Origin of the sequence: Aeromonas sp. Y311-2 (assembly GCF_027706025.1) — a bacterium.
GTDB lineage: Bacteria > Pseudomonadota > Gammaproteobacteria > Enterobacterales > Aeromonadaceae > Aeromonas > Aeromonas veronii.
Genome location: NZ_JAPDCL010000002.1, coordinates 57,672 through 115,342, shown reverse-complemented (window position 1 = coordinate 115,342; position 57,671 = coordinate 57,672). Strand labels below are relative to the sequence as shown.

Below are 57,671 nucleotides of genomic sequence, written 5' to 3'. Positions count from 1 at the left end.
TTATGTTGTTCCTGCTCTGTATGATGAAGGTAGTCACCTAGATATTACTGTGAAAGGCTTGTTGAGGCTATTTAAAAGAAAGGGATAACTCTTAAATTATGTATTGATATAAATATGGGTGTATGGAGATGGTATTCACCTGACAGTCGCCCACAAAAGGGAGTGGTCATACGGCTTCAAACCGGATAACAAAACTGTACCCCTACCGTGTTATCCGGAGTCACCGTATGACCACCAACGAGAAAGTAGCACGTCGCAAACTCAGCCTGCTAGCGCTCGCCATAGAGCTCAATAACGTCAGCAAAGCCTGCAAGCTCATCGGCTACAGTCGTCAGCAGTTCTACGAAATTCGCCGTAATTACCAGACCTATGGTGCCGAGGGATTGCTCGACAAATTGCCCGGTTGTAAAGGGGCTCATCCCAATCGGGTTGCGCCCGAGATTGAACAGGCCATCCTCGATTACTCCCTCACCAGACCAGCTCATGGCCCGCTGCGAGTCGCGCAAAAACTGGTTCTGCAAGGCATCAACGTCAGTGCGGGCGGTGTGCGTGGCGTGTGGCAACGGCACGACTTGCTCTCCAAACACGACCGCTGGCTGCGCCTTGAGAAAACTCACCGTGAGCAGACCATTGAGCTCAATGACGAGCAAATTCGCCTGTTAGAGCGCTTCAGCCCCGAGTTTCGCGAACGCCAGATTGAGGTCCACTACACCGGGGAACTGGTGGCGGTCGACACCTTCTTCGTCGGCGCGCTCAAGGTGGTTGGTAAGGTGTATCTGCAAACCGTGCTGGACTGCTACAGTCGCCACGCCTGGGGACGGCTCTACACCAGCAAGCTGCCGGTGACCTCGGTTCATGTGCTCAATGAAACGGTGCTGCCGTTTTTCGAGGCCCACGAGGCGCGGGTCTATACCATCCTGTCGGACAACGGGCGCGAGTTCTGTGGGCGCCCTGACCACCATCCCTACGAGCTGTTCCTGCAACTGGAGGGGATTGAGCACCGAACCACCAAGGTGCGCAGACCGCAGAGCAACGGCTTTATCGAACGGCTGCATCGCACACTGCTGGATGAACACTTCCGCATCAAGGGGAGGACGACCTGGTATGAGTCGGTAGAGCAGATGCAGACAGACCTGGATAGCTATCTGGTGCACTACAACACCCAGCGGCCACATCAGGGCAGGATGATGGAGGGTCAGACCCCCTACAGCATGTTCAAGAAGGGTCTGAAATTGATACCGAAGGAAGTGCGCACTAAAGTAGCGTAAACAAGACACCGGTTTGAGGCCGGTGTCAGGTGATAACTAGATCTGTACACTGTACAAATTAACCGAGACCGGCAATTTGCCAACTATCACTAGAAATTACAATCCGGCGATTCACCAGAACTCCGTTACGCAATAGCAATGCAGCCAAAAAGAAAATGGCCGAGATATCATCTCGGCCATTCGTAGCTTGGTCAAAGACTCAAGCCTGGATATTACTCATGTGCAACTTATTAGAAGTTGTACTGCAGAGCAACAGTCCACTCGTCATCTTGCTTGTCGATGCCCTGGATCTTGTACTCGGTGTAAGCTTTCAGCTTCGGAGTGAAGGCATACTGAACACCCAGCAGGGTCTCGTCAACCAGATCCTTGTAAGTAGAACCAGCAGCTTGAGCGTTGGCCTTGCCTTCTTTGAAGTTGTAGCCAGCCAAGAAGGTCCAAGCGTCTACGTTGTAAGAAGCAGCCAGCTCGTAACCACGGCCGTCATCTTTCATGCCCAGGCTCTTGTTCTTCACTTCGCCTTCAGTGTAAACACCAGCGAAGTAGAAACCATTGATAGCGTAGTGCGCGCCCACAGCCCACTCGTCTTTCTTACCAGTGTGGCCATTAACTTTGTTTTGCAGGTCAGAGTAGGCATAACCGGCATTGAAGCCCAGACCGAAGTCAAAGTCATAACCAGCAGCTACGCCGTAAGCTTTCTTACGCTTAACGTCTTTACCCCAAATAGCGTCTTCTTTGATCTTCTGACCAACGTCAGTGATTTTGACCGCTACGTCATCGTTGGTTTGGTAGGAAACTTTACCTTTGAAACCACCGAAGGTGTTGGAGTAGATGATTTGACCTTCTTGACGACCGTCATAGAAGTTACCGGCATCGCCCCACTCGTTGAAAATATCGGTCGGCTCGAGTACGTCGTAGAAAGCGGTATCGGTCTGACCGAAGATGATTTTACCGTACTGGGAACCATCAAAACCGGCATAGATGTGACGCGGATCGATGTCGCTGGTGTTGCTACCAGAGTTTTCAGCAGCTACTTGCCACTCGGTTTTAGCAATGGCAGACCAAGTGTTGTTCAGAGCTACTTTACCAGACCAGCCCAGACGGGTTGCACCAACCAGTTCTGCTGATTTGTCGTTAGCTTCGCCGTAGTAGTTAGCCTGTACACGGCCGTATACGTCGAAAGTGGTACCGTCTTTGTCATAGATCACTGCGGCGTTAGCGGCGGATGCAAACAGAGCCGGAATAGCAATAGCCAGAATTGTCTTTTTCATAGTTTCCAATGCCTACTGTAATTAAACACTAAGTTGTTGTTATTCCCTGTGTTAGCGAGGTTCTTTGCATCACTATGCCGCCGAGACTAGCACCGGATTTTTTGAACCGCAATGAAAAAACTTGGAACTTTTTACGCAAACCATAGTCACGGGGGCAAAAATGTGAGCCAAGTCTCACCTGACGGCAAGACAAAAGGAAAACGTTTACAATGAATTCTGCTGATTATTTGGACTCAAATAGTCTATTTTGCATGCAAATGACGCTAGCTACCTGATAAACAACCAAAGTGGTCTGATCAGCGTAAAACTGCCGTGATAATGGCTGTTGCCTCGACCTCACCAAGGGGTTGCGGGTATCCTTGTCCTTCGATTAACCCCTAACTGGCCCTCTCTTCATGCTCTCTACTCGCCTTAAAACCACCATTCGTCAAACCTATCGCCAGATTTCGGATGGATTACCCGGTTTTGTGCCGCGCAAAGAGCAGAACTTTCTGGTGGCAGAGATAGCCAAAACCCTGACCGGCGAGTACGACAAACAGCGCCGTATTCTGGTTGCCGAAGCAGGAACCGGTATCGGCAAATCTCTTTCTTATGCGCAGGGTGCCATCCCGGTGGCGCGGCTCACCCAGAAGAAGCTGGTGATCTCCACCGCCACCGTGGCCCTGCAAGAGCAGTTGATCCACAAAGACCTTCCTTTTTACCATCGCCACAGCGAGCTGCCGTTTCGCTTTATGCTGGTCAAGGGGCGTCAGCGCTACTGCTGCGAGCATCTGCTGGAGCAGGCAGCCAGTGGCGCCGAGATGGCCAACTTCGAGCTCGACTTTGGCAGTCTGAGCAAATCCAAACCATCTGACAGCGACAAAGATCGCTACCAGGCTTTGTGGCAGGCCTACACCAATGGCAAGTGGGACGGTGATCGGGACAACTGGCCGGAGCCCATTCCCGACACTTGCTGGGATCGCATCGCCGCCGACCGCCACACCTGCAACAAGGCGCTGAGCCATCACCAGCACTGCCCCTTTCATCGCGCCCGCAACGACATGGAGAGCGCCGATGTGCTGGTCGTCAACCATGCGCTGCTACTCTCCGATCTGACCATGGGCGGAGGCATCATTCTGCCGCCCCCTGATGAGTGCATCTATGTGCTGGATGAGGCCCATCACCTGCCCACCATCGCCCGGGATCACGGCGCGGCGTCGGCCAGCGTCAAAGGCTCGCGTCGTTGGCTGGAGAAGCTGGTACAAAGTGCAGGCAAGCTGGCGCGGACTCTTAATAAGGAGAGCCTGCTCGACCCCCAACTCAAACTGCAGGATGCACTGGCTTCCATCCAGCCCGATCTGAAGGCGGTCGAGCAGTGGCTCAGCGCCAACGATCGGCTGTTTGGCACGGAACCCCACTACCGCTTCGCCGAAGGGGTATTGCCGGATCCCCTGCCCATGCTGGCAGAGAATCTCAAGGAGTCGAGCAAGAAGGCACTGCGGGCGCTGGATCGGATGCAAGGGGCCATAGGTGAAGCGCTGAAAGATGGCGAGATCCGCCGCAAGGAGGCCGAACCTCTGCTGGCAGAGAGCGGTTTTCATCTGCAACGGCTGGAGAGTTTCTGCGCCCTCTGGGAGATGCTGGGGCGCCATGTGCCGACCGGCAAAACCCCGCTCGCCCGCTGGATGGCCAAGAGCGATGACGGCGATATCTGGCTGCACGCCTCACCGATTGAGGTAGGCTATCTGCTGGAGGAGTGGCTCTGGTCGAAATGTCTGGGAGCCGTACTGGTCTCCGCGACCCTCACCGCCCTCTCTTCCTTTAGTTATTTTCGCCATCAGGTGGGGCTCAAGGAGCACGACGGTACCCGCTATCTGCGCCTGCGCTCCCCCTTTGACTATCAGAAAGCCGAGCTCTATCTGCCCAAGATGGAGCACGAACCCAACTCGCCGGCCTTTACCAACGAGCTCATCAGCGTACTGCCACGTATTCTGGCCGGCAAAGAGGCGAGTCTGGTGCTCTTCTCCTCCTACCGCCAGATGAATGAGGTGGCTGTTGGCTTGCGAGCCAAGGGACTGTCATTGCTGGTGCAGGGGGAAGCCTCCCGCAATGCCCTGCTCACCCTACACAAACAAAAGTGCGATGGCGGTCAGGCCAGCATCCTGTTTGGTACCGGCAGCTTCTCGGAGGGGCTGGATCTGCCGGGTCACTACCTTACCAATCTGGTGATCACCAAGCTCCCCTTTGCGGTGCCCAACTCACCGGTCGAGGAGGCTACCGCCGAATGGGTGGAGCAGCGAGGGGGGAACCCGTTTCTGCAACTGACGGTACCAGAAGCATCGCGCAAACTGATCCAGGCCTGTGGCCGCCTCATCCGCAAAGAGGCAGATCGGGGGCGGGTCACCATTCTGGACCGGCGTCTGCTGACCAAGCGTTATGGCAAGGGGTTGCTTGATGCCCTCCCCCCGTTCACACGTCGGATCGAGTAAATCAGCCGGCCGCTATTGATAAACAAGCTGACAGCAGCGCGAACGTTGACCACCAGAAAGAGCCATTGCCGCAGTAGGCCAAACCTGTAAAAATGAGCCCCTGTTTTCAGTGGGCAATCGCCTGACTGTTCAAGGAGATGAAATGAAACTGACTGTTCTGGTACCGGCGCTGGCTGGTCTGTTGTGGGCCGGTAGCGCCCTTGCTGATGCCCAATTGGAAGTGACCACCCCGTATGTCGTCCAGCTGATCGATGGTCAATCCATCAACCCCAAGCTGCTCGACAAAACCAGCACCTTCCCCCTCTCTGCTGGCAAACACCAGTTGGTCGTCGCCTTTGAAGGCAACTACTCCAGCCGTAACGAAATCAAGCTGGTCACCGCAGAGCCGCTGGTGCTGAACTTCACCGCCGCCGACAATCAGCAGCTAGTGCTGGACTATAAAAAGCCCCGCAACGAAGCCGAAGCCAAGCAGTTTGTCAAAGAGCAGAAAGTGGCGCTGAAAGACAAGGTCAGTGGTCAGCAAGTGAGTAGCGAACAGTTCGTGATGCCGAAAGTAGAGGGCTTCCAGCTGACCCGTGACTATCAGCAAGAGCTGATCAACATGGGGAAAGCCTTCAACCAGCCCAAAGCGGTTGCCGTCTCCTCTGCTGCCGTGATGGCTGCCGCCAGCGCACCGGTTCAGGTTGCCCCCAGCAAGGCTCAAAGCAATCCGGAAGCGCTGACCCAGTTGCAAAACTGGTACAACAAGGCCGATGCGGAAACCCGCAAAGCCTTCCAGATCTGGGTTATCCAGCAGCAATAAGCCGGGCTGAGTGATTGACTGAAAGGGGAGCCAAGCTCCCCTTTTCCATATTCTGCGGTCTCACTCACGACGCGTCTTGATTTATGCGCTGCCACTTCCCCTTTATATAGGGAGTACATATATGGATTCATCTGCTGATTTCATATATAGAAAGCGCCACCTCGCCAGGGAGAATGGCACCATGTCGTTGCGCATTTTCTATCACCCCCTCTACTCCTCCCTGACGCTACCCGAGCGCCATCGCTTCCCGCTGGCCAAGTATCAAGGGCTGTTTGAACGCCTGCAGGTGCAGGGTTACCCCCTTGGCGAAGCGCCCGCCGCTACCCGGGAGCAAATCTGTCGCATACACGATGCCGATTATGTCGCGGCGGCCCTGAGCGGCCAGCTGGAAGATCGCGCCATCCGCAAGATCGGTTTTCCCTGGTCACCCATGCTGATAGAGCGCACCTTGCGCTCGGTGGGTGCCACCGTTGCCGCCAGCCGCTATGCACTTGAGCAGGGCTGCGGCTTACAGATCTCCGGTGGCTACCACCACGCCCATCGGGATCACGGCAGCGGTTTTTGTCTGTTCAACGATCTGGTGATTGCCGCCCAGACTTGCCTCGACGAGGGGCGCTGTGAACAGGTGCTGATCGTCGATCTCGATGTGCATCAGGGAGATGGCAGTGCGGCCCTGTGCGCCGGAAGGCGCGATATCATAACCCTCTCCCTCCATGGGGAGCACAACTTTCCCCATCACAAAGCCGCCTCTCACCTCGACTTTCCGCTGCCAAGCGGCATGACGGACGATGCCTATCTCACCACACTGCAACAGGCGCTCTCACTGGCACTGCGGCTCTATTCGCCGGATCTCATCCTCTATCAGGCAGGCGTCGATGTGCATCATGCCGACGAGCTTGGTTATCTCTCCCTGAGCGATGAAGGGGTGCGCCTGCGCGATGCCATGGTTTTTGACTGCGCAATCAAACATGGGTTGCCTGTCGCAGCTCTGCCCGGTGGCGGCTATCGCCGCGACTGGCAACAGCTGATCCCGCTTCATATGTCGCTGTTTGAAACGGCGCGCCAACGTTTTGGCTGATGGCATGGCTTGATAGCGCGGACAAGCCATGAGAAGTGGGCGGCATTTCACCAGATAAGACAGAAGAGGCGACCCTTGGATCGCCTCTTCGTGTTTCGTCATCTCGGTCACACAAGCTCGCTCGTTGTCAGGCAAGCTCGGGACGCCTGAGGATAACTATTTCTGACGCTTGCGGGCGTACTTGCGGCGGGCACGTGCCTGACGCTCCTCTTCCCGCTCGGCCTTCTCTTTGGCTTTTTGCTCGGCTTCTGCGGCGGCTTCGACAATCTCGACGCTCACCATCTCCGGCGTCTCCAGCGAGATGCGGCCAAGCAAGCCGGAGCGGAACTCGTTGATCAGGATCTCGGACGCCTTGTGCAGGTCGGCCAGCCCCCCTTTGCGCATAAACGCCCGCTGGCGGGCGATCATCTCCAGCAGCTCGATCTCGGTCTCGGGCAGCTCGTCAATCTGGTAGCGCGCCTTGATCCGCTCCGGATAGGCCTTGATGAAGTAGTCAGCGGCAAACATGGCGATATCGGCATAGTCGAACACCGTGTCCTTGATGGCCGCAGTGATGGCCAGACGATAACCGCAGGAGGGCGGGTTGAGCTTGGGCCAGAGAAAACCCGGGGTATCGGTCAGGATGACGTTGTTATCCAGCTTGATCCGCTGCTGGGACTTGGTCACCCCCGCCTCGTTGCCGGTACGGGCGATGATGCGCCCCGCCAGAGTATTGATCAGAGTGGACTTGCCCACGTTGGGGATCCCCATGATCATGGCGCGCACGCCGCGCAGCTCCAGATTGCGCTCCGGCAGCATCTCGTGGCAGAGGGTCAGCAGTTGCTTGATCTTCTCGGGCTCCTGCTGGGTCAGGGGCAGCGCCTTGATCCCCTTGTCTTTTTCCATGTGCGCCACCCACAGATCGGTGATCGCCGGATCGGCCAGGTCCGCCTTGTTCAGCACCTTGATCACCGGGGTATCACCACGCAGCTCGGGCACCAGCGGGTTTTCGCTGGAGAAGGGGATGCGGGCATCGAGCATCTCGATGATCACATCGACCTGGGGCATGACCTCGGCAATCTCTTTGCGGGCCTTGTGCATGTGACCGGGGAACCAGTTGATGGACATATCCGTTACTCTCTGTGGGGGCTGCGGGCGCGCGCATGGAACAACAGGCGCTCTGCCGCGGGCATCGAACGAAGGGGGCGCATTTTACCTGCTGCGGGCCTCTTTTGACAGGTCATTCTAACCATCACCTCATCAAATCAGCAAACCGCCGAGGCGGAGCAACCTTGCCGGAAGCGACCGGACCAACTGGCTCAATTGATAGATAACACATTGATATAGTGTAACATTTTCATCACTTTTTCACACAACCGTCACCGATAGTCAGTAAAAGTGTCATCTGCCCCCTCTAGGCTGCGCTCAGGTTTTACAAGGAGCGAACCCCAATGAGAAAAATGGCAGGACTTGCAGTGATGATCGGCGCCGCCCTGGCTGCCGGCTGCAAATCAGACAATGACACGGTGGCGACCAAGCCCGCAGCCCAACCCACCAACGTCATCTTCTTCCTCGGTGACGGCATGGGCCTCAACACCCTGACGGCGGCCCGCATCTACGGTGTCGGCGAAGAGGGTGATCTCACCATCGATACCCTGCCAGAGACGGCCTTTATCAAGACCTTCTCCCACGATGCCCAGGTCACTGACTCGGCCCCCTCCATGGCGGCCTACATGACCGGGGTCAAGAGCAACAACGGCGTCATCAGCATGGACGGCGACGCCACCTATGAGAGCGACTGCAGCAAGAGCGCCGGCAAGCCGGTGACCACCCTGCTGGAGCTCGCCAAAGCCGATGGCCGCGGTACCGGTGTGGTAACCAGCACCCGGGTAACCCACGCCACCCCGGCGGCTACCTATGCCCATATCTGCAACCGGGATCTGGAAGCGGATATCGCCGTCCAGCTGGTACCGGGCGGCAAAGGCTACAACAGCGCCCTCAAGGAGGGGCTGGATGTGGTGCTCGGTGGCGGCAGCAGTTTCTTCTTGCCCAAAGCCGACAAGGGCAAGCGGGAGGATGGCCGCAACCTCATCAGCGAAATGCAGGCCAAGGGCTACCAGTTTGCCAGCAATCTGGATGAGCTGAACAAGGCCGATGCGGGCAAGCCGCTGCTGGGCCTGTTTGGTTCCAGCCACATGAAATATGACCTGGACCGTCCCGCCAGCGAGCCGTCACTGGCCCAGATGACCCTGGCCGCCATCAAGCAGCTCAAGGGCAAAGAGAAGGGTTACTTCCTGATGGTGGAAGGGGGCCGTATCGACCACGCCCTGCACGACACCAACGCCAAGCGGGCGCTGCAGGACACCATCGCCTTCGACAACGCCATCAAGGCTGCTATCGACGAGGTGAAAAAGAGCGACCCCGAGCTGAAAAACACCCTGATCGTGGTCACCGCCGACCACGACCACACGCTAGTACTCAACGGCTATGCCAAGCGCACCGGCAAGACCACCGCCGACAACCCCGGCGTACTCGGGCTGGTGAAGAACTACGAGACTGGCGAGCCAAGCAAGGATAGCGAGGGCATGCCCTACACCATCATAGGTTTTGGCAACGGCTACAACCGGGTGGATGGCCCGCGCAGCAGCGTTGCCCCGCTCGACGATGCCACCGTCTCCGCCAATGACTACCACCAGGAAGTGGTGGTCAAGGTGGGCGAGATCGGCAACGAGACCCACGGCGGCACCGATGTCTTCCTCGGCGCCATCGGCAAGGGGGCTGACAGCTTCCATGGCTCACTCGATAACACTGCCGTGTTCGGCAAGATCAAGGCTGCGGCCAAGCTGTAAGGAGCACTTTCATGAGCAAACAGATGAACACATCCATCAAGCACACGCTGGTCTGCGCCGCCCTGTTCAGTGCGCTGGGCGCAACCTCCCAGGCACAGGCCGGTGATGCCAAAAACGTCATTCTCTTTATCGGTGATGGCATGGGCCCCACCGTGCTCACCGCCACCCGCCTGTTCAAGGTGGGGGAAGAGGGCAATCTGGAGATGATGAAACTGCCGCGCAGTGCCCGCATCAAGACCTTCTCCAACGATGCCCAGACCACCGACTCGGCCCCCTCCATGGCGGCCTACACCACCGGGGTCAAGATGAACAACGAGGTGATCGCCATGAGCAGCGACACCAAAGCCGTCGCCCCCGGCAAAGACGTCAATGGCAACAAAACCGTCAACAATTGCAGCAGCGATAATGGCAAACCGGTGCCCACCATCCTGGAGCTGGCCAAGGCTGCAGGCAAATCGGTCGGAGCCGTCACCACCACCGAGCTGACCCACGCCACCCCGGCGGCTACCTACGCCCACATCTGCCATCGGGATGCTGCCTATGACATCGCCGCACAAGCTGTTCCGGGAGGAACTGGTTTCAACCAGGCGCTGGGGGATGGGGTCGATGTGCTGATGGGCGGTGGTGCCAACCACTGGACCCCCTACAGCGCCAGCAACAAGGGCGGTCGCAATGACAACCGCGACCTGACCGCCGAGATGAAGGCGCAGGGATACAGCTATGTCACCACCCAAAGTGAACTGGCCAAGGTCACCAGCGGTAAGGTGCTCGGTCTGTTCAGCAGCAAATCCCACCTCGACTACGAGCTGGATCGGGTCGCCAAGGGGGCTGCCAATACCCAGCCGTCCCTCTCCGAAATGACCGCCAAAGCGATCGACCTGCTGAGCAAGAACAGTCAGGGTTACTTCCTGATGGTAGAGGGTGGCCGTATCGATCACGCCCTGCACGGCACCAATGCCAAGCGCTCGCTCACCGACGCGGTGGCACTGGATGAGGCGGTCAAGACGGCGCTGGGTAAAGTGGATCTGAGCAATACCCTGATCGTGGTCACCGCCGACCATGACCACACCATGACCATTAACGGCTACTCCGCCAAGGGCAATCCGGTGCTGGATCTGGTTAAAAATGGCGATGGCTCGACCCAGAACGACGTGGATGGCAAGCCCTTCACCACCCTGGTGTTCGGTAACGGCCCCAACCGCCCCGATGTGCGCCCCGTCCTCACCAGCGATCAGGTGATGGCCAATGACTACCTGCAGGAGACCGGCGTCAAGCTGACATCGGAAACCCACGGCGGCGGCGATGTGATGCTGTTTGCCGATGGCGCCGGCAGCAACCGCTTCAAAGGCACGCTGGATAACACCAAGGTGTTTGGCAAACTGCGGGAGGCGCTCGGCCTGTAAGCAGCAGGGGCCCGGGTGCATCTGAGCAATTGACTCAGCGGCCCGGGCCCCGGCTCTTTCGAGCGACAGATGATGATGCGACTTTTGCTTTCGTTATGGCTGCTTGGCAGCACCCTCGCCTTCCCCCTGCATGCTGACGACACGCCCCCGGATCTCGCCGCGCGGATCAGCTATCACGACCGGAACACCGGCAGCGATGGCATCGCCAGAGAGAGTGTCTGGCAAGAGAAGTGGCTGCGCGTGGGCAATCAGGTGTGGAGCCAGCGGCTCATTCCCCTCCCCCTTGCCCGTGCCTATCACGCCACTCACGACGCCACACCCGGCCACAAGCACTTTACCCACCAGATGGCGGCCCGCTGGGTCAGTCGCAGTGATGAGGGTGAACTTCAACTGCGCTATGCCGACAGCTGGCACAACCAGCTGGTTGAGGTGCCGGTGGAAGAGTATGGCCAGGTGGCCTTCAAGCCCGACTGGCTGCGGATCCGCCATCTCGTCAACCCGGTGCTGATCGAGGGGATGACTCCACTGGATGAGGCCGCCCCCGAGCAGGCCCGCTGGTATGAAAAGCGCGAAGGGCAGCAACGAACCCGCATTCTCTGGTCGAGTCAGTGGCAGATCCCGCTGGTGGTCGAATCGGCCAGTCTCGACGGCTATCGCAGCTACCGGATGGAGGTGAACCTGCGCAAGCTGCCTGCTCAGCTCCCCTGGCAGCAACTCGCTGATTACGAAGTGCGCGATCTGCGGGATTTCTTCGACTGAGATCCCAACCCCTCAGCAGGCACAACGACAACGCAGGCAGGAATGTTACACTCTGCATATTCGACTCTGGCTCACGACCTTGATGCGCGCTCTCTGCCTGCCCTTTTTTGCCCTGCTGTTATTGCTGGTGAACACCGGTGCCCAGGCTATTGTGCTGGTGGCGGCCGAGTTGCCCCCCTATGTCATTCGCTCCTCTCACGGCAAACCAAGCGGTGTCGCCATCGAGATAATGGAAGAGGCCGCGCGACGCCTCAAAGAACCGCTCACCATCGAGCTGATGCCACTGGCCAGAGCCCTGACTCAGGCTATCCACCGCAAGGATGTGCTGCTGATCCCGCCGGTACGCAGCACTCAACGGGAACACCTCTACTACTGGGTAACACCGATACTCGATGACGATTTTGTCATCGTCAGCGATCGCCGCTTTCATCCTGCTCCCCTCAAAGTGACAGATCTCCCACCGCTGCAGATCGGCACCTTGCGCTACTCCTTCGGTCAGCATCTGCTCAGACAACGACTTAAGCTTGAAAGTGATACCGTGGCCACCGAGAAACTCAATGCCCAGAAATTGCATCGGGGCCGTATCGATGCCTGGGTGGCCGCCTGGAACGCCATCCTCTACAACCAGCGCCTTGGTGATTTGCCAACCGATCGGCTGGTACGCGGGGAGACTCTGATGCGTACCCAGTTTTATGTCGCCGCCAGCAAGGAGTTCCCCTTCACCGAGGGACGTCGCTGGCAAGCCGTGATAGACGAGATGCGCCATGATGGCACACTGGCGCGGATCATCCGTCAGTACAACTATCAGGCTCCTGAGTAGTCACTCAATCGCGGTTGCCAAGGCCAGCCAGAATGGTTATGGTAGGCCTATGAAAATACTCGCTATTTCCTCGCATTTGCTCACACCCTGCTGAGCCCCCGCCTCGCTCCTTCGGCCGCGAGTCGCTTGGGGGCATGGCATTTTCAATCGCTTAAACCTGTTGAATCCATTTTTGTAACACCCAGTGTGATGGCCAACCTGCACCCGCCGGTATGGGCCTATCCGCTATTGATAAGGAATATCTTATGAAACAACCTCATCTGGTTATCTCCAGCCTTGATCTGGACCGTATCGAACAACTGCTTGGCAACCACCCGCAGCATCTGGCCCTGCAAGAGGAGCTGGACCGCGCCGAGATCCGCGAACCGGCCGACATGCCGCCGGACGTGGTCACTATGAACAGCAAGGTACGCTTCAAGATGCAGAGCAGCGGCAACGAGTTCTGCCTCACCCTGGTCTACCCGCGCGATGCCAAGGGCGACGAGAGCAACATCTCGGTACTGGCGCCGGTGGGCAGCGCCCTGCTCGGTCTGAAAGTGGGCGACAGCATCGCCTGGCCGGGCCCGGCCGGTCGCACCATCGAGGTCGAAATTCTGGAAGTGGTCTATCAGCCGGAGCGCGCCGGCGAGCTGCACCGCTGAGTCCCACGGGCTGGTCATCCCCCTGTTGATCAGCCCGCTTGCTCGCCCTTGCCAGCTGATCCCGATCAAGCTTTGCGCACCTTGCCCCCCGGTTTTTAGCCCCTTTTCCTGCTGCTGCTTGAGCCTGACTCGGGGGGCAGGTATCTTGTTGGCCGCGTCATGGTCATGACGCACCGAATTTCAGGCTGACATCATGATAAAAATTGCCCTCATCGACGATCACCAGATCGTCCGATCCGGTTTTGCCCAACTGCTCAATCTGGAGCCCGACCTGCAGGTGGTCGCCGAATTCGGCTCCGCCAGCGATGCCCTTGCCGGCCTGCCCGGCAGCGGGGCGCGCGTCTGCGTCTGCGACATCTCGATGCCCGACCAATCGGGGCTGGATCTGCTCAAGCAGCTCCCCTCCGGCCTTGCGGTGGTGATGCTCTCGGTGCACGACAGCCCGGCTCTCATCGAGCAGGCGCTGCAGACCGGCGCCAAGGGATTTCTCTCCAAGCGCTGCAGTCCGGACGAGCTGATCGCCGCCGTACGCACCGCCGCACAGGGGGGGTGTTATCTTACGCCGGACATCGCCCAGAAGCTGGCCAGCAGCAGCCGGGATCCCCTCACCAATCGGGAGCGGGAGATTGCCCAGTTGCTGGCACAGGGGCTGGAGGTGAAGGCCATCGCCGAGCAACTTGGCCTCTCCCCCAAGACGGTTCACGTCCATCGCGCCAACCTGATGGACAAGCTCAAGGTCAGCAACAACGTCGAGCTGGCCCACCGCATGCTGGATAGCTGGTGATCTCCCGTTTTGCCAGCTATGTCGCCATCGCCCTGGCGGCCTGTTTCATCTTTGCCGCCGGCTGGTTTTGCCTCTGGAGCATCAGCCTGCATCTGGCGGGCGGCCCTGCGCTGGCGGTGCTGCTGTTCCCCTTCGGCCTGCGCCTCGGATTGCTGCTGCAAAGTCCCGGACACTACTGGCCGCCGCTGTTGCTGTGCGAAGGACTGCTGCTCTACTGGCTCAATCTGGAGGTGGGGCTGCCCCACTGGCCTTGGCTGGTCGCGGGCAGTCTGCTGACCCTGCTACCGCTGCTGATTGCCCGTCGCCAACAGGTGCGCAACGACTGGCAGCAACTGTTGCTGCTGCTCGCCACCGTCACGGCGGCGGCGCTGCTGCAAGCCCTGCTCTGGCATCTGGCGGGGGAAGATGGCCTTTCGGCCCTGCTGCTCAGCCTCACCGGCGGGCTGACGCTGACCTCCACCTGCATGCTGATCTGGCACTACCTCACCCGCGCCACCTGGGTGCCGCTGGGGCCTGCGCTGGTGGATCAACCGGTGGAGTGGCGCTTTCGCCATCTGGTCTGGTATCTGTTGCTGTTCGTATTGAGCCTCTGGCTGCAACTGGGATTGCCCAACTCGCTGGTACGCTTCACCCCGTTTTGTCTCGCCATCCCCATCATCGCCATGGCGTGGCGCTACGGCTGGCAAGGGGCGCTGCTCGCCACCCTGATGAACACCATCGCCCTGCTGGCCAGTCAGGCCTGGCATGATCACCCCCTCGACCTGCTGCTCTCATTGCTGGCCCAGAGCCTCACCGGCCTGCTGCTCGGCGCCGGGATCCAGCGCCAGCGCGAACTCAATCAGGCGCTGACCCGCCAGCTCGCCCACAATCGCCAGCTCACCGAGCGGCTGCTGGAGACCGAGGAGAGCATCCGTAAGGAGGTGGCGCGCGAGCTGCACGACGACATCGGCCAAACCATCACAGCCATTCGTACCCAGGCCGGGATCGTGCGCCGCCTCGCCCCCGACAACGCCGGGGTGGGCCAGAGCAGCGCCCTGATCGACACACTGTCGCTCGGGATCTACGACGCGGTGCGCGGCCTGCTCGGGCGGCTGCGCCCGCGCCAGCTCGACGACATGACTCTGGAACAGGCGGTACGGGCACTGCTGCGGGAACTGGAGCTGGAGCGTCACGGCATCGTCACCCGGCTGGAGTGGCAGCTGGCGGATGGGGATCTCTCGGATGCCCAGCGGGTCACCCTGTTTCGGGTCTGTCAGGAGGGGCTCAACAACGTGGTCAAACATGCCAACGCCCACTCGGTCACCATTCGCGCCCGGACCAGCGGCGAGCAGTTGCAACTGGTGCTGGAAGATGATGGCCGCGGTCTGCCGGAAAGCCGCCCGCAACAGGGCTATGGCCTGCTCGGCATTCGCGAACGGGTACAGGCCCTCGGGGGCAGTCTGCAACTCTCCTGCATCCACGGCACCCAGCTGACGGTCAACCTGCCCAGTCGCAGACGGGAGGAGAGCCATGGCTAATCACCACCAGAGGGCCTGCCTGTGCTGCGTTTTATGAGAAGCGCGCCGCCCCGGCCCCTTATCCGGGATCAGGCCGAGATCGATGCCACCTATCGCCACTGGCGGCTGCACCTGCTTCTGACCATGTATCTGGGCTACGCGGTCTTCTACTTCACCCGCAAGAGCTTCAACTTCGCCATGCCGGACATGCTGGCGAGCGGCATGCTGGACAAGTCCGATATCGGCATGCTTTGGACCCTGTTCTACATCACCTACGGCTGCTCCAAGTTCTTCTCCGGCATCATCAGTGACCGCGCCAACCCGCGCTACTTTATGGGTGTCGGACTGATGGCCACCGGCGTTATCAACATACTATTCGGCCTCTCGTCGGCACTCTGGATGTTTGCCGCCCTCTGGGTCGCCAACGCCTTCTTCCAGGGCTGGGGCTGGCCCCCCTGCTCCAAGCTGCTCACAAGCTGGTATTCGCGCACCGAGCGCGGGGTCTGGTGGTCGGCCTGGAACACCGCCCACAACGTCGGCGGCGCGCTCATTCCCCTTATCGTCAGCACCATCGCTCTGCAACATGGCTGGCGCTACGGCATGATAGTGCCCGGCCTTATCGCCATCATCGCGGGATTGTTCCTCTGCTGGCGGCTGCGCGATACCCCGAGTGCCATGGGACTGCCGACAGTAGGCGAGTGGCGCAAGGATGCCATGGAGCTGGCCCAGCAGACTCAGGATGCGGGCCTCTCCCATCGCCAGATCCTGCGCAAATATGTGCTGGGCAACCCCTATATCTGGCTGCTCGCCTGCTGCTACGTGTTGGTCTATGTGGTGCGCACCGCCATCAATGACTGGGGCAACCTCTACATGACCGAGCAGCGCGGCTTCAATCTGATGAGCGCCAACTCGGCCATCTCCATGTTCGAGGTGGGGGGCTTTATCGGTGCTCTGGTGGCGGGTTGGGGATCGGACAAGCTGTTCAACGGCAACCGTGGCCCGATGAACCTCATCTTTGCGGTGGGGATCCTGCTGGCGGTGGGATCGCTCTGGCTGATGCCCTTCTTCAGCTATGTGATGCAGGCGGCCTGCTTCTTTACCATCGGCTTCTTCGTGTTTGGCCCGCAGATGCTGATCGGCATGGCGGCGGCGGAGTGCTCCCACAAGAACTCGGCGGGGGCGGCCACCGGCTTTGTCGGCCTGTTTGCCTACATGGGGGCGGCGCTGTCGGGCTATCCGCTGGCCAAGGTGATGGAGATCTGGCACTGGAACGGCTTTTTCGTAGTGATCTCGGTGGCGGCGGGCGTCTCGGCCCTGCTGCTGCTCCCCTTCCTCAAGGCGCAGGCACCGAGAACAGCTCAAGCGGCGTCAGAGTAATGGACGGCAGCTGACGAGCTATATCCGGCAAGCAGAAACAGACAGGGCGCGGATCACCACGCCCTGATTTTATTCCTGAACCGATTCCTGCATCAGGCAGCCTGACAGACCCGATTTTTTCCTTCCCGCTTGGCCCGATAGAGAGCGTCATCCGCACGGCTGAACAGGCTGTCAAAGTGCCACTCCCCCTGCCAGTGAGCAATACCCATGCTGACGGTGATATGGATCCCATCTACCTCGCAGGCCGCAAGCTGAACCCGCAGTGACTGACAACGGGCGATCGCCTCCTCTGCGGTGGCATGGCGAAACAGCAGCACAAACTCCTCGCCCCCAAAGCGACTGGTCAATACGCCCTCCAGCTCGCGCAGTGCCAACCCGACCCGCTCCAGCACCCGATCGCCCACCTCATGGCCATGCCGATCGTTGATCTGCTTGAAGTCATCCAGATCGAGCACCACCAACGCCCCCTGCTGTGCAGGGCGTCCCCGGGCCAGACGCTCCATAAAACCACGGCGATTGAGTAACCCGGTCAGCGGGTCATGACTGGCCTGATAGCGCAGCTCCAACGCCCGGTGCTGGTTGCAGAGCAGTAGCACCCCGAAGGTGAGCATGGAGCTACCCACCAGCATGGAGACATAGGGCAACACGTTGAACAGCTGACGCTGGAACGGGCTTTCGATCACCTCGCCCCACACGGTAAACATCCGCATCAGGGTCATGGCGATCAGCACCAGATTGAGGCCAATCAGCACCCAGACCGCCACCTGATAATCAGGGCGGCCGTGACGCCAGAGCTGCCAGATGATGAGCGTACTGAGCATGAGGAAGGTGGCACTGCTGATCATCACCCGTACCGCAATCCGGCCATCGATGGCGACCGACCAGGTCATGACGGCGGCAAACAGCAGGATGAATCCCCAGCAGACAGGCCAGCCCGGCGATTGACGGAAGAAACAGCGTTGGGCGACCAGCAATAACGACACATGAAAAATCAGGAAGACATTGCCCACCCAGGAGCCATAGGGGGTGGGTGTCAACAGCAGACTGGCAAATCCCGCCTGACCCAGCATGGCAAACAGACTGGACCACCACCAGACCCCGACGCCGGGAATATCGTTGTGGGTAACACGAATGATGGTAAGAGTGAGGAAACCGAGACAATAGCCACACAAGGCCATGATCATCAAGGTAAAAATATCCAGCTTAAGCAGTAGTGAGGCGTCCATACCAAAGCCATGCAGAGAGGGTAACTGAGTATATGAGAAGCGTTTGCCAAGACCCAGTACGACTTGATGGTTTTCACAATAAAGCCCGTTCGTTTGCTGACAAACAGAGCAATGCGTGTGATATCCCACCAATGCGTATTCGTATAAGCCCCACAAGAAGCCTCTTACGGAGCCCAATAGCACAATAATAGCCGCAAGCGGCGCCCTGACTTTGTAACAAAATGTCTTGGGGATAATTTGGGCTTGAACCCACTCAATTAGATAGATATGTTGTTTTCGTGTGATTTTATGAATGAAGCCATGAGCAATAAATGTCTCTAACCTGTTGAGTCTTCTGACACAATCTGTTTTTGGTACATTTTTCACTCAACCACTATTCATAGCATCTCATATGGGGCTTTTGTCCCGCTCAAGACATTCATCCTGTCTTGCCTGTTGCCGGATGCAGCAGTCTCTTGTGCCACGGAGTCGCACGGGATCAGGTTCAAGGCCGAACACACCACCGACAGAGACGTCACTTATGATCAAAAAACTGATTCTTTCTACCCTGCTGTTTTGCGGGATCGCCACGGCGGCCCCGACCCCTGCCCCTACCTCCACCCTGGATGCCGTGCTCGAACGCGGCGTGCTGCGAGTCGGCTTCGACGCCGGCTATCAACCCTTCGAGATGACCAACAAGCAGGGCCAGTACATCGGCTTTGATGTGGATCTCGCCAAGATGGTCGCCAAAGAGATGGGCGTGAAGGTCGAGTTCGTCAACACCGCCTGGGATGGCATCATTCCGGCGCTGCTGACCAACAAGTTCGACGTCATCATGGGCGGCATGACCGTCACTCCCCAGCGCAACCTGCGAGTCAACTTCGCCGATCCCTACATCGTGGTCGGCCAGACCATAGTCCTGCGCAAAGAGAAGGCGGGTGAAATCAAATCCTTCACCGACCTCAACGACCCGAAATACAAGATCGCGGTCAAGCTCGGCACAACCGGCGAGCAGGCAGTCAAGCGCCTGATCCCCAAAGCCACCCTGCTGCAGTTTGAAACCCAGGATGACGCCAAGCTGGAAGTGATCAACGGCAAGGTCGATGCGTTCGTCTATGACCTGCCCTACAACGCTATTTTCGCCTCCCAGAATCAGGGCGCCGTGGTGCACCTCGACAAGCCGTTCACCTTCGAGCCGCTGGCCTGGGCCATCCGCAAAGGGGACCAGGACACCCTCAACTGGTTCAACAACTACCTGCGCCAGATCAAGGGCGATGGCAGCTACGACCGTCTCTACAAGAAGTGGTTCGAATCCAACGCCTGGCTGAACCAGCTCAAATAACCTCCGGGGGGCGGCACATGCCGCCCCTGCACCACGCAGCTCCCCACACAAAAACGAGAAGAGGTTGTGACTGTGCACACACCCAAACCGACAAGACAGATGGAAAAACAACCCAATCAGCTACTCTGGCATGGGGTTTTCCTGCTGATGCTGCTGGTTGCCGTATTCGGCATCTACAAGGCTGTCCAGTCAGTGGATTACACCTGGCGCTGGGAACGCATTCCCCAATACATCGCCTATCAGGCGGAGCAGAAGAATGTCGCCGAATTTGACGGCACCGTGATGGCGGGCACCAGCGAGGCCGAGAAGGGCAAGCTGTTCCTGCAAGACGATCTCGACCCCAATGTGCGGCAAGCCATCGCCAGCACTGGCGTACAAGTCGCCGAAGGGGATACCGTTTTTCGCGGTGATACCCTCGACACCCAACTGAGCTGGACCGCAGGCCCCATCGCCTGGGGCGTCTGGGTCACCGTCAAGCTCTCGCTGGTAGCAGGCATCTTCGCCATCCTGCTCGGCACCCTGGCCGGGCTGGCGCGCCTCTCCCCTAATCCGGCCCTGCGCAATCTGGCCATCACCTATGTGGAGCTGATCCGCGGTACACCGCTGCTGGTGCAGATCTTCATCGTCTACTTCTTTATCGGCACCGTGCTGAACCTCGATCGCTTCACCGCCGGGGTCGCCGCGCTGGCGGTCTTTACCGGCGCCTATGTGGCGGAGATCGTCCGCGCCGGTATCAGCTCCATCCACAAGGGGCAGATGGAGGCGGGCCGCAGCCTGGGAATGACCTCGGCCCAGACCATGCGCTATGTCATCCTGCCGCAAGCGTTCAAGCGGGTACTGCCACCGCTGGCGGGCCAGTTCATCAACCTGATCAAGGACTCCTCGCTGGTCTCGGTCATCTCCATCACCGATCTGACCAAGGCGGGGCGCGAGGTGGTGAGCTCCACCTTCAGCCCGTTCGAGGTATGGTTCACCGTGGCCCTGCTCTATCTGGTACTTACCGGCACCCTATCCTTCCTGGTACGCCGTCTCGAGGTGAAATATGCACGCAGCAACTGATCCCATCATCAAGGTGCAACAGGCATCGAGAAGTGCAGCCATCACCGACACCCTCTTCGCCTTCCCGGTTCGTTTTCTGGAGGTGAAATATGCGCGCAGCAACTGATCCCATCATCAAAGCGACCGGCGTAGAGAAGTTCTACGGCAGCGAAGTGCACGCCCTGAAAAATGTCAGCACCGAGGTGGCCGAAGGGGAAGTGGTGGTGATCGTCGGCCCCAGCGGCTCCGGCAAGTCCACCTTCCTGCGCACCCTCAACCAGCTGGAGACCATCAACGACGGCGATATCGTGGTGGATGGCATCTGCCTCACCCAGCCGGGCGATGTCAACAAGCTGCGGGAAGAGGTGGGCATGGTGTTCCAGTCCTTCAATCTCTTTCCCCACCTGACGGTGCTGGATAATATCTGCCTCGCCCCGCAGAAGGTGCGCGGCCTGTCGCGCCGTGAGGCCGAAGACAGAGCCAAGGCGCTGCTGCTGAAAGTGGGGCTGTCGGTGAAAGCGGCCAGCTATCCCTCCCAGCTCTCCGGCGGTCAGCAACAGCGGGTGGCCATTGCCCGGGCACTCGCCATGCAGCCACGCATCATGCTGTTTGACGAGCCCACCAGTGCGCTCGACCCCGAAATGGTGGGGGAAGTGCTGGATGTGATGAAGGGGCTGGCCCGCGAAGGGATGACCATGGTGGTGGTGACCCACGAGATGGGCTTTGCCCGCGAGGTAGCGGATCGGGTGCTCTTTATGGAGAGTGGCGAACTGCTGGTGGATGACAAACCGGCCGATTTCTTCGACAATCCACCCTCCCCACGCCTGCGCCAGTTCCTGAGTCAGGTGCTGTAGCCAACATGCTCTGCTGGATAAACGAAGAGGGACCGCAAGGTCCCTCTGCTTGTGTGTCACGCTGAGCAGGCTTAACCCAGCTGAACCCGAGTGCCCATTTCATCGGCTCAGCGCGGGGACTTTCCCAGATAGCGCTCCACGATCACTTTCACCCCGTCACGTTTTTTGAGCTGATAGAGCTCCTTGTCAAACTGGTCGATAAAGGCCTGTTTGTAGGGGTACTCCCCCTTGCGGCTATAGCCGAGAAACCCCTGCTCCTTGCTGAGCACCGGACCCTGTTTGAGCAGGGACATATCGGCCACCGCCAGCTGATCGGCCTTTATCATGTTGAGCAACTCATAGAGCAGGGAGAGGCGATCATTGATGGTGCAATCGACCCGGCCGCGGACAATCTTGAGCAGGTTCTCCCGATTGCTTTTCACCTCCTCCACGTCGATCTGCTTCTCTTTTACCGCCTGCCAGAAGGCATCGCCGCCGACGGCAAAACCGGCGTTCATGCCAAAGCGCAAACCGTGATAGTCGGGCGGAAACCTGGCCTGCGGGGTATTGGCCGCCACACTGGCGCCGCACATCACCACCAGCTCTTCATCCAGCATCGGCTGGGAGTAGGGCCACATATAAGGGCGGGTATCGGGCATATAGTAGGGTGGAAAAATGGCGAAGGCGGTCCCCTGTTCCACCATGCTCAGACCGCGCCGCCACGGCATAGGCTTGAGTACCACCTCATAGTCAGGCATGGCAGAGGTCACCTCGCGGATGATGTCGGCATAGATCCCCCTGACCTCCTCCCCCTCCTGCCAGGAGTAGGGGGGATAGGCGGCATCCGCCAGGATCTCGACCCGGGTCTTGGCGTGCGCCATCATGCACAACCCCAGCAACAAGCAACACCAGACGCGCATAAGCCAGCACCTCCTGAAAAAGCCTCCATCAAGCATAGCCATCCAGCGCGCCTTCCTATGCTGCCGCGCCATATTTCATGCCATCTATTCGTTGGCATAAAAATGTTAATGAAATATTAAATCCATCCTTTATGCTGGAGAGCAATTGCTCTGAATGGATGGCCGCATATGGATGTGCAACTGCTTCTGCTCTACCTCTCCCCGGTTTTTCTGGCCTTTATCGGCTGGGAGATGCTCTACCTGCGCAAACATGGCGCGGCCTTTCCCACCGCCACCTACCAGTGGCGGGATCTGTTCGCCAACGCCGCGCTGGCCCTGATGCACCAAGGGGGCGATGCGCTGGCGGCCATCTTTATTGCTTATCTGTATGACACCCTCTGGGGCTGGCGGTTGTTCGATATCGAGATGAATCTCTGGAGTGTGCTACTGCTGTTTCTGTTGCAGGATCTCTGCTACTGGCTGTTCCACTTCACCAGCCACCATGTGCGCTGGCTGTGGGCCTCCCACGTGGTGCATCACAGCTCGGAGCGGCTCAACCTCTCCACCGCTTTTCGCCAGAGCCTGATGTATCCCATCTCCGGCATGTGGCTGTTCTGGATCCCGATGATTGTCATCGGCTTCCCGCCTGAGGCGGTGGTCGCCACCGTGCTGCTGAGTCTGGGCTTCCAGTTTTTCGTCCACACCCAGGTGGTGGGCAAACTCGGCTGGCTTGAGTGGGTCTTCAACACCCCCTCCCACCACAGGGTGCACCACGCCAGCAACGCCAAATACATAGACCGCAACTTCGCCGGGGTGCTGATTATCTGGGATCGGCTGTTCGGTACCTTTGTCGAGGAAGATCCGGCAGAGCCGTGTCGCTTCGGCATCACCAAGCCGATCCACAGCTTCAACCCCCTCACCCTCACCTTCCACGAGTGGCGCGACATGCTGCATGACGCCCGTGGCCTGCCGTGGCGACAAAAACTCGCCGTGCTGTTTGGCAAACCGGCCGGACCAGCCAGACACTAGGCCTTCGCCCCGAATCGCAACTCCCGGATAGCAAGCCCCTGATAACCAGTCCCTGATAACAAGAAAGCGCCACTGTGGCGCTCTCTTTTATGGTCTGCCATATCTTCGGTGTCAAAGATGGGCGAACGACCAGACGGCGGGGATCAGGCTCAGCAAGGTCACTCCGGCCAATAGCCGTTCGCGGCCGCTCAGACAAAGATCTGCGCCCAGCTGACGACGGCTGTAGAGAAATAGCAGCAGACCCGGCCCGTAGAGCAGAAGCGACAGCAGTAGATACTCCACCCCGGCAGCATAAAGCAGCCAGAAGCCGTAACCGCTCGACACCAGTGCTACCGCCCGCATCAGACCGCGGCCCTGCCCGCCCTCCCCCTTCTTGCTGAACGAGAGCTTGAGCAGAAACAGCCCGATCAGCAGGTAGGGCACCAGGATCATCGAGGTGGAGATAAGCAGCAGGCTGGTGTAGCCCTTGCCGAGCAGCCACACCAGCAGCAGGCAAGTCTGCACCGTCAAGCTGGTGAGCCAGAGCGATGCGATAGGCGTCCCGTTGCGGTTCTGGCGCCGGAAGATAGCAGGAAACGCGCCGTGGCGTGCCGCGCTGAACGGCACCTCCGCCGAGAAGAGGGTCCAGCTCACATAGGAGGCGAGCACCGAGACGATAAGACCGAGGCTGATGAGCAACTTGCCCCATGAGCCGGTCATCTGGGCCATCAGCCCTGCCATGGAGGGGTTGGGCAGCGCCGCCAGCTCGGGCCGACTCAATATTCCGAGCGCCAGCACCGAGATAAGCACATAGAGCAGCAGCGCCAGCACCACGCCGAGCACAGTGGCCGTGCCCACATCCCGCCGGTTTCGGGCGCGGGCCGACAGCACCGCTGCCCCCTCGATACCGGTGAAGACCCAGAGAGTGATCAGCATGGTATTGCGCACCTGCTCGGAGACTGGCACCGCCAGGGTGCTGCCCTGCTGATCCGCCGCGAAAGTGACCGGATCGAACCAGTAGCAGGCGAACAGGATAAACAGCAGCAGCGGCAGGCTCTTGGCCAGGGTCGCCACCAGATTGAACAGCGCCGCCTGCTGCACGCCGCGGGCCACCAGCAGGTGCACCGCCCAAAGGATGCAGGACTCGCCGACAAACGCTGCCAGCGTGTTGCCCTCACCAAACCAGACCTGCTCCGGCGTATCGACGAAGCTGCCCAGCGCCGCAAAGGCAATGACCAGATAACCCACCACGCCGATGGTGGCGCAGAGCCAGTACCCCCAGGCGGAGAAGAAGCCCACCAGATCGCCAAAACCGGCGCGGGCGTAGCTGTAGATGCCGCCGTCGAGATCCGGTCTGAGTCGCGACAGATAGAGAAAACTCATGGCGAGCGCCAGGATGCCCACACCCGTCACGCCCCAGCCGATCAGCACAGCGCGCGCCCCCGCCACCTCGGCCATGTTCTGGGGCAGGCTGAAAATCCCCGCCCCCACCATGGAGCTGAATACCAGCGCGGTGAGGGACCAGAGCCCAATCTTGTTCTCTTTCATGGGTGCTCCTTAGCGCAACCGGCTGCTCAGCGCCTGAATATGCTCGGGGCCGATACCGCAGCAACCGCCGATCAAGTTCGCCCCAGCCCCGCGCCAGCGCTCGGCCCAGCCGAGATAATCCAGCGGCCCCAGATCGGCGCGGATCTCGTCCAGTCCGTCGTTGGCGGTGGCCTCTTTGGGCTGCGGCGGGAAAGCGTTGGCATAGGCTCCGAGGCGGATGTCGCTGCGACCCTCTGCCTGCAACGCAGCACTTGCCACCTTGAGCGCTCCCTCGATCACCTCGGGCTGACAGCAGTTGAACAGGATGGCATCGACTCCAGCCGCCACCAGCGCGGTCACCGCATCGGCGACTCGCTCGCCGGAGCGCAGTCGCGGCTCGTTGCCCGGCGCCTCATCTTCCAGCGTGAAGGAGACCCAGAACGGCTTACCATCGTCAGGCAACAGCGCTTTCAGGGTCAGTGGCTCGGCAATCAGGCTCATGGTCTCGGCCAGCCAGATATCCACATAAGGGGATAGCGCCCGAATAAGCGGCGTTGCCAGCTCGCTCACCCTGTCCGCCTTGAACAAGTCGGCACGGTAGGAGCCAAACAACGGTGGCAGAGAACCCGCCACCTGCACGGCGCCCTTCTGCTCGTCAGCCACCTCACGGGCTAGCTGACCAGCCAGCGCTGCCAACCCCTCCCCGTCGGCAAAGAAACGCTCATCGCCGATATGAAACGGCACCAGCGCATAGCTATTGGTAGTAATGACCCTGGCACCGCTCGCCACATAGGCCTGATGCACGTCACGCACCGTCTCTGGCGCCTCCATCAAGGCCAGCGCCGACCATTCGGGCTGACGAAACGGTGCCCCCCACCTTGCCAACTCGCGCCCCATGCCCCCATCCAGCACCCACAATTCCCTGGTTTCCATCTGTCGTGTCTCTTTGTTTTATGCGTTGTTTATTTGCGTATTTATCTGTTTGTTTTGTTGATCTGCGGTTTCACGCTGAATCGCTGCAGATCGTCCCGCTTCATCTTGGGAAGCCCTTTCATTATGCAGCCATAAAAACATATAGATGTTTAGATGGCCAAAACAAGATAAAACAAAGTGCCACGGGCGGCAATCAGTATCAGCAGAAATCAGCGTGCAAACGGCGAGGCAAACGCAGAAATGCAAGAGGCCACCCGAAGGTGGCCTCATCACTATCTTGATCCGCTGGCGACTTAACGCCCGGCCAGCACTCGCTTAATCTGTTTGACCCAGTCGGAAACCCGACCCTGCTGCGGCAGACCGCGCCAGATCTGCTCCCACTGGGCAGGGCTGAGAGGACGACCGAGGCGACGCTGCACACCCGCATAGAGGTAGTCATGGGCCGTGGTGGCCGCATGCTCGGAGGTGAGGAATTTGGAGACCGGATCGGTCAACCGTACATCCCGCATGCCGAGCAGCGGATAGTCGTTGTGCACCGCCGCCAGCATGGTCTCGCGCATGGCGGACTCGATGTAGCCACGGGCAAACAGAGCGGTCACCGACTCCAGCGAACCCTGATCCGGGCCGTGATACTGCTCGTCAAAGACCGGGCTCGGCTCGGCCATGCCACTTTGTACCACCGCATCGGGATCCGGCTGCGGCACGACCACGGCAGGCTTGGGAGCAACCGGCTTGGCTGCCACTGTGGCTTTGCGCGGCGCACTCTGACTACAGGCACCCAGTGCCAGGGCGAGCGCGACACAGGCCAGCGCACGGGAATGAGACTGCATCTTCATGACTCTTATGTCGCTCCTTTTACGATTCCTGAGCTGGCTTCTCGGCCATAGCCGGTTCGACCCGGGTAACCAGCAGCTGATCAATTTTGTAACTGTCGATATCCACCACTTCGAACTTGTAACCGGCATATTTGACCGAGTCAGTGCGCTTGGGGATCTTGCGCAGCATATACATGATAAAGCCGGCGATGGTCTCGTAGTTCTGGTTCTCTGGAAACTCTTCGATATCGAAGGCGCGCATCACGTCGGAGATGGGGGTGACCCCGTCCACCAGCCAGGAGTTCTCGTCGCGCTGGACGATCTGCTCTTCCACCACGTGGGTCGCCCACTCGCCCATGACGGTGCTCATCAGGTCGTTCATGGTGACGATCCCCACCACCAGCGCGTACTCGTTCATCACCACGGCAAAGTCGCCACGATGATTCTTGAAGTACTCCATCGCCTCATAGAGGTTCAAGGTATCGGGGATGATGATGACGTTCTGCACCAGGTTGCCACCGATCAGGTCGATGCTCTGGCCACCGATAACGCGGATCAGCAGCTCTTTGGCATCGACAAAGCCCTTGATGCTGTCGAGGTTGTGGTCACAGACCAGAAACTTGTTGTGGGGATGTTCGGCGATCTTCGCCTTGATGCTCTCTTCACTCTCTTGCAGGGTGAAGTAGATGAGGCTCTCGCGGGCCGTCATGGCAGAGGTGACACCAAGGGACTGCAACTCGAACACGTTCTCGATGAGCTGATGCTCCTCGCGCTGGATAACCCCCGCCTCGGCACCAGCATCCATCACCGCATAGATATCGTCGGAGGTGATCTCGTCGTTACGCACCGTGGAGACGCGCATCAGACGGAACAGGGAGTTCGCCAATCCGTTGAAGACCCACACCAGCGGCATCAGCACGGTGACGAAGAAGAGCATGGGGCGCACCACCACCACGGCAATCTGCTCGGGCATGGTCATGGCCAGACGCTTGGGCATCAGATCGGCGATCAGGATAAACATGCCGGTGACGAACACGAAGGAGGCTCCGGAGCTGATCTCGCCAAGCCAGGGCCCTTGGTAGAACTGGGAGACAATCCCCTTGATGGCGGGGTTGAGGGCAGACTCACCCAGGATACCGCCCAGAATGGCGACGGTATTGAGGCCAATCTGCACTACGGTGAAAAAGTTGCCCGGCTGGGCCTGCAGGGCCAGCACCTTTTCGGCCTGGCGATTACCTTCATCCGCCATTACCTGCAATTTGATTTTGCGAGACGCGGCGAGAGAGATCTCGGAGAGGGAGAAGAACACACTGCCGCCAACCAGCAGCATTAAAAAGAACAAACTATCGGCAAAACTCATGATTAACCTATTGCTACACCCGCCTTAGCACAAGACGGCAAACTGGGCCCGGGAGACCGGACCGTGAGCCCATCCGGGACTCACACAGGGGGAGTATTCTATCAGAAAACAGCCAGTTGGGGGCTTTATCTTACTCCGACCAGTTATGCAACAAAAAAGGCGCTTCACGCGCCTTTTTATTCACTTCCGGTTAGCCCTTGCCCAGCAAGGTGCCCAGATCATCCGCCTTGGTATGGCGCACATCCTTGCCTTTCACGTAGTAGACGATGTACTCGCAGATGTGCTGGCAACGATCGCCGACCCGCTCAATGGCCCGCGCCGCCCACAGAACGTTGAGGACCTGGGGGATGGTGCGGGGATCTTCCATCATGTAAGTCATTAGCTCGCGGATGATGGACTCGTACTCGCGGTCTACCTTGTCATCTTCCTTGTAGACCGCCAGCGCCGCGTCCAGATCCATGCGGGCGAAGGCGTCGAGCACATCGTGCAGCATCTTGATGGTGCGACGGCCCATGTTCTCCAGCGACACCAGCGGCGGCTGCGGCTTGTTGGCGTTGTCGGTCAGCATGCGGGCGATCTTGTCGGCCACATCGCCAATGCGCTCCAGATCGGTGATGGTCTTGATGATGGCCATCACCAGTCGCAGGTCGGAGGCAGTCGGCTGACGCTTGGCGATGATGCGGGTGCACTCCTCGTCAATCGCCACTTCCATCGCGTTGACCTTGTGGTCGTTGGCCACGATCTTGCGCGCCGCATCGAGATCCTGATCGTGGATCGCCGCGATGGCGTCGGTGAGCTGCTGCTCCACCAGACCGCCCATCACCAGCACCTGGTTGCGCACGCTCTCTAGCTCGGCATTGAACTGACCGGAGATGTGTTTATTGAGGTTCATATTGTCCATACAAATAATCCTTGATTGCTCCGATTATGCCTTAGCCGTTGAACCGACTGCCAATCTGTTTGCTGAGATTCATCCTCTCCTCTCCTTAGCCGTAACGACCGGTAATGTAATCTTCGGTCTTTTTCTTGGCCGGGGTGGTGAAAATGGTGTTGGTATCCGAGTACTCGATAAGCTCGCCCATATACATAAAGGCGGTCTGATCCGACACGCGCGCAGCCTGTTGCATGTTGTGGGTCACGATCACCACGGTGAACTGGCTCTTGAGCTCGTTGATCAGCTCCTCGATGGTGAGGGTAGAGATGGGATCGAGTGCCGAGGTCGGTTCATCGAGCAGCAACACTTCCGGCTCGATGGCGATGGCACGGGCAATCACCAGACGCTGCTGCTGACCACCGGAGAGACCGAAGGCGTTGTCATGCAGACGATCCTTCACCTCGTCCCACAGGGCCGCACCGCGCAGGGAGCGCTCGGCGGCCTCATCCAAGGTGCGGCGATCGTTGATCCCCTGCAGGCGCAGACCATAGACCACGTTTTCGTAGATGGACTTGGGGAACGGGTTCGGGCGCTGGAACACCATGCCCACCTGACGGCGCAGGGCGGAAACATCGACGCTCTTGTCATAGATGTTGTGGCCGTGCAGTTGAATTTCCCCCTCGATGCGGCAGATCTCCACCAGATCGTTCATCCGGTTGATGCAGCGCAGCAGGGTCGATTTGCCACAGCCTGACGGGCCGATAAAGGCGGTCACCTGCCCTTTGGGGATCTTCATGTTGACGTTGAACAACGCCTGCTTGCTGCCGTAGTACAGGTTGAGATCCTTCACCTCCAGCGCGGTCTGCTCCGGGGTCAGGTTGAGCAGGTCCAGCGCGGTGTGCTGGGTAGACGTGGTCGTTACGTTGATCATCTGTTACCTCAAAATCAATCTGGAGTGGCCGGACTGCTGCCGGCGCCCCTCACGTATTGGTGCAGAGAGATGGCGGCTCGCGCTCGGCCGCCCCTCTGTTATCTCACTCTTGTATCACTCATGCGGCGCCGGATTAATGCTCCAGCGACCGGAATTTCTCGCGCAAGTGGTTACGAATACCGATAGCGGTCAGGTTCAGACCCACGATCACCGTCACCAGCAGGAAGGAGGTGGCGTAGACCAGCGGGCGGGCCGCCTCGACGTTGGGGCTCTGGAAGCCGACGTCATAGATGTGGAAGCCCAGGTGCATGAACTTGCGCTCCACATGCAGATACGGGAAGTTGCCATCCATCGGCAGGGTCGGTGCCAGTTTCACCACCCCCACAAGCATCAGTGGCGCCACTTCACCGGCTGCACGGGCAATCGCCAGAATAAGGCCGGTCATGATGGCCGGGCTCGCCATCGGCAGCACGATGCGCCACAGGGTCTCGGCCTGGGTGGCGCCCAGTGCCAACGAGCCCTGACGGATGGTGCTCGGGATCCGCGCCAGCCCCTCCTCGGTGGAGACGATCACCACCGGCAGGGTCAGGATGGCCAGGGTCAGCGCCGACCAGATCACGCCGGGTGAGCCAAAGGTCGGGCTCGGCAGCGCTTCCGGGTAGAACAGCTGATCCAGCGAACCGCCGAGAGTGTAGACGAAGAAGCCCAGACCAAACACGCCGTAGACGATGGAGGGCACGCCCGCCAGGTTGATCACCGCGATGCGGATGATCTTGGTCAGGCTGTTCTTGCCCGCATATTCGTGCAGGTAGACTGCCGCTACCACCCCCAGCGGGGTCACGATGATCGCCATCAGGAACACCATGAAGACGGTGCCGAAGATGGCCGGGAACACCCCACCCTCGGTGTTGGCTTCACGGGGATCGTCAGAGACGAACTTGCCGATCTGGTGGAACCAGTGACCCACCTTGGCCAGCAGGCTCATGTCGTTGGGCCATACCACGTCCAGTACCTTGGACATCGGCATGGTCACCAGCTCGCCACGCATATCCTTGACGGTGATGGCGTCGCGGTCCGCTTGGCTACGCAGTGAGAAGAGCTCTTTTTCCAGCACCTGATAGCGATCGTTGAGGGCCTGACGCTCGCTGGCCAATTCGGCTTTGAGCTGATCGGTCAGCTTGTCATCCAGCTCGGCCTTGCGCTCTTTCAGGCGCAGCCGCTCCAGTTGATAGTTGATGCTGCCGATGTCCCCTTTTTGCAGATCGTTGGCCTGTTCTGAAAGGGCATTGGCTCGCGCCAGCACCCGCTGCAGGGCAGGATGCAGATCAGAGGTGAGCTCGCGGCCATCCTCTTTCACCCCGACGATATAGCCATAGAAGTTGCCGTTGGTGGCACGCTCAACCATGGCCAGCTCGGCTGGCTGGCTCTGGGACTTGATGTCCGTCTCCAGCACCCAGCGAAAATCGAGGTCAACGAACTCGCGGTTGCCGGTCTTGACCAGATAGCGGGTCAGCAGCTCGCGCTCTTCCCCTTCCAGTGGCAGACCTGCAGCGCGCAGTCGCTCCACCGGAACCTGCTCGCGATCGTTGATTTCGCCGATCAGTACGCTCTTGTTGCCACTGGCGTCTTCCAACTGCCACTCATAGATGGGGTGGGGCCAGAAGTAGACCAGACCACGCCAGCCGATCAGCAGCAGCAGACCCAGTACCGCTACCAGACTCAGGCTGACGGCACCGCCGGTCATCCAGATCCAGGGGGCCCCTGATTTAAACCACTTACCCATTGTCGATTCCTTGTCCATTACAGAGTCGCCCCTTACATCGAGCTGTATTTTTCACGCAACCGCTGACGGACAAACTCGGCCAGGGTGTTGAACAAAAAGGTGAACACAAACAGGACGAAGGCCGCGAGGAACAGTACCCGATAGTGGGAGCTGCCCACTTCCGATTCCGGCATCTCCACCGCGATGTTGGCGGCGAGGGTGCGCAGCCCCTGGAACATGGAGAAGTCCATGATTGGGGTGTTGCCGGTAGCCATCAGCACGATCATGGTCTCGCCCACGGCGCGGCCAAGGCCCATCATCACCGCCGAGAAGATGCCCGGGCTGGCCGTGAGGATCACCACCCGGCTCAGGGTCTGCCACGGGGTGGCCCCCAGCGCCAGCGAGCCCTGGGTCAGGTGCTTGGGCACCGAGAAGACAGCATCTTCAGCGATGGAGAAGATGGTGGGGATGACCGCAAAGCCCATGGCGATACCGACCACCAGCGAGTTGCGCTGGTCAAACTTGATGCCCATTTCGTGAGTCAGCCAGATGCGCGAATCGCCGTGCATAAAAGCATTCTCGATGAGCGGGCTCAGGGCGAAGGCCCCCCAGCCAATCAGCAGCAGCACCGGGATCAGCAGGATGGCGTGCCACCCCTCCGGCAGCAAGGACTTGCCGCGCTCCGGCAGATAGTTCCAGAGCAATGCAGTCAGCAACATCCCCATCGGCAGCAATATCAGCAGCAGGATCACCCCGGGCAACGCACCCTCGATGATCGGCGCCAGCCACAGACCCGCCAGGAAGCCCAAGATAACAGTCGGCAGCGCCGCCATGATCTCGACCGTCGGCTTGACGTATTTGCGCAGCCCCGCCGACATGAAGTAGGCGGTATAGATGGCACCGGCCACGCCGAGCGGCACAGCAAACACCATGGCGTAGAAAGAGGCTTTCAGAGTACCGAAGACCAGCGGCACCAAACTCAGCTTGGCTTCAAAGTCGTTGCTGGCGGAGGTGGATTGCCACACATACTGGGGCTCCGGATACCCTTCGTACCACACCTGTTGCCATAGGGCAGACCAGGTCACTTCGGGGTGCTCGTTCTCCACCGAGAAGAGCTTGAAGGTATTCCCTTGCTGCATCAGCAACAGGTTGTGACGGGGGGAGATGGCCAGAGCAGAGAGTTCGCCCCCTTCCACCGTCTCGGTCAACAGCTTGGTCTCGCCGGTGGCGTGGAAGAAGCTGATGATGCCGTCCTTGTCGGCACTGATGAAGCCTTTGCGAAAGTGCTCGGGAGTCAGCAGATCTACCGCGCCATCACCCTTGAAGTCACGAATTTGGGTGAACTGGCGTTTGCCATCCTTCGCCACTTCGAACCACTGGGAAATCACACCGTTGTCATTACCCACCAGCAGTGAAGAGGCGCCGGAGAGCAGCTGAACCCGGGTCACATTGGCGTTGGGGGCATTGATCTCCAGCACGTTGCGCAGGGATATTTCGCTCAGGTTATGAATGTCATAGACGGAGAGGCGATTGCCCTCGCGCACGAACAGGATCCGCAGATTGGGGGTTAGCAACATCTGATCCACATGGCGCGGCAGGGAGGGAATCGTATAGTTTTCACTGCTCCACTCAATCTCCCCGGAGATGAAATTCTCCTCACCGCTCATCACCGTCATCACACCACGACCATCTTCGGTCACGGCGGCGGTCGCCATCTTGTCCTTGGTGGCTTCGAACACCATCAGTTGCAGTGCCTTCCCTTGCGGGTCGATCACCACAGGCTCTTCGCCGAAGGGATATTGCAGGCTGGGCTCAATCACCCGCACATCGTTGGGATAGGAAACCTTGAACGCTGGCTGGACGACCTGCGCCTTGCCATCGGCAAAGCCGTAGGCGATCAGCCGCTGGCCAGGTGCCGGGGTCGCTACCGTGGTGATGTCACCAGCAACCTGGGCCTGACCCAGTGACTGGCCGACCTTGATCTTGTCATCTCCCTGCACCGCAAAGAAGTTGACCTGCCCTTTATCGCTGAAGCGATAGCCGATCTCGTTCTGCTCTTCCACGCCGAGCCAGGCGGTCTTCCCTGCGGCAGGCAGGGTAAACGAGGCGGTCGGCTCCATGGAGGCGCCATTGAAGATGGGTTTCACCACATAGAGCAGATAAAAGAAGATAAGCAGCAGCGCCACCAGTACCAGGGCTCCGCCTGTGGTGACGCCATATTTGGCCAATTTATCCTTGATCCGGCGTTTTCTACTGCCCGCCATGACCAGGTTTAACGATTCCGATGACATGCAAGACCTCAATGTAAGCTAGGCTTCGCGGCATTATATGGCGGTTGCATGACAGTTTTGTTACATCGAGAACGCTTTAACAGAGGTTGTTAGCGGAAAAATGGGCGGGGATCCCTTCGAAGGCGGGCGAGCGTAATATATTGTTTATAAAGGGATATTTATGCTGATAATCAGCAAGGGCAGCCTGCGCTGCCCCCGAATGATTCAGGAAAGGGTATCGTTTGATTGTTGCAGCGCCAGTTTGGCCGCCTTTTTCTCGGCGCGACGGCGCTTGAAGAAGGCCGACAACTGGGCCGAGCAGGCATCGGCCAGCACACCGCCGGTCAGCTCGACGCTGTGATTGTGGCGCGGGTCCTGCAAGATCTCGAACACCGATCCCGCGGCACCGGTCTTGAGGTCTCGGGCGCCGTAAACCACCCGCTTGACCCGGCTATGGATCAGCGCACCGGCACACATACAGCAGGGCTCCAGCGTCACATAAAGAGTGGTGTCGAGCAGCCGGTAGTTCGCCAGCTGCTTGCCCGCCGCCCGGATTGCCATCACCTCGGCATGAGCACAAGCGTCGTGTTCGCTGATGGAGCGGTTCCACCCCTCGCCCACCACCTGACCATCCAGCACCAGTACGGCACCGACCGGGATCTCGCCAATCCCTTCGGCCCGGGCAGCCAATGCCATGGCATGGCGCATCCACTGTTCGTCCTGCTCGGTCTGACTCGGTGTCTCTGGGACCTCTGATGGTTTCACGCCCATCCCCTCTTTATATTGTTCAATTGTGCAGTTTGCATTCCAGCTATCCATAACTGTCAGATAATTCCATAGATAGCTGGCATGATAGCTCGCGGTGACAGGGCGGCGATTATGCCAAATCTGCACGTCAGACCCAAGCCACATCCCGACTGAGCAATAAAGAAGCAATCGGCATCTCTATGATAAAAAAGGAGTTGCACCCGTTTGGCCATGCTATTAGACTTCCTCCCCGTCAGCCGAGTCTGACTCCGTCGGTGTGTAGCGCAGCCAGGTAGCGCATCTGCATGGGGTGTAGAGGGTCGGAGGTTCGAATCCTCTCACACCGACCATTTTCCCCGAGAATAGCCCAGTCAAACGACTGGGCTATTTTTTTGCCTCCGATTTATCCTCCTGACGATGCCTACCTATCAAGCACAAAAAACACTCAGAACCACTTGAATCTTTTTGCCGAACTCATTAAGATGCGCAACTTTCCGCCGGTAGACAACACAGGGAGGTGGAAACACGAGTGAAGGGATCACTGTCCGGCTTGCGTGCAACACAGGACCAGGCATGAACCAGAACACCGATTTCGCACCCGCCATTACGCTTTATTCCGTTCCTCACGACACCCCTTGCCACACCGAAAGCGAAAATGAACAGGTCATCCAGCTGGATGTGATCGATCTGGCCGAACCGGATGATGACTATTGAGCTCGGCCAGATGGCCGCTCATCACCAGCACATCGCCTGTTCAACGCTCTCCGTTTCAGGCCCTTGGCGAGAAATCTGCAAAAAAAGACAAACTGCTAGTTCTATCAAGGATGGCAGTATTATTGACTGATGTATCTCCCCCTTTCCTCCCCGGCATTCCCCCCGACAACTGATACAAACCTACGTTATTGCACTTCACTTTCCATCGCTGCAACCGCTGGTGCCAACAGAGCCTGCATCACCACGCCAAGTTTAAAACGCACGTTCACCAATCAGGTCTAGCATTAGCAAAACATTCATTGCCACATTCAAACGCGCTTTATACGGCTGTTTTGGCAAAGCCTGGAGTTAGGTCGGGATTTGTTTTTGCATTTGTAATTTTATTACGTAATAAGTTACAAAATAAGGGGCAGGGTAACGGCCCAAATTAGCCGTTGTCCGATGGGAAAAAGCAGGAGCATAACCATCTGCGTAGAGCTTTTATACCAATCCAATAAAACAATAAAAAACATCAACTTAACCATATCGAAAAAACAGGCGTTTAAAAAAAACTGTTGACGTATTCAACAATATTTCGCACCTTATCAATCGTGTTACCCCGTTGTTGCGGGAACGTTTCAGGAACAGGGATTCGACTTTAGTCGTAGTTAGTAAGTTCAAAATGTAATTCTCAAAGGAGTGAACCTTATGTCGGCACCGGCTCAGACCCACTGCAGCGCCCGCCTTCGCATCCAGGGCGAGATGCTACCCGAATACGCGCAAATTCTGACGCCGGACGCGGTAGCTCTGGTCTCCGAACTGGTGGAACGTTTTGCTCCCCAAAGAGGGGAATTGCTGAAACAACGTGTGGCACGCCAGGCCCGTATCGATGGCGGCGAGCTGCCGGACTTCCTGCCGGAAACCGCCCACATCCGTGAAGGTGACTGGACCATTCGCGGCATTCCCGCCGACCTGCAAGACCGCCGTGTGGAGATCACAGGCCCGGTCGAGCGCAAGATGGTGATCAACGCCCTCAACGCCAACGTCAAGGTGTTCATGGCGGATTTCGAGGATTCACTGGCCCCCGCCTGGAATAAGGTGATCGAGGGTCAAATCAACCTGCGCGATGCGGTCAACGAGACCATTTCTTACACCAGTCCGGAAGGAAAGGCTTATACCCTGACCCCCAATCCGGCCGTCCTCATCTGCCGGGTACGCGGTCTGCACCTGCCGGAAAAACATGTCACCTTCGATGGCGAGCCCATCCCCGGCGGCCTGTTCGATTTTGCTCTCTACTTCCTGCACAACTATCAGGCGCTGCTGGCCAAAGGCTCGGGCCCCTACTTCTACGTGCCCAAGTTGCAGAGCCATCTGGAAGGGCGCTGGTGGAGCGAGGTATTCGCCTGGACCGAGGACAAGTTCGGCCTGCCCCGCGGCACCATCAAGGCCACCGTGCTGATTGAAACCCTGCCAGCCGTATTCGAGATGGATGAGCTGCTCTATCAAATGAAGGATCACATCGTCGCCCTCAACTGCGGCCGCTGGGACTACATCTTCAGCTACATCAAAACCTTGAAGAACCATCCGGATCGCGTCCTGCCCGACCGTCAGGTGGTGACCATGGACAAGCCGTTCCTTTCCGCCTACTCGCGGCTGCTGATCAAGACCTGCCACAAGCGCGGTGCGCTGGCGATGGGTGGCATGGCCGCCTTTATTCCGGCCAAGGACGCGGCCGTCAACGAGCAGGTCTTCGCCAAGGTCAAGGCCGACAAGGAGCGCGAAGCCAACAACGGCCACGACGGTACCTGGGTCGCCCACCCTGGCCTCGCTGATACCGCCATGGCGGTGTTCAACGCCACCATTGCGGCTGGCGCCAAGAACCAGATCGGCGTGCTGCGCGAGCAGGATGCCCCCATCACCGCCGCCGACCTGCTGGCCCCCTGTGAGGGCGAGCGGACCGAAGCAGGGATGCGCACCAATATCCGGGTTGCCCTGCAATATCTGGAGGCCTGGATCAACGGCAACGGCTGCGTGCCCATCTACGGTCTGATGGAAGATGCCGCCACCGCCGAGATCTCCCGTACCTCCATCTGGCAGTGGATCCGCCACGGCAAGAGCCTGTCGAATGGCAAGGTGGTGACCAAGGAGCTGTTCCGCCAGATGCTGGCCGAGGAGCTGGAGGTGGTCAAAGCCGAGGTGGGCGCCGCACGCTGGCAGGCAGGACGCTTTGCCGAGGCAAGCGAACTGATGGAAGAGATCACCTGCGCCGATACCCTGATCGATTTTCTGACGCTGCCCGGTTACGAGCGGCTCTGAATCACGGGCCCCCAGCGGGGCTCGCCAATAACAAGTCAATGGAAACGTGAAATCAATGAAAGAGGGAACTGATATGGCACTGACCCGTGAGCAACAGATCCAGGCTATCGAGAAAGACTGGGCGGAAAACCCCCGCTGGAAAGGGATCAAGCGCGGCTACAGCGCCGAAGATGTGGTGAATCTGCGCGGCAGCTTGCAGCCGGTGCACACCCTGGCCCAGCGTGGAGCCGACAAGCTGTGGGGTCTGATCCACGGCGACGCCAAGAAAGGCTATGTCAACTGCCTCGGCGCCCTGACCGGTGGTCAGGCAGTACAGCAGGCCAAGGCGGGGATCGAGGCGATCTACCTCTCCGGCTGGCAGGTGGCGGCGGACAACAACTTGTCCTCCACCATGTATCCGGATCAGTCCCTCTACCCGGCCAACTCGGTACCGTCCGTGGTGGAGCGCATCAACAACTCCTTCGCCCGTGCCGACCAGATCCAGTGGGCCAACAAGGTTGGGCCGCAGGATGAGGGCTTTATCGACTACTTCCTGCCGATCGTGGCCGATGCTGAAGCCGGTTTCGGCGGTGTGCTGAACGCCTTCGAACTGATGAAGGGGATGATTGAAGCGGGCGCCGCCGGCGTGCACTTCGAAGATCAGCTGGCATCAGTCAAGAAGTGCGGTCATATGGGCGGCAAGGTGCTGGTACCGACTCAGGAAGCAGTGCAGAAGCTGGTTGCTGCCCGTCTGGCAGCCGATGTGTGCGGCACCACCACCCTGGTGATCGCCCGTACCGACGCCAACGCCGCTGACCTGTTGACCACCGACGCCGACCCGTACGATGCAGACTTCCTGACTGGCGAGCGCACAGCTGAAGGGTTCTACAAGGTGCGTGCCGGTATCGATCAGGCCATCGCTCGCGGTCTGGCTTACGCCCCCTACGCCGACATGGTGTGGTGTGAAACCGCCAAGCCGGATCTGGACGAAGCGCGTAAATTTGCCGAAGCGATCAAGGCCAAGTTCCCGGATCGCATCCTGGCCTACAACTGCTCCCCGAGCTTCAACTGGAAGAAAAATCTGGACGATGCCACCATCGCCCGCTTCCAGCAGGCGCTCTCCGATATGGGCTACAAGTACCAGTTCATCACCCTCGCGGGTATCCACAACATGTGGTTCCACATGTACGAGCTGGCCTACCAGTACGCCCGTGGCGAAGGGATGAAGCACTACGTCGAGATGGTGCAGGAGCCAGAATTTGCCGCCGCCAGCCGTGGCTACACCTTCGTGGCCCACCAGCAGGAGGTCGGTACCGGTTACTTTGACAAGGTGACCACCGTGATTCAGGGTGGCCAATCCTCGGTGACCGCACTGACCGGCTCTACCGAAGAAGATCAGTTCCACTGATAGACAGAGCCCCCTTGAGATAGCAAAACCCCGGCCTGATGCCGGGGTTTCTTTTTATCTGTAATTCAAACGAAAGTCAGGCGCACAACCGCACACAGTCGAGAGGCTCAGAGCTCGAGGATCTCTTTGACAAAGGGAATGGTCAGCTTGCGCTTGGCGCGAAATGAGGCGTTGTCGAGCTGATTGAGGGTGGTGAGCAGGGTGCGCATATCGCGGGAGAGTCGGTTGAGCAGGAAGCGGCCCACATCGATGGGCAGTTTGAAGCCCCGCAGCTCGGCACGCAGCTGCAGGGCACTGAGCTTGCCTTCGTCATCCAGCTCTTCGAGATGGAAACTCACCCCCCAGTCAAGGCGCGAGGCGAGATCCGGCAGTTGCAGCCCCAGTTTGCGCGGCGCGCTGCAGCCAGTGACCACCAGCGTCCCCTCGCCCTTCTCCTGCCAGCGATTGTAAAAGTCGAACAGGGCCCGCTCCCACACGGCATTGCCGGCGATGGCTTCGAGACTGTCGAGACAGACCAGTGGCAGGCTTTCGAGGGCATCGAGCATGCTGGGATCGAGCTGTTCGAACTGATCGAGGGAGAGATAGGCCGCCGCCGCATCGCGGGCGTTGACCTCGGCACAAGTGGCGTGGAGCAGATGAGAGCGTCCGGATCCCTTGGCTCCCCAGAAATAGAGGAAAGGCGATCCCTGACCGATGGCCGCGTTTTTGAGGGCGGTGATCAGATGAGCATTGTTGCCGGGATAAAAACTGACGAAGGTTTCATCATCCGGTAGTTGTACGGCTAAAGACAGTTGGGCCGGTTGCTTCACTCGTTGGGCTTTGACTGTGACATTTGTGGCTAAGTGTATCATCGCAAAGGCAGATAGAGAACCGCCCGGACAAGCCGGGCGGTCTACAAAAGCCTTATAAAATCAGGGCTGCGACCATTGGTAACGCAAACCGCTGCCATTATCGTCAACCTTGCGCAAACGACTCTCAAGCTGCAGTGCCCGCACCAGTTCGGCCTGATCCCCTTGCAGGGTAAAGTTGAAGGTGACCTGGTCCCCCTCCAGCTTGCCGATCGCCACCTTGCTGACGTTGGCCATCCCCTGCAGCATCTTCTGCACGGCGATCATGCTGTCCACTTCGGAGAGGCCATCCACCACCAGGGTCTGGCTGGTTGCCGGACCCGAAATGCGGGCACCATAGTTTTTCACCAGCCAGGCCGCCAGGGTATCGGCAAACCCTTGCGCCACTTCGGCCTGAGAGCCGGTGCTATTGCCACGGGTCAGCTCGGTCACTTCACCGGCCGCTTTGGGGCCGTAGAGTCCCCAATCGATGCTCCACTTGTCACCTTCAGGAGTCAGTTTGCCCAGCACCACCATCTCGGCGCCATAGCGCTGGCTTGCCTGCAAAATCGGGTCGGCAAAGCGTCCCCAGACGTCGGTGGCACTGACAGCCATGTTGTCATCGAGATCCATCAGCGGAATGCTGATGGGTAGCCCCAGCGTCTGGGCCTGCTCGCGCAAGGCTTGCGCCCAACCATCGCTGGATTGATCCGCCAGCAGGCGACGCTCCCCCTGATCCACCACCAGCCAGATGGCCATTTGGGGACGAGCCGGGCCAAGCAGGGCAAACTGGCTCTCGGAAACCAGGCTGTTGACCTTGTCACTCTTGAACTCGGCTTTCAGATACTTGACGGAGTCCTGATCCTGATAACCATAGCTTTTGACATAGTCGCCCGGGGCCGCCAGCGCCTTGACCACCACCGGCTGGGTGAGGATGTCACGCTTGCCGGTCACCTTGATCAGCACCTGACCCAGTGCCTGCCCCTGAGCGGCCACCATGTCACCACTGGTCGGGGCCTTGCCCTGATAGAGGTCGGTCACCTGAGCGGCCGAGGCCATGAATGACAAGCCGCAGCAGAGGGCGGTCACAACACTTTTGAACATGAACAGAGTCTCGAAATGGGAGAGTGTGCTTATGGTAGCGGCAAGGCGCATCCTGCGGCAAGGCTGGCACAAGCGGCCACAAACAGCAGAGCCGGCGATGCGCCGGCTCCGATCACCCCTTCCACATGGGAAGCGGGTCAAGGCATTAACTTATTTGGTACCGAAGATCTTGTCGCCTGCATCGCCCAGACCCGGCACGATGTAGCCTTTCTCGTTCAGCCCCTGGTCGACAGAAGCGCAATAGAGCTCTACGTCAGGGTGAGCGGCTTCCAGCGCCTTGATCCCTTCCGGCGCGGCAACCAGTACCAGCACCTTGATGGATTGGCAGCCTTTCTTCTTCAGCAGATCGATAGTGGCGATCATGGAACCACCGGTGGCCAGCATCGGATCGATGACCAGCGCCAGACGCTCTTCGATGTTGCTGACGATCTTTTCGAAATAGGGAACCGGTTGCAGGGTCTCTTCATCACGGTAGATACCGACCACGCTGACGCGGGCGCTCGGCATGTGCTCCAGCACACCATCCATCATGCCAAGGCCGGCACGCAGGATAGGTACGACGGTTACCTTCTTGCCTTTGATCTGGTCAACTTCTACTGGCCCATTCCAGCCATCGATGATAACCTTCTCGGTTTCGAAGTCAGAGGTCGCTTCATAGGTCAACAAACTGCCCACTTCTTTGGCCAGTTCACGGAAACGCTTGGTGCTGATATCGCCTTCACGCATCAGACCGATCTTGTGTTTGACCAGGGGGTGTTTGACTTCAACGACTTTCATTATTATCTCCTCTAACCTGCCGCAAAAAAATCGCGGAATCATACAACAAAAGCCACCGCTTGTAGAGCATTTCCGCGCAAAAACGCGCAAACGATTTCCTTTCTGGTTTTTCACCGCCACTGTTAGAATACGCCCCGAATTTTACCCTCCACTTCTTTACATGACGGGGAATACTCGTGACTGACAAAACCTCACTGAGCTACAAGGATGCTGGCGTAGATATCGATGCCGGCAATGCACTGGTTGAACGTATCAAGGGCGTGTCAAAGCGCACTCGTCGTCCTGAAGTCCTTGGTGGTCTTGGCGGCTTTGGGGCCTTGTGTCAAATCCCTGCGGGCTACAAGGAGCCGGTACTGGTCTCCGGTACCGATGGTGTGGGCACCAAGCTGCGGCTGGCCATCGACCTGAAGAAGCACGACACCGTGGGCATCGATTTGGTGGCCATGTGCGTCAATGACCTGATCGTACAGGGCGCCGAGCCGCTGTTCTTCCTCGACTACTATGCGACCGGCAAGCTGGACGTGGACACCGCGGCCGCGGTAGTCACCGGGATCGGTGCCGGTTGCGAGCAATCAGGCTGTGCCCTGGTGGGCGGCGAGACCGCCGAGATGCCGGGTATGTATGAAGGGGAAGACTACGACATCGCCGGTTTCTGCGTCGGTGTGGTGGAGAAGAGCGAAATCATCGACGGCAGCAAGGTCGGTGAAGGGGATGCCCTGATCGCCCTGGCCGCCAGCGGCCCTCACTCCAACGGCTTCTCCCTGATCCGTAAAATTCTGGAAGTCTCCAAAGCCGACGTGCATCAGCCGCTGGGTGACCGCACCCTCGCAGATGCCTTGCTGGAGCCGACCCGCATCTATGTGAAACCTGTGCTCAAGCTCATCAAGGAGTGCGAGATCCACGCCCTGTCCCACATCACAGGTGGCGGCTTCTGGGAGAACATCCCCCGCGTATTGCCTGCCAATACTCAAGCGGTGATCGACGAGCAGAGCTGGCAGTGGCCGGCGGTGTTCAGCTGGCTGCAGCAGGCTGGCAACGTCACCCGTCACGAGATGTATCGCACCTTCAACTGCGGTGTCGGCATGATCATCGCCCTGCCCGCCAACCAGCTGGAGAAGGCGCTGACCCTGCTAAAGGCGGAAGGCGAGAACGCATGGCACATCGGTCATATCGCCAAGGCAGCAGACGGTGAGGAGCAGGTCGTCATCAAATGATGCGGATCCTCGTCCTAATCTCTGGCAGCGGCAGCAACCTGCAGGCGATCCTCGACCACTGCGCCAGCGGCAAGATTGCCGGTGAAGTGGTCGGCGTTATCAGCAACAAGGCCGATGCCTATGGTCTGGTTCGCGCCAAAGAAGCAGACGTGGCGACCTCCATTCTGGCCCAGCAGCAGTTCGCCAGCCGGGAGGAGTATGACGCCGCCCTGCTGGCGCTGATGGCAGACTATCAGCCGGATCTGGTGGTGCTGGCCGGGTTTATGCGGATATTGAGCGGCGATCTGGTGCGCCATTTCGCCGGCAGGATGATCAATATCCACCCCTCCCTGCTGCCCAAGTATCAGGGCCTGCACACCCACCAGCGCGCCATAGATGCCGGTGACAGTGAACACGGCGCCAGCGTCCACTTCGTCACCGAAGAGCTGGACGGTGGCCCGGTGATCCTGCAGGCCCGCGTGCCCATCTTTGAAGGGGACACGGCGGACGAGGTAGCGGCACGGGTACAGGCGCAGGAGCACAGCATCTACCCGCTGGTGGTGCGCTGGTTCTGCGAAGGCAGGCTGCAAATGGTAGACGGCGCCGTGCAACTGGATGGCGCCCTGCTGGGCCCCGCTGGTTACGCCTGCGAGTAATCGCTGACAACTGCATGTCAGAAAAAACAAGGGAGGCTTAGGCCTCCCTTGTCATTTCTATCTACCACACGATGGCTTAGGTCAGGTCCGATGACGCCGCTACGCGGCCAAGCGACCCTACACCGGATTGTCGATATCAATAAAGGTCACATCCAGCCCGTGCACGGTCGCCAGCCACTCCCCCAGCGCCTTGACGCCGTAACGCTCGGTGGCGTGATGGCCCGCGGCGTAGAAGTGCATCCCCATCTCGCGAGCGGTGTGAATGGTCTGCTCGGAGGCTTCGCCGGAGATAAAGGCATCGATGCCCTGCTCCGCCGCCAGATTGATGTAGCTCTGACCGCCGCCGGTGCACCAGGCCACGGAACGGATAAGCTCGGGGCCGCTGTCGCCACAATAGAGTGGTTCGCGACCAAGGCGCTCGGCAATCAGCTTGGCAAAATCGCGGCCGCTCATCGGCTCTTCCAGCTTGCCCACCATGGCGACGCTCTTGCTGTTCCACGGCTCCAGACCGCGACGCACCTTGATGTCGAGCAGCTTGGCAAGCTGGGCGTTGTTACCCACCTCAGGATGGACATCCAGCGGCAAATGGTAGGCAAACAGGTTGATATCGTGGGTCAGCAGGGTCTTGAGCCGACGCTGCTTCATGCCGGTGATCTGGGCCGGTTCACCGCTCCAGAAGTAGCCGTGATGGACCAGAATGGCATCGGCCTCGGCAGCCACGGCGGCGTCGATAAGCGCCTGACTGGCGGTGACACCGGTCACTACCTTGCGAATGCGCTCGCGACCCTCCACTTGCAGGCCGTTAGGGCAGTAATCCTTGATGGCGTGCGGTTCGAGCAGATGGTTCAGTACGGTTTCGAGTTTTCGATGAGAGATCATAGGGGTCCCTTATTAAGGCTCGGTCCCCTGCTTTACCAATAAAAACAGGGCCCAGGCTCAAAGCGCCAAGGACCCCATGATAATCGAGCCGGGCCGTCAAGACCATGACAGCCCCCACACAGTGCGGTTTCCCTCCCGGCCTCAGGCTGGCAGATCGATCCCCGCCTCCCGCATCTGGGCCAGCTTGTAGCGCAGGGTGCGCGGGCTGATGCCGAGCCGATCGGCCACCGCCTTGCGGCTGCCGTTACAATCTTGCAGGGTGTCGAGAATGATCTGGTGCTCCTGCTGCTTGAGCTCGCTGCCGAGGCGATCGCCACCATAGCTGCGCTCCACGCTGACAAACTCCATCTCCTGCTCGTCCAGCTCCTCCAGAATGAGGTGGTCACAATCAATGACCCCGTCGGGGCTGAGGATCAGGGCACGCTGTACCACGTTGTCCAGCTCCCGCACGTTGCCGGGCCAGGGGTGAGCCAGCAGCCGTTCCCGCGAGGCATCCGTCAACTGTGGTGTCGGCAGCCCCTGCTGACTGGCATGAAGCGCCAGCAGATGTTCCGCCAGCGGCAGAATGTCGCCGGGCCGCTCGCACAGGGCAGACCAGCGCAGCGGGAAGACATTGAGGCGATAGTAGAGATCTTCGCGAAACAGGCCATCCTGCACCGCTTTTTTCAAATCCCGGTTGCTGGTGGCGATGACCCGCACATCCAGCGGGATCATCTTGCGACTGCCGAGCCGCTCCACCTCTTTCTCCTGCAACACCCGCAGCAATTTGGCTTGCAGCCCCTGATCCATCTCGGTGATCTCGTCGAGCAGCAGGGTGCCCCCCTGCGCCTGCTCGAACTTGCCCGGGCACCCCTGCACCGCACCGGTGAAAGCCCCCTTCTCGTAGCCAAACAGGGTCGCCTCCAACATGTTTTCCGGAATGGCGGCGCAGTTGATGGCGACGAAAGGCTGCTCGGCGCGGCTGGAATTGTCGTGAATGTAACGGGCCAGCACCTCTTTACCCGTTCCGCTCGGGCCGGTCACCATCACGGTCGCTTCACTTCTGGCCACCCGGGTCGCCAGCTGGAACAGCTCGGCAGTTTTGGGATCCCCGTAGACCACGGCGCGCTTCTCCACCTTTTGGGCGGGCACATAGCGGCTGACCTGATTGAGCAGCACCTCCGGCGAAAATGGCTTGGCCAGATAGTCGATGGCCCCTTCACGCATGGCGCGCACCGCGCCGTCGATGTTGGCGTAGGCGGTCATCAGCAGCACAGGGATCTGCGGATATTGCTGGCGGATGGTGGCCAGCAAGGTGAGACCGTCCATCCCCCCCATCTGGATATCGGAGATCACCATGTCAAACGGCTGACGGGAGAGGGCCAGCAGAGCCCGCTCGCCGCTGTCCGCTTCACGGCACTCATAACCGCCGAGCAACAGGGTATCCACCAGCGCTTCGCGCAGGCCATTGTCATCTTCAACTACCAGGATCCTGGCCTGTGTCATGCTACACCTCCAAGCTGCACCGGTTGCTGGTGCAGGGGGAACGACAGAGTAAAGCAGGTGCCTTCACCGGGAACCGAGGCCACACCGACCTCCCCCTGATGGGCACGCACTACAGATTGCACCACCGCAAGACCGAGACCTGTGCCCTGGGAGCGAGTGGTAAAGAAGGGTTCGAATACCTGACCGAGCTGATGGGAAGGGATCCCCTTGCCATTATCGATGACCCGCATCTCCACCCGGGCACCGCTGCGCACCGCGCTGACCAAGAGTGACGTGGCCCCTGCCTGCTGGGCATTGGCAATCAGGTTGTTGATGGCCCCCGCCAGCGCACTGCTGTTGGCCAGCAGACAGAGATCGGGCTCCGGCGCCTCCATGTGCAGCTCGCAGCCCTGCTGCTGGCAAAAAGCCTCGGCTCCGGCCTGCACTTCGGCCAGCAGCCCTTGTACCGAGATGGGGGTGACCACCTGATTGTCGCCATTGCGGGCGAACAGCAGGATGTCGTTGATCTGCTTCTCCAGATCCTGCAAACGGGCCATCAGCTTTTGCTGAAACTGAGTGCGAGATTCCGGCTTGAGGGTGCGGTTGGCCAGGTTGGCGGCATAGAGCATGGCAGCGGAGAGCGGCGTGCGGATCTGGTGGGCAAGCGAGGCCGCCATATTGCCCAGCGCCGACAGTCGCTTCATGTGGTTGATGCGGTCTTGCAGTTTACGGGTTTCGGTCAGGTCATTGATAAAGACCAGCTGACCGGGCTGATCCGGCAGCGGTTGGGTCGAGAGCTGGACCCGGCGCCCGTCGCGCAAGGAGATCTCGTGGCCATCATCCTCCCGCGGCTCAAAGCAGCGGGCAATGATGTGGCGCCAGAGCTCCCCTTCCAGCGGCTCCCCCAGCAGGGAGATGGCCGCCGGATTCGCGCGGGTGACCACCCCTGCCCCGTCAAGCAGCAACACCCCGGTGGGGAGCGCCTTGAAGATGGCATAGAGCTGGCTCACTTCGTGGGACTGGAGTGGCATGTCCTGCTGCTGGATTGTCATAAACCTGACCTCAAACTGGCTATTGGGTCAGGTTATTCAATTTCCATGCCACTAAATTATATGAATTAAAACAATGAATTGCGCATTAGCGTCAAGGCTTTGACCCTCAGACGTCCTTGCTCATCCCGTACTTTTTCATCTTCTCCACCAAAGTGGTACGGCGCATACCGAGCAGATCGGCGGCGCGGGCCACCACCCCGTCCTGAGACTCCAGCGCCTGACGGATCAGCTCCACTTCGAGGTCGGCCAGCATCTCTTTGAGGTTGACCCCCTCCTCCGGCAACTGCATGGTACGGGCAGAGGCGAGGGAGTGATCCAGCTCGGGCGGATCCTGAAACACCGCCGCCAGTGCATCCCGCTCATCCATCTCGGTCAGCCGCTCATCCCGCGGCTCGCTCGGCAGCAGACGATAACGGCTCGGCAGATCGGCCACATCGACGATCTGGTGCGGGTAGAGGATCAGCAGTCGCTCCAGCAGGTTGGAGAGCTCGCGCACGTTGCCGGGCCAGGGGTACTGCATCAGCGACTCCAGCGCCCGCTGGGTCAGCCGGATAAAGCCGTGGTGCTGCTCGGCATGGCGGTTGAGCAGCTCCTGCAGCAGCAGCGGGATGTCATCGATGCGATCCCGCAGCGGCGGCGTCTCTATGGGGAAAACGTTGAGGCGGTAGTAGAGATCTTCGCGGAAACCCTGAGTGCGGATCATCGCCTCCAGATCCCGGTGGGTCGCCGCTATGATGCGCACATCGGCCTGAATGGGCTTGCCGCCACCAACCCTGTCGAACAACCGCTCCTGCAACACCCGCAGCAGTTTGACCTGCATCGGCATCGGCATATCGCCGATCTCGTCGAGGAACAGGGTGCCCCCCTGCGCCAGCTCGAAGCGACCGCGACGAGCCGCGATGGCGCCGGTAAACGCCCCCTTCTCGTGGCCAAACAGTTCGCTCTCCAGCAATTCGGCCGGAATAGCGCCGCAGTTGATGGGCACGAAGGGGCCACTGCTGCGGGAAGAGAGTTCGTGGATAGCGCGAGCCACCACCTCTTTACCGGTCCCCGACTCCCCGAGGATCAGCACGTTGGCATCGGTCTCGGCCACTTGGCTGATGAGGCGGCGTACCTCCTGGATCCCCTTCCCTTTGCCCACCAGCAAACGCAGCAGGGCCTGCCCCTTGTCATGGGTCTGCTGACGAGGATGCAAGGAGACGAACGCCTGACAGAAGTGCAGATGACGGGTGAGGGATTCATAGGTAAAGGGCGAGAGGGCAACCCCGATAAAGTTGCTGTTGGGCAGCTCGGCCTCAACCAACGAGAGGAACGGCGTTCGGGGGAAGGCTGCCAGCAGCTCTGACAAGGGACGGTCGGTCAGCTCACCCACCAGCACCCCTTGCAGCGGACCGGAGGATTCGATGGCCACATCCAGATCGCTTTGTGCCACCTCCTGCCACGGGATCCCCATAAACGAGAGCACGGTTCCCAACTGTTGGCGCCGCTGCGCATCGGCATCAACAATCAACACGCCCATCTCCACCATATCCATTCCTCGCGATGTCCTGAACTAACTTATTGTTTTATTTAATGATAAAACAGCTACCGACTGTCTTTTTGCTGGCACACAAAGTGCCAAAATTCCGACGCATTGTCAAAAATTGTCGTATTCAGGCTAAGTGTATCGACAGAAACGAGAGATTAGATAAATTTTGCCGAGGAATTTTCTGCATTGGCGCCGTTAACAAACGCCGCCAATAGCGGAAAGAAAACTGCCCTCGTCAGAGGGCAGCATGGGACACGGTGAAGCGCATTCAGTGGCGATTATGGTGGTGTGGCGCCGCGTAACGACACTCGGGAAAACGGCTGCAAGCCAGAAAGAGTCTACCGGCGTGGGGGCCTTTTTTCGCCTCCCGCTCCACCAGCGGCGCATCGCAACGGGGGCAGTGGTGTACTTCATGCTCCTCGTCATCCTCTACATCGGCGAACAAACCATCGACCAGTTCACCCTCACTCTGCGGCGTCTCCACCACCCCCTTGGACTGGATGACGGGCTCGTGAAATGGCGCGGGCGAGATCGCCTCGGCATGGGCAGTGCGGCCACGCATCCCGGCACCGACATCCACGCCGTCCAGCAACAGAGGGTTGAAAGTCGGCTCGCGGCGCGCCCCGTGCGGCAAATCGTCGATCAATGGTTCGCTGGTTTTGACCAGCAGCGGCAGGATCTGTTCGCGCAGCTCTTCCACCAGATAGCTGGCACTTGCCGGGATCTGCAGCAACGGCAGACCGGCGCTGTCGCAGGCGGTTTTCAGAAAGAGATCCCGCGCCTTGCGCTTCTGGTGACGATGGGAGCTGTCATCGAGTTCGATGGCGCAGATAAAGGAGAGATCCGCGGGGTGGCAAAGCAGATAGTCGAAATGCTTGGCGCTGATCTTGTTGAAGTACTGCTGCCATTTGCTTTTGCCGATCCCGGCCTGCGGCGTCAGCACATCGGCCACCCGCACCTTGGCAAAGACCCGGGCCTTGTCACCCACCGCCAGATCCAGCACCCCGAGGAAGGATCGCTCGGCGGGACTGAACAGGGTCTCCTGCATATCATAGGGCAGGCGCTTTTGCTGTCTGCCTCTACTCCAGAAGATCGCCAGCACAAGCAGCGCCAGCAACAACAATCCCGATAGGACAAGGGTATTCATGAGAGCACGATCCAGTTCACGACACGAAAGGGGAATTACTTTACCACAGCCGCCACGGAGCAAGGCAGCAGACCCGTGTATAGAAAGTGAAAAGTCCCGTCTTTTTATCTATTTGTCAGCAGGCGGGGGTTCATATGACCAGTCCCAGCAGGCACAATAGGGATAGAGCAAGAAATCCCATTTCAAGGAGAGCAGGATGCAAAAGCAATTGGTGGTCACCGTGATCGGTGCAGACAAACCCGGGATCGTCGAGAGTCTGGCAGCAGTCATCAGCCGCGAGCAGGGCAACTGGCTGGGCAGCGCCATGAGCGAACTGGCGGGCCAGTTTGCCGGTATCCTCCATGTCTCTGTTCCCGATGAGCACTATCGGAGCCTGTGCGAAGCACTGGCCCTGCTACCGGGTCTTACCATCAGCTTTGCCGAAGGAACACCTACCGCCGAGCCAGCCCATCAAGTCATGATGACGGTGACCGGCAACGACCGCCCCGGCATCGTCCATGAAGTAGCCAGCATCCTGCGCCAGCTCGAGATCAATGTGGCCGATCTCACCACTGGCTGTGAACCGGCTCCCCACTCCGGCGCCCCGCTCTTCTATGCCCATGCACTGGTTGCCCTGCCCGACGGGCTCGCGATGGATACGCTTATCACCGCGCTGGAATCCCTCTCCGACGATCTGGTGGTAGACATCGACGAAGCGTTCAGCGAGCAGTAACAACACTGTCATTTATTTGTCATATATTAACGCCATAACTGCCGCGCAGACGCGACCTGAAACAGAGGCACAAGATGAGCACCGACAAGCAGTATGAAGAGAAAGAGCTGAGCTGGCTCTCATTCAATGAACGGGTGTTGCAAGAGGCAATGGACAAGACGGTGCCCCTCATCGAGCGGGTTCGTTTTCTGGGGATCTTCTCCTCCAACCAGGATGAATTCTTCAAGGTACGGGTATCGGACGTCAAGCGTCGCATCCTCATCAATGAAGTACATGGTGGCGACGATGAAGCAAAAGTGCTGCTGCGTGCCATCCAGCAAAAAGTGATGGCGCTCGGTGAAGCGTTCGACAACACCTACAAGGAGCTGTTGATTGCGCTCGCTCGCCACAACATCTTCCTGGTCAACGAGAACCAGCTCTCTGATGCCATTCAGAAGTGGCTGCGGGTATTCTTCAAGGAGAAGGTGCTGCGTCACATCATCCCGATCCTGCTCAACAAAGAGGTCAATCCGGTCAAATTCCTCAAGGATGAGTACACCTATCTGGCCATCGAGATGAAGAAGAACGGTCAGGTGATCCAGTACGCCCTGGTTGAAGTGCCGACCGACGACCTGCCCCGCTTCTTCCAGCTGCCGCCGGAAGGGACCCGCCGCAAGAAGCAGATCATCATTCTGGATAACGTCATCCGCTTCTGCCTCGACGAGATCTTCAAAGGCTTCTTCGACTACGATGAGATTGCCGCCTATGCGGTGAAGCTGACCCGGGATGCCGAATATGATCTCTCCGACCAGCTGGACTTGAGCCTGGTGGACAAGATGAGTGACGGCTTGAAGCAGCGCCTCACCGCCATGCCGGTGCGCTTCGTCTACGAGCGGGAGATGCCCGCCGCCATGATAAGCTTCCTCAAGCTCAAGCTGCAGATCAGCTCCTACGACGCCATCATGCCGGGTGGGCGTTACCATAACTTCAAGGATTTCATCGGCTTCCCCAACGTGGGTCGTGACTATCTGGAAAACCCCAAGCTGCCGGCCCTCGATTGCCGCGATTTTGACGGCTTCGTCAACGCCTTCGATGCGATTACCAAGCAGGATATCCTGCTCTACTACCCGTACCACAAGTTCCACCACTTCACCGAGCTGGTGCGCCAGGCGGCGTTCGATCCGGCGGTGAGTGCCATTCGCATCAATATCTACCGGGTCGCCAAGAAGTCACGGATCATCCATTCCCTCATCGATGCCGCCAACAACGGCAAGAAGGTGACCGTGGTGGTCGAGCTGCGCGCCCGTTTCGACGAAGCGGCCAACATCGACTGGGCCAATATTCTCACCGATGCCGGGGTCAAGGTGGTGTTCGGGGTGCCGAGCCTCAAGATCCACTCCAAGCTCTGCCTCATCACCCGCCACGAAAATGGCGAGGCGGTGCGCTATGCCCATATCGGTACCGGCAACTTCAACGAGAAGACCGCCAAGATCTACACCGACTTCTCGCTGCTGACCCGCAATCCGGACATCACCGCCGAAGTGGAAGGGGTGTTTGAATACATCGAGTACCCCTATAAGCGTTACAAATTCAACCACCTGCTGGTCTCCCCCATCAACAGCCGCCGTCAGCTCTATCGTCTCATCGACAACGAGCTCTCCAACGCCAAGGCGGGCCAGCCGAGCGGTATCATCCTCAAGATCAACAATCTGGTGGACAAGGATCTCATCAACCGGCTCTATGCCGCCGGTCAGGCCGGGGTGCCGATCCAGATGATCATCCGTGGCATGTGCGCCCTGCGCCCGGGTGTGCCAGGTCTCAGTGACAACATCAAGGTGATCAGCATCATCGACCGCTTCCTCGAGCACCCTCGGGTGATGGTGTTCCACAACAAGGGCAACCCCCAGCTCTATATCTCCAGCGCCGACTGGATGAGCCGCAATATCGACGGCCGTATTGAGGTGGGCACCCCCATTTATGATGAGCGCCTCAAGCAGCGCATCATGGACATTCTCGAACTACAACTGAGTGATACCTGCAAGGCGCGGGTCATTGATGCCGACCAGCAGAACGAATATGTGAAGCGGGGCAACCGCCGCAAGATCCGCTCTCAGGTGGCGATTTACGACTATCTCAAACGTATCGAGTCAAACAATGGACAATAGTCTCTATGCCGCCGTGGATCTCGGCTCCAACAGTTTTCACATGGTGATCGCCCATCTGAGCGAAGGGCGTTTTCGTATCGTCGATCGCATCAAGGAGCGCGTGCGGCTGGCGGAAGGGATGGATGAGCAGAAACGAATGAGCCCGGAGGCGATGGAACGCGGCCTCGCCTGTCTGTCACTCTTTGCCGAGCGGCTCACCAACATCAAACCGGATCAGATCCGCATCGCCGGTACCTACACATTGCGCCGCGCCAGCAACGCCCGCGAATTTGTGAGTGAAGCGGCCAAGGTGCTCAACCACCCCATCGAGATCATCAGCGGGCAGGAAGAAGCACGCCTCATCTATCAGGGGGTTGCCCATACCCAGCATATCGAGGGCCAGGTACTGGTGATCGATATCGGCGGCGGCAGCACCGAGCTCATCATCGGTGAAGGGTTTGAACACAAGGCCCTCACCAGCCGCAAGATGGGCTGCGTCAGCTTTACCCAGAGCTTCTTCGCCAGCGGCAAGCTGAGCGACAAGCACTTCACCAATGCCGTGCTGGAGGCGCAGCACCAGCTCGCCCCCATCGTCAACCAGTACCGCAAGCTGGGCTGGCAGAGCTGCCTTGGCAGCTCAGGTTCCATTCGTACGGTACGGGATGTACTGCAGGGTGAAGGGCTGACTGACGGCAGCATTACGCTGGAGGCGCTGGAGCGGCTCAAGGCGCTGATGATTGAGCGCAAGCGAGTGGATAACCTCAAACTGGTCGGGCTTACCGAGGAGCGTCAGGAGGTGTTTGCCGCTGCGGTCGCCATCCTGCTCGGGCTGTTTACCTCGCTGCCCATCGAGCGGCTCGACTACTCCGATGGCGCTCTGCGCGAAGGATTACTGTATGAGTTTGAGGAGCGCTTGCAGCACCACGATATCCGTGAGCGCACCGCACAAGCGCTAGGCACCCACTACCGGATGGATCGCAAACAAGCAGCCCGGGTGGAGCAGAGCGTGCTGACGCTGTTTGATGCCCTGCAAGAGCCCTGGCAGATGGAGATAGAGCCCTATCGCGCCATTCTCGGCTGGGCGGCGCGGCTGCACGAAATTGGCCTTGCCATCAACTACAGCGGCATTCACCGCCACTCCGCCTATATCCTGCAACACACCGACCTGCCTGGCTTCAACCAGGACGATCAGGCATTGCTGGCCGCGCTGGTGCGCTTTCAGCGCAAGGGGCTAAAACTCTCCGAGCTGCCGCCCCTGCCCAACCACGACATGCAGACGGTGCTGCGTTGCATCCGTATCCTGCGCCTCGCAGTCGCCGCTCACCACAAGCGGCAGGACAACCTGCTGCCTGAGTGGAAAGTCGCAGTGCAAGGGGATCAGCTGGTCGTGACCCTGCCGATCGACTGGTGCGAGGAGAACCGTCTCCTGATGCAGAATCTGGAGAAGGAGCATCGTTATTGCCAGGAGCAGGGCTGGCCACTGTTGTTCCAGCTCGGCTAAACCGGAAAGATAAATGCAAAAGGCAGCCCAATGGCTGCCTTTTTCATCTCAATCTCCCGGTTACTGCAACTCGGGCAACAACCACTTGGCCATCTCGAAGTAGATGATAAGGCCGGTACCATCCACCAGTGTCGCGATGAATGGCGCAGAGACCACCGCCGGATCGATGCGGAAACGGCGCAGCACCATGGGAATAATGGACGCGACCGTAGCACTCCAGAGCACGATGGCGATGATGGTAAAGGTCACCACCATGCCAATCTGGGGACCGACGCCGAGACTCCATGCCCGTACCCAAGCCGCCATGGCAATGGCACCCGAGATGAGCAGACCGGTGGAGAGCTCCTTTTTCAGCACTGTGCCGAGATTGCGCAGACTCACCTCCCCGACCGCCATGGCTCGTACTATGGTGGTGGTGATCTGGGTGCCGCTGTTACCACCAGTACCGATCAGCAAGGGGATAAAGAAAGCCAGCGCGATGGCCGCTTCCAGCTGCTCCTCAAATGCCCGCAGCACGGTGCCGGTGTAGGCTTCCGCCACAAACAGGATAAGCAGCCAGCCCACCCGTTTGCGCCACAGCTGCCAGGGGGTCGCCTGCAGATAGGGAGTATCGAGCGGTGATGATCCTCCCTGCATCTCGGCATCCTCGGTGGATTCGAGCTCCAGAATATCCGCCGCATCATCGACGTGGAAAATACCGACCAGTCGCCCCTGATCCTCGACCGGCAATACCGACAGATCGCGGTCGATGAGCAGGCGCGCTGCCAGCTCCTGATCGGCTCGGGCGTTGATCCGCACCGTCTCCCGATCCATCAGGGTCGCGACACTGGCCAGCGGGTCGGCGATCAGTAAGGTCTTGAGGGAGAGGCTCCCTTGCAGACGACCGTCCCCGTTGACCACATAGATATGGCGAAACAGCTGGGCATTGTCCCAGGCATCGTGGATCAGCTGTTTGGCGTGACCGACCGTGTCCTCCTCCCGCACCGCCAGATATTCGTGGCGCATGTTGGCCCCCACCGACTCGGTGGGCCAATCCAGCAGGGAGTAATAGATGGCCTGAGCCTGGGTCGGGAAGCGAGCCAGCAACATGGTGCGATCCTGACGACTCAGTTTGCGCAGGATGGCGACCATATCACGGCGGGGAATGGCCTCCTGCAACACGCTGACGATGCTGCCATGGAGCCGCTGCAACAGGCGCCCGGCACTCTCGGCCGAGAGTGAACCAAGCAGTGCGGCCCCTTGCGGGATTGGCAGGGTATCAAAGATGCAGTTGAGCTCTTCCGGACGCAGGGTCAGCAGTTGATCGGCGCGCTGAACCGGATCCAGATTATGTTCCAGCCAACCCTGCAGGGCGGCCAGATCGAGCAGTTGGTGACGGTTAAGAATGGTATGTGTTTTCTTCATCACAGATATCCTCATGTGATTTCAGGCGAGCCTGAATGCCTCCGGAAATAGCCGGGTGCAACGACAAGAAAACAGCAATTTGATTGACGAGTAATAGGCAGGAAATGACGCCGTTCGGCGTGTCATCATCCCCACGTACCAGCTTTAGCACTGTATAACGTATCCGGCATGCCGGAAGCCACTTGGGTTTACACCTTAATCCGATGAAAACTGTCCTGATCTTGGGCGTCTCTGGACGTCGTGAGATCAGTGGCCTGTGTTTATACAGGAGCCTCGCCTAACGAGATGCTGCAAATAATTCGCACAACCCTCTGTTGTGCGGGCGGCATGATTATCCAATCCCGCAGGGAGGTCAACCCCGCAGCTCCCATTAAATGGGCAACGGCAACAGCTTGTTACAATTGGCAGGAGATGACACGGAACCAATTTTCATAGTCTGGACAAAATAAAAGGCCCCAAAGGGGCCCTTCTTTAATTAGCGAATATAGTCAAATAGCGTCAGACGACTTATTTTGCTGAAAGAGAGTTGCGAGGCACTCAATGCCGCATCCTCTTTTGACAGCGCGGAAATCACTTCATAGAGATCCGCTTCCGATACCTTGGCTCTCGCCTCGGCGTTGAGGGTACTCAACCCCTCGTTAGAATCCATGACTGCCTCGAGACTGTTCATCCTGCCACCCAACTCCCCCAATCCATGATCGATATTCAGACGAGCATTTTTCATATGGACGGTAGCATCGGCTACTTCCAGCGCAAAGTTGTCAGCGGTAATAGCGGGATCACGCAAGGCGGTAATAAAATCCGACATACCATTCAATATGTTGTCATTCTTCGGTGGATTAAGATCAAACTGCTCAGAACTGCCCGCAGGCGAGCTGACGGTCAACTCCAATCCATTGAAAGGGATCTTGGTGCCAGCAGTGTAGTTACCCGTTTGCAGGGTAGCACCACCGGCATCCTTGATATCGTAGGTATCCGGTGGGCCTATGGTGGTTGATACGGTATAGGTATTACTGGGCAGTGCCGAGTTATAATTGGACTTATAGAAATTATCAAAGTTACCCTGATCGCCTATCCCAACCTTGATATTTGCTGTGGTTGCACTGGCGGTTCTTCTGGTCGCCACGATTTCAAACAGATCTTGCCCGGAATCATTGGCAGCAATTTGTACCGTGGGTGAGACCTGAATATTTCGCTGACCAGGGTCACCCTGATAAATATATTTTCCGTTAGCGTCTTTTATATATGGCTGGGTCTTGCTCTGATTGCCGCCAAATATAAATTCACCCGAGGAGTTTTTGCTATTCATCAGGTCAAACATCTGCTGCTGCAACCCTTCCAGCTCGCTGGCTATGGCCTTGCGATCATCCATGCTGATAGCGCCATTATTTGACTTCTGGATCAGAGTCTGGGCACTAAGCATCGCATTGTTAATCGACGTTAATACCGTCTCCTCATGCCCCAGGCTGTTTTCCAGCAAGCTGCCATTGACACTGTACTGCTTGAACAGGTCGATCTCCTTGGTCAGTGCCATCTTCTGGCTCATCCCCGCAGGATCTTCGCCGGCAGTCTGAAATTTATTGCCGGTTTGCAGCTGTTGATAGGCAGTATTCAACCGCTCGTTGGCACTGTTGAGGGAATAGATATTCCGGTCGTAGATCATGTTGGTGGTGATGCGCATGACGTTACCTCACGGAAGAGAGCAGTGTATCGAAAATGGTTTTGGCCGTGCTGACGATTTGCGCCGATGCCGCATAGGATTGCTGGAAGCGGATCAGATTGGCCGCCTCCTCCTCCAGATTGACCCCAGACACGCTTTCAAAGATGCCGGTGCTCTGGATAAGCTTGGACTCATTGGCCTTGAGCAGCGTTTTTGCCTGACTGGTATTGTTACCCACTTCCATCACCAACCCGGAATAGGCCTGATTGAAGGTCATCTTGTCGTTGGTCGTCCCACCATTGGTGCTCTTGCGCACCAGATCCTTGTTTTGCAGCTCAGCCAGAACCAGGCCATTGCTGTTATCGGCAAAGCCATTGCTGTTGTAACTGAGCTTGAAGCTGTCACCGGCATCCACCGTTCCGGTGATGCTGAACTCGTAGCCTGGCGCCTGTTTCGGGTTGGCATAGACTGCAGCTCCGGCGGGGAAAGGGTTGACGATCGCAGACATCAGGTTTTGCCCCTTGCTGCTCGCAGGGGCAGTGCCAATCAGGGTCGTGCCATCGGCTTGAAACACCTGATAGTTACCGTTGGCGTCAATCTTGACGACCTGAGGCGCTGTCGGGCTCAGACTATTGGTACCAAAACCTGACCCTGCACCTGTATTGAATACGCCACCCAGTTTGATATCAGCCCCGCCGCCATTATTGGTGGT

50 protein-coding genes, 1 tRNA gene and 1 riboswitch (2 of these 52 cut by a window edge) are annotated in these 57,671 nt (G+C 58.8%); of the genes, 27 read left to right on the top strand and 24 right to left on the bottom strand.

Annotated elements, in window-relative coordinates; translation table 11 throughout:
- Positions 1-88, top strand: partial view of a hypothetical protein gene (locus OKC42_RS02510; protein WP_199428668.1) — the 3' portion only. It extends 116 nt beyond the left edge of the window; 88 of the gene's 204 nt are visible here — the last part of the coding sequence; its start codon lies off the left edge, out of view; the stop codon is at positions 86-88.
- Positions 89-227: 139 nt separating this feature from the next.
- Complete coding sequence (locus OKC42_RS02505; protein WP_150388840.1) at positions 228-1,268, top strand: IS481 family transposase; 1,041 nt, start codon at positions 228-230, stop codon at positions 1,266-1,268.
- 230 nt (positions 1,269-1,498) lie between these two features.
- On the opposite strand, the gene OKC42_RS02500 is transcribed toward OKC42_RS02505, so the two are convergent.
- Entirely contained in the window at positions 1,499-2,536 is a 1,038-nt protein-coding gene (locus OKC42_RS02500) for a porin (protein ID WP_021231018.1), read from the bottom strand.
- Positions 2,537-2,931: 395 nt separating this feature from the next.
- Here OKC42_RS02500 and dinG point away from each other — a divergent pair, with 395 nt between their 5' ends.
- The 3 genes from dinG to OKC42_RS02485 all read left to right on the top strand — a co-directional run bounded on the left by dinG (position 2,932) and on the right by OKC42_RS02485 (position 6,884).
- Positions 2,932-5,004, top strand: coding sequence for an ATP-dependent DNA helicase DinG (dinG, locus tag OKC42_RS02495; protein ID WP_199428689.1), 2,073 nt, complete (start codon positions 2,932-2,934; stop codon positions 5,002-5,004).
- A 142-nt stretch (positions 5,005-5,146) separates the two neighbouring features.
- Complete coding sequence (locus OKC42_RS02490) at positions 5,147-5,806, top strand: YccT family protein (protein ID WP_058056075.1); 660 nt, start codon at positions 5,147-5,149, stop codon at positions 5,804-5,806.
- 181 nt (positions 5,807-5,987) lie between these two features.
- Positions 5,988-6,884 carry a histone deacetylase family protein gene (locus OKC42_RS02485; protein ID WP_150388838.1) on the top strand — a complete coding sequence of 299 codons (897 nt, stop codon included), beginning with the start codon at positions 5,988-5,990 and terminating at the stop codon, positions 6,882-6,884.
- A 156-nt stretch (positions 6,885-7,040) separates the two neighbouring features.
- Here the strand turns inward: OKC42_RS02485 and ylqF are convergent, their stop codons facing one another.
- Positions 7,041-7,991 carry a ribosome biogenesis GTPase YlqF gene (gene ylqF, locus OKC42_RS02480; protein WP_270819034.1) on the bottom strand — a complete coding sequence of 317 codons (951 nt, stop codon included), beginning with the start codon at positions 7,989-7,991 and terminating at the stop codon, positions 7,041-7,043.
- Positions 7,992-8,314: 323 nt separating this feature from the next.
- On the opposite strand from ylqF, the gene OKC42_RS02475 reads away from it, so the two are divergent.
- The 8 genes from OKC42_RS02475 to OKC42_RS02440 all read left to right on the top strand — a co-directional run bounded on the left by OKC42_RS02475 (position 8,315) and on the right by OKC42_RS02440 (position 16,992).
- Positions 8,315-9,712: an alkaline phosphatase gene (locus tag OKC42_RS02475; RefSeq protein ID WP_005334065.1), complete on the top strand. Its 1,398-nt coding sequence runs from the start codon at positions 8,315-8,317 to the stop codon at positions 9,710-9,712.
- Between the two features lie 11 nt (positions 9,713-9,723).
- Positions 9,724-11,115, top strand: coding sequence for an alkaline phosphatase (locus OKC42_RS02470; RefSeq protein WP_139732383.1), 1,392 nt, complete (start codon positions 9,724-9,726; stop codon positions 11,113-11,115).
- A gap of 72 nt (positions 11,116-11,187) precedes the next feature.
- On the top strand, positions 11,188-11,874 hold the full coding sequence (locus tag OKC42_RS02465; protein WP_199416695.1) for a hypothetical protein: 687 nt from the start codon (positions 11,188-11,190) through the stop codon (positions 11,872-11,874).
- Positions 11,875-11,956: 82 nt separating this feature from the next.
- The gene (locus tag OKC42_RS02460) at positions 11,957-12,694 is read left to right on the top strand and encodes a substrate-binding periplasmic protein (protein WP_042080164.1); all 738 of its coding nucleotides are present in this window, start codon (positions 11,957-11,959) and stop codon (positions 12,692-12,694) included.
- 245 nt (positions 12,695-12,939) lie between these two features.
- Entirely contained in the window at positions 12,940-13,335 is a 396-nt protein-coding gene (rnk, locus tag OKC42_RS02455; protein WP_005334070.1) for a nucleoside diphosphate kinase regulator, read from the top strand.
- 193 nt (positions 13,336-13,528) lie between these two features.
- A complete protein-coding gene (uhpA, locus tag OKC42_RS02450) occupies positions 13,529-14,119 on the top strand; it encodes a transcriptional regulator UhpA (RefSeq protein ID WP_005334071.1) in 591 nt (196 codons plus the stop codon).
- The gene (gene uhpB / locus OKC42_RS02445) at positions 14,116-15,636 is read left to right on the top strand and encodes a signal transduction histidine-protein kinase/phosphatase UhpB (RefSeq protein WP_005334072.1); all 1,521 of its coding nucleotides are present in this window, start codon (positions 14,116-14,118) and stop codon (positions 15,634-15,636) included. Before uhpA ends, uhpB begins: the two co-directional genes overlap by 4 nt.
- Before the next feature lie 21 nt (positions 15,637-15,657).
- The gene (locus OKC42_RS02440; RefSeq protein WP_270819033.1) at positions 15,658-16,992 is read left to right on the top strand and encodes an MFS transporter; all 1,335 of its coding nucleotides are present in this window, start codon (positions 15,658-15,660) and stop codon (positions 16,990-16,992) included.
- 92 nt (positions 16,993-17,084) lie between these two features.
- On the opposite strand, the gene OKC42_RS02435 is transcribed toward OKC42_RS02440, so the two are convergent.
- Positions 17,085-18,218, bottom strand: coding sequence for a GGDEF domain-containing protein (locus tag OKC42_RS02435; RefSeq protein WP_150388835.1), 1,134 nt, complete (start codon positions 18,216-18,218; stop codon positions 17,085-17,087).
- 520 nt (positions 18,219-18,738) lie between these two features.
- Here OKC42_RS02435 and OKC42_RS02430 point away from each other — a divergent pair.
- The 4 genes from OKC42_RS02430 to OKC42_RS02415 all read left to right on the top strand — a co-directional run bounded on the left by OKC42_RS02430 (position 18,739) and on the right by OKC42_RS02415 (position 21,431).
- Positions 18,739-19,539 carry a transporter substrate-binding domain-containing protein gene (locus OKC42_RS02430; RefSeq protein ID WP_005334079.1) on the top strand — a complete coding sequence of 267 codons (801 nt, stop codon included), beginning with the start codon at positions 18,739-18,741 and terminating at the stop codon, positions 19,537-19,539.
- 99 nt (positions 19,540-19,638) lie between these two features.
- A complete protein-coding gene (locus OKC42_RS02425; RefSeq protein WP_139432183.1) occupies positions 19,639-20,598 on the top strand; it encodes an amino acid ABC transporter permease in 960 nt (319 codons plus the stop codon).
- Complete coding sequence (locus OKC42_RS02420) at positions 20,582-20,704, top strand: hypothetical protein (protein WP_005350727.1); 123 nt, start codon at positions 20,582-20,584, stop codon at positions 20,702-20,704. The genes OKC42_RS02425 and OKC42_RS02420 overlap by 17 nt, the downstream gene beginning before the upstream one ends.
- The gene (locus tag OKC42_RS02415) at positions 20,688-21,431 is read left to right on the top strand and encodes an amino acid ABC transporter ATP-binding protein (protein ID WP_150388834.1); all 744 of its coding nucleotides are present in this window, start codon (positions 20,688-20,690) and stop codon (positions 21,429-21,431) included. Before OKC42_RS02420 ends, OKC42_RS02415 begins: the two co-directional genes overlap by 17 nt.
- Before the next feature lie 107 nt (positions 21,432-21,538).
- Here OKC42_RS02415 and OKC42_RS02410 read toward each other — a convergent pair whose 3' ends face one another.
- The gene (locus OKC42_RS02410; protein WP_199428062.1) at positions 21,539-22,330 is read right to left on the bottom strand and encodes a substrate-binding periplasmic protein; all 792 of its coding nucleotides are present in this window, start codon (positions 22,328-22,330) and stop codon (positions 21,539-21,541) included.
- A gap of 168 nt (positions 22,331-22,498) precedes the next feature.
- Here OKC42_RS02410 and OKC42_RS02405 point away from each other — a divergent pair, with 168 nt between their 5' ends.
- Positions 22,499-23,338, top strand: a complete 840-nt coding sequence (locus OKC42_RS02405) for a sterol desaturase family protein (protein WP_270819032.1) — start codon at positions 22,499-22,501, stop codon at positions 23,336-23,338.
- Between the two features lie 111 nt (positions 23,339-23,449).
- Here the strand turns inward: OKC42_RS02405 and OKC42_RS02400 are convergent, their stop codons facing one another.
- From OKC42_RS02400 to tadA, 9 genes are all read right to left on the bottom strand, one after another.
- Positions 23,450-24,865: a basic amino acid/polyamine antiporter gene (locus tag OKC42_RS02400; RefSeq protein WP_270819031.1), complete on the bottom strand. Its 1,416-nt coding sequence runs from the start codon at positions 24,863-24,865 to the stop codon at positions 23,450-23,452.
- Between the two features lie 9 nt (positions 24,866-24,874).
- Entirely contained in the window at positions 24,875-25,777 is a 903-nt protein-coding gene (locus OKC42_RS02395) for a homocysteine S-methyltransferase family protein (protein ID WP_270819030.1), read from the bottom strand.
- 293 nt (positions 25,778-26,070) lie between these two features.
- Positions 26,071-26,613, bottom strand: coding sequence for a hypothetical protein (locus OKC42_RS02390; RefSeq protein WP_069555291.1), 543 nt, complete (start codon positions 26,611-26,613; stop codon positions 26,071-26,073).
- A gap of 19 nt (positions 26,614-26,632) precedes the next feature.
- Positions 26,633-27,952, bottom strand: coding sequence for a hemolysin family protein (locus tag OKC42_RS02385; RefSeq protein ID WP_139406437.1), 1,320 nt, complete (start codon positions 27,950-27,952; stop codon positions 26,633-26,635).
- A 190-nt stretch (positions 27,953-28,142) separates the two neighbouring features.
- Positions 28,143-28,853 carry a phosphate signaling complex protein PhoU gene (phoU, locus tag OKC42_RS02380; protein ID WP_005334097.1) on the bottom strand — a complete coding sequence of 237 codons (711 nt, stop codon included), beginning with the start codon at positions 28,851-28,853 and terminating at the stop codon, positions 28,143-28,145.
- An 85-nt stretch (positions 28,854-28,938) separates the two neighbouring features.
- The gene (gene pstB / locus OKC42_RS02375; protein WP_005334102.1) at positions 28,939-29,757 is read right to left on the bottom strand and encodes a phosphate ABC transporter ATP-binding protein PstB; all 819 of its coding nucleotides are present in this window, start codon (positions 29,755-29,757) and stop codon (positions 28,939-28,941) included.
- Between the two features lie 133 nt (positions 29,758-29,890).
- Positions 29,891-31,540, bottom strand: a complete 1,650-nt coding sequence (gene pstA / locus OKC42_RS02370) for a phosphate ABC transporter permease PstA (RefSeq protein ID WP_019446688.1) — start codon at positions 31,538-31,540, stop codon at positions 29,891-29,893.
- A gap of 32 nt (positions 31,541-31,572) precedes the next feature.
- Positions 31,573-33,810 carry an ABC transporter permease subunit gene (locus OKC42_RS02365; RefSeq protein WP_201906323.1) on the bottom strand — a complete coding sequence of 746 codons (2,238 nt, stop codon included), beginning with the start codon at positions 33,808-33,810 and terminating at the stop codon, positions 31,573-31,575.
- Between the two features lie 204 nt (positions 33,811-34,014).
- Positions 34,015-34,560 (bottom strand): tRNA adenosine(34) deaminase TadA, encoded by a 546-nt coding sequence (tadA, locus tag OKC42_RS02360; RefSeq protein WP_265177584.1) that lies wholly within the window; start codon positions 34,558-34,560, stop codon positions 34,015-34,017.
- Positions 34,561-34,809: 249 nt separating this feature from the next.
- Here tadA and OKC42_RS02355 point away from each other — a divergent pair.
- The 4 genes from OKC42_RS02355 (at position 34,810) to aceA (ending at position 38,932) form a co-directional block, all read left to right on the top strand.
- Positions 34,810-34,886: transfer RNA gene (locus OKC42_RS02355), tRNA-Pro, on the top strand.
- 223 nt (positions 34,887-35,109) lie between these two features.
- Positions 35,110-35,250, top strand: a complete 141-nt coding sequence (locus OKC42_RS02350) for a hypothetical protein (protein ID WP_005334106.1) — start codon at positions 35,110-35,112, stop codon at positions 35,248-35,250.
- A 687-nt stretch (positions 35,251-35,937) separates the two neighbouring features.
- Positions 35,938-37,545, top strand: a complete 1,608-nt coding sequence (gene aceB / locus OKC42_RS02345; RefSeq protein ID WP_199428057.1) for a malate synthase A — start codon at positions 35,938-35,940, stop codon at positions 37,543-37,545.
- Positions 37,546-37,618: 73 nt separating this feature from the next.
- Positions 37,619-38,932: an isocitrate lyase gene (gene aceA / locus OKC42_RS02340; protein ID WP_088869417.1), complete on the top strand. Its 1,314-nt coding sequence runs from the start codon at positions 37,619-37,621 to the stop codon at positions 38,930-38,932.
- 107 nt (positions 38,933-39,039) lie between these two features.
- Here aceA and hda read toward each other — a convergent pair whose 3' ends face one another.
- The 3 genes from hda to upp form a co-directional block, all read right to left on the bottom strand.
- Positions 39,040-39,741 carry a DnaA inactivator Hda gene (gene hda, locus OKC42_RS02335; protein WP_013723920.1) on the bottom strand — a complete coding sequence of 234 codons (702 nt, stop codon included), beginning with the start codon at positions 39,739-39,741 and terminating at the stop codon, positions 39,040-39,042.
- A gap of 102 nt (positions 39,742-39,843) precedes the next feature.
- Complete coding sequence (locus OKC42_RS02330; RefSeq protein WP_199428056.1) at positions 39,844-40,863, bottom strand: DUF2066 domain-containing protein; 1,020 nt, start codon at positions 40,861-40,863, stop codon at positions 39,844-39,846.
- 150 nt (positions 40,864-41,013) lie between these two features.
- Complete coding sequence (gene upp / locus OKC42_RS02325) at positions 41,014-41,640, bottom strand: uracil phosphoribosyltransferase (protein ID WP_005334115.1); 627 nt, start codon at positions 41,638-41,640, stop codon at positions 41,014-41,016.
- A gap of 176 nt (positions 41,641-41,816) precedes the next feature.
- On the opposite strand from upp, the gene purM reads away from it, so the two are divergent.
- Entirely contained in the window at positions 41,817-42,854 is a 1,038-nt protein-coding gene (gene purM / locus OKC42_RS02320) for a phosphoribosylformylglycinamidine cyclo-ligase (RefSeq protein WP_042080181.1), read from the top strand.
- Complete coding sequence (gene purN / locus OKC42_RS02315) at positions 42,851-43,489, top strand: phosphoribosylglycinamide formyltransferase (RefSeq protein WP_144712512.1); 639 nt, start codon at positions 42,851-42,853, stop codon at positions 43,487-43,489. Before purM ends, purN begins: the two co-directional genes overlap by 4 nt.
- 117 nt (positions 43,490-43,606) lie before the next feature.
- Here the strand turns inward: purN and OKC42_RS02310 are convergent, their stop codons facing one another.
- The 5 genes from OKC42_RS02310 to OKC42_RS02290 all read right to left on the bottom strand — a co-directional run bounded on the left by OKC42_RS02310 (position 43,607) and on the right by OKC42_RS02290 (position 49,559).
- Positions 43,607-44,368 (bottom strand): Nif3-like dinuclear metal center hexameric protein, encoded by a 762-nt coding sequence (locus OKC42_RS02310; RefSeq protein ID WP_106843152.1) that lies wholly within the window; start codon positions 44,366-44,368, stop codon positions 43,607-43,609.
- Between the two features lie 141 nt (positions 44,369-44,509).
- On the bottom strand, positions 44,510-45,853 hold the full coding sequence (locus OKC42_RS02305; protein ID WP_021231049.1) for a sigma-54-dependent transcriptional regulator: 1,344 nt from the start codon (positions 45,851-45,853) through the stop codon (positions 44,510-44,512).
- Positions 45,850-46,884 (bottom strand): sensor histidine kinase, encoded by a 1,035-nt coding sequence (locus OKC42_RS02300; protein WP_005334126.1) that lies wholly within the window; start codon positions 46,882-46,884, stop codon positions 45,850-45,852. Before OKC42_RS02300 ends, OKC42_RS02305 begins: the two co-directional genes overlap by 4 nt.
- 106 nt (positions 46,885-46,990) lie before the next feature.
- Positions 46,991-48,412: a sigma-54 dependent transcriptional regulator gene (locus tag OKC42_RS02295; RefSeq protein ID WP_168176933.1), complete on the bottom strand. Its 1,422-nt coding sequence runs from the start codon at positions 48,410-48,412 to the stop codon at positions 46,991-46,993.
- A gap of 268 nt (positions 48,413-48,680) precedes the next feature.
- A complete protein-coding gene (locus tag OKC42_RS02290) occupies positions 48,681-49,559 on the bottom strand; it encodes a DUF2726 domain-containing protein (RefSeq protein WP_100654058.1) in 879 nt (292 codons plus the stop codon).
- A gap of 196 nt (positions 49,560-49,755) precedes the next feature.
- Between OKC42_RS02290 and OKC42_RS02285 the strand changes: the two genes are divergently transcribed.
- The 3 genes from OKC42_RS02285 (at position 49,756) to ppx (ending at position 53,895) form a co-directional block, all read left to right on the top strand.
- On the top strand, positions 49,756-50,271 hold the full coding sequence (locus OKC42_RS02285; protein WP_047437655.1) for a glycine cleavage system protein R: 516 nt from the start codon (positions 49,756-49,758) through the stop codon (positions 50,269-50,271).
- A 74-nt stretch (positions 50,272-50,345) separates the two neighbouring features.
- Positions 50,346-52,415, top strand: a complete 2,070-nt coding sequence (ppk1, locus tag OKC42_RS02280) for a polyphosphate kinase 1 (protein ID WP_005350671.1) — start codon at positions 50,346-50,348, stop codon at positions 52,413-52,415.
- The gene (gene ppx, locus OKC42_RS02275) at positions 52,405-53,895 is read left to right on the top strand and encodes an exopolyphosphatase (protein ID WP_100654059.1); all 1,491 of its coding nucleotides are present in this window, start codon (positions 52,405-52,407) and stop codon (positions 53,893-53,895) included. Before ppk1 ends, ppx begins: the two co-directional genes overlap by 11 nt.
- A gap of 60 nt (positions 53,896-53,955) precedes the next feature.
- Here the strand turns inward: ppx and mgtE are convergent, their stop codons facing one another.
- From mgtE to OKC42_RS02260, 3 genes are all read right to left on the bottom strand, one after another.
- Complete coding sequence (gene mgtE, locus OKC42_RS02270) at positions 53,956-55,299, bottom strand: magnesium transporter (RefSeq protein WP_270819029.1); 1,344 nt, start codon at positions 55,297-55,299, stop codon at positions 53,956-53,958.
- 122 nt (positions 55,300-55,421) lie between these two features.
- Positions 55,422-55,591: riboswitch (M-box (ykoK) riboswitch) on the bottom strand.
- 183 nt (positions 55,592-55,774) lie between these two features.
- Positions 55,775-56,980 carry a flagellar hook-associated protein FlgL gene (gene flgL, locus OKC42_RS02265; protein ID WP_270819028.1) on the bottom strand — a complete coding sequence of 402 codons (1,206 nt, stop codon included), beginning with the start codon at positions 56,978-56,980 and terminating at the stop codon, positions 55,775-55,777.
- A gap of 4 nt (positions 56,981-56,984) precedes the next feature.
- Positions 56,985-57,671 carry the end of a FlgK family flagellar hook-associated protein gene (locus tag OKC42_RS02260; protein WP_270819027.1) on the bottom strand. 1,317 nt of this gene lie beyond the right edge of the window, so only the last 687 of its 2,004 coding nucleotides appear in the window; its start codon lies beyond the right edge, outside the window; the stop codon is at positions 56,985-56,987.

Bases quoted from the DNA above. Each gene is read 5' to 3' on its own strand.
- OKC42_RS02505 (WP_150388840.1), top strand. From the start codon at position 228: ATGACCACCAACGAGAAAGTAGCACGTCGCAAACTCAGCCTGCTAGCG.
- OKC42_RS02500 (WP_021231018.1), bottom strand. From the start codon at position 2,536: ATGAAAAAGACAATTCTGGCTATTGCTATTCCGGCTCTGTTTGCATCC.
- dinG (WP_199428689.1), top strand. From the start codon at position 2,932: ATGCTCTCTACTCGCCTTAAAACCACCATTCGTCAAACCTATCGCCAG.
- OKC42_RS02490 (WP_058056075.1), top strand. From the start codon at position 5,147: ATGAAACTGACTGTTCTGGTACCGGCGCTGGCTGGTCTGTTGTGGGCC.
- OKC42_RS02485 (WP_150388838.1), top strand. From the start codon at position 5,988: ATGTCGTTGCGCATTTTCTATCACCCCCTCTACTCCTCCCTGACGCTA.
- ylqF (WP_270819034.1), bottom strand. From the start codon at position 7,991: ATGTCCATCAACTGGTTCCCCGGTCACATGCACAAGGCCCGCAAAGAG.
- OKC42_RS02475 (WP_005334065.1), top strand. From the start codon at position 8,315: ATGAGAAAAATGGCAGGACTTGCAGTGATGATCGGCGCCGCCCTGGCT.
- OKC42_RS02470 (WP_139732383.1), top strand. From the start codon at position 9,724: ATGAGCAAACAGATGAACACATCCATCAAGCACACGCTGGTCTGCGCC.
- OKC42_RS02465 (WP_199416695.1), top strand. From the start codon at position 11,188: ATGATGCGACTTTTGCTTTCGTTATGGCTGCTTGGCAGCACCCTCGCC.
- OKC42_RS02460 (WP_042080164.1), top strand. From the start codon at position 11,957: ATGCGCGCTCTCTGCCTGCCCTTTTTTGCCCTGCTGTTATTGCTGGTG.
- rnk (WP_005334070.1), top strand. From the start codon at position 12,940: ATGAAACAACCTCATCTGGTTATCTCCAGCCTTGATCTGGACCGTATC.
- uhpA (WP_005334071.1), top strand. From the start codon at position 13,529: ATGATAAAAATTGCCCTCATCGACGATCACCAGATCGTCCGATCCGGT.
- OKC42_RS02435 (WP_150388835.1), bottom strand. From the start codon at position 18,218: ATGGACGCCTCACTACTGCTTAAGCTGGATATTTTTACCTTGATGATC.
- OKC42_RS02430 (WP_005334079.1), top strand. From the start codon at position 18,739: ATGATCAAAAAACTGATTCTTTCTACCCTGCTGTTTTGCGGGATCGCC.
- OKC42_RS02425 (WP_139432183.1), top strand. From the start codon at position 19,639: ATGGAAAAACAACCCAATCAGCTACTCTGGCATGGGGTTTTCCTGCTG.
- OKC42_RS02420 (WP_005350727.1), top strand. From the start codon at position 20,582: ATGCACGCAGCAACTGATCCCATCATCAAGGTGCAACAGGCATCGAGA.
- OKC42_RS02415 (WP_150388834.1), top strand. From the start codon at position 20,688: ATGCGCGCAGCAACTGATCCCATCATCAAAGCGACCGGCGTAGAGAAG.
- OKC42_RS02410 (WP_199428062.1), bottom strand. From the start codon at position 22,330: ATGCGCGTCTGGTGTTGCTTGTTGCTGGGGTTGTGCATGATGGCGCAC.
- OKC42_RS02405 (WP_270819032.1), top strand. From the start codon at position 22,499: ATGGATGTGCAACTGCTTCTGCTCTACCTCTCCCCGGTTTTTCTGGCC.
- OKC42_RS02400 (WP_270819031.1), bottom strand. From the start codon at position 24,865: ATGAAAGAGAACAAGATTGGGCTCTGGTCCCTCACCGCGCTGGTATTC.
- OKC42_RS02395 (WP_270819030.1), bottom strand. From the start codon at position 25,777: ATGGAAACCAGGGAATTGTGGGTGCTGGATGGGGGCATGGGGCGCGAG.
- OKC42_RS02390 (WP_069555291.1), bottom strand. From the start codon at position 26,613: ATGAAGATGCAGTCTCATTCCCGTGCGCTGGCCTGTGTCGCGCTCGCC.
- OKC42_RS02385 (WP_139406437.1), bottom strand. From the start codon at position 27,952: ATGAGTTTTGCCGATAGTTTGTTCTTTTTAATGCTGCTGGTTGGCGGC.
- phoU (WP_005334097.1), bottom strand. From the start codon at position 28,853: ATGGACAATATGAACCTCAATAAACACATCTCCGGTCAGTTCAATGCC.
- pstB (WP_005334102.1), bottom strand. From the start codon at position 29,757: ATGATCAACGTAACGACCACGTCTACCCAGCACACCGCGCTGGACCTG.
- pstA (WP_019446688.1), bottom strand. From the start codon at position 31,540: ATGGGTAAGTGGTTTAAATCAGGGGCCCCCTGGATCTGGATGACCGGC.
- OKC42_RS02365 (WP_201906323.1), bottom strand. From the start codon at position 33,810: ATGTCATCGGAATCGTTAAACCTGGTCATGGCGGGCAGTAGAAAACGC.
- tadA (WP_265177584.1), bottom strand. From the start codon at position 34,560: ATGGGCGTGAAACCATCAGAGGTCCCAGAGACACCGAGTCAGACCGAG.
- OKC42_RS02350 (WP_005334106.1), top strand. From the start codon at position 35,110: ATGAACCAGAACACCGATTTCGCACCCGCCATTACGCTTTATTCCGTT.
- aceB (WP_199428057.1), top strand. From the start codon at position 35,938: ATGTCGGCACCGGCTCAGACCCACTGCAGCGCCCGCCTTCGCATCCAG.
- aceA (WP_088869417.1), top strand. From the start codon at position 37,619: ATGGCACTGACCCGTGAGCAACAGATCCAGGCTATCGAGAAAGACTGG.
- OKC42_RS02330 (WP_199428056.1), bottom strand. From the start codon at position 40,863: ATGTTCAAAAGTGTTGTGACCGCCCTCTGCTGCGGCTTGTCATTCATG.
- upp (WP_005334115.1), bottom strand. From the start codon at position 41,640: ATGAAAGTCGTTGAAGTCAAACACCCCCTGGTCAAACACAAGATCGGT.
- purN (WP_144712512.1), top strand. From the start codon at position 42,851: ATGATGCGGATCCTCGTCCTAATCTCTGGCAGCGGCAGCAACCTGCAG.
- OKC42_RS02310 (WP_106843152.1), bottom strand. From the start codon at position 44,368: ATGATCTCTCATCGAAAACTCGAAACCGTACTGAACCATCTGCTCGAA.
- OKC42_RS02305 (WP_021231049.1), bottom strand. From the start codon at position 45,853: ATGACACAGGCCAGGATCCTGGTAGTTGAAGATGACAATGGCCTGCGC.
- OKC42_RS02300 (WP_005334126.1), bottom strand. From the start codon at position 46,884: ATGACAATCCAGCAGCAGGACATGCCACTCCAGTCCCACGAAGTGAGC.
- OKC42_RS02295 (WP_168176933.1), bottom strand. From the start codon at position 48,412: ATGGTGGAGATGGGCGTGTTGATTGTTGATGCCGATGCGCAGCGGCGC.
- OKC42_RS02290 (WP_100654058.1), bottom strand. From the start codon at position 49,559: ATGAATACCCTTGTCCTATCGGGATTGTTGTTGCTGGCGCTGCTTGTG.
- OKC42_RS02285 (WP_047437655.1), top strand. From the start codon at position 49,756: ATGCAAAAGCAATTGGTGGTCACCGTGATCGGTGCAGACAAACCCGGG.
- ppk1 (WP_005350671.1), top strand. From the start codon at position 50,346: ATGAGCACCGACAAGCAGTATGAAGAGAAAGAGCTGAGCTGGCTCTCA.
- ppx (WP_100654059.1), top strand. From the start codon at position 52,405: ATGGACAATAGTCTCTATGCCGCCGTGGATCTCGGCTCCAACAGTTTT.
- mgtE (WP_270819029.1), bottom strand. From the start codon at position 55,299: ATGAAGAAAACACATACCATTCTTAACCGTCACCAACTGCTCGATCTG.
- flgL (WP_270819028.1), bottom strand. From the start codon at position 56,980: ATGCGCATCACCACCAACATGATCTACGACCGGAATATCTATTCCCTC.